At 64.6% G+C, this 57,671-nt stretch carries 45 protein-coding genes (1 of these 45 running past the window's edge); 18 read left to right on the forward strand and 27 right to left on the reverse strand.

The genetic code is table 11. The features are described 5' to 3' along the window. Positions 1–267: 267 nt before the first annotated feature. Together ACIP1G_RS24555 and ACIP1G_RS24560 are read right to left on the reverse strand one after the other, a co-directional pair. Positions 268–501: a type II toxin-antitoxin system Phd/YefM family antitoxin gene (locus ACIP1G_RS24555; RefSeq protein ID WP_400741659.1), complete on the reverse strand. Its 234-nt coding sequence runs from the start codon at positions 499–501 to the stop codon at positions 268–270. A 194-nt stretch (positions 502–695) separates the two neighbouring features. Then, positions 696–1,142, reverse strand: a complete 447-nt coding sequence (locus ACIP1G_RS24560; RefSeq protein WP_400741567.1) for a helix-turn-helix domain-containing protein — start codon at positions 1,140–1,142, stop codon at positions 696–698. Between the two features lie 82 nt (positions 1,143–1,224). On the opposite strand from ACIP1G_RS24560, the gene ACIP1G_RS24565 reads away from it, so the two are divergent. Continuing rightward, positions 1,225–1,713: a DUF2938 domain-containing protein gene (locus ACIP1G_RS24565; RefSeq protein ID WP_400741569.1), complete on the forward strand. Its 489-nt coding sequence runs from the start codon at positions 1,225–1,227 to the stop codon at positions 1,711–1,713. A gap of 15 nt (positions 1,714–1,728) precedes the next feature. Here ACIP1G_RS24565 and ACIP1G_RS24570 read toward each other — a convergent pair whose 3' ends face one another. Next, positions 1,729–1,908 (reverse strand): hypothetical protein, encoded by a 180-nt coding sequence (locus ACIP1G_RS24570; RefSeq protein ID WP_400741572.1) that lies wholly within the window; start codon positions 1,906–1,908, stop codon positions 1,729–1,731. 386 nt (positions 1,909–2,294) lie between these two features. On the opposite strand from ACIP1G_RS24570, the gene ACIP1G_RS24575 reads away from it, so the two are divergent. Beyond that, positions 2,295–2,570: a hypothetical protein gene (locus tag ACIP1G_RS24575; RefSeq protein WP_400741574.1), complete on the forward strand. Its 276-nt coding sequence runs from the start codon at positions 2,295–2,297 to the stop codon at positions 2,568–2,570. Between the two features lie 225 nt (positions 2,571–2,795). Here the strand turns inward: ACIP1G_RS24575 and ACIP1G_RS24580 are convergent, their stop codons facing one another. Beyond that, positions 2,796–3,563, reverse strand: coding sequence for a substrate-binding periplasmic protein (locus ACIP1G_RS24580; RefSeq protein ID WP_400741577.1), 768 nt, complete (start codon positions 3,561–3,563; stop codon positions 2,796–2,798). 123 nt (positions 3,564–3,686) lie between these two features. On the opposite strand from ACIP1G_RS24580, the gene dnaX reads away from it, so the two are divergent. The 3 genes from dnaX (at position 3,687) to recR (ending at position 6,917) form a co-directional block, all read left to right on the forward strand. Next, positions 3,687–5,768, forward strand: coding sequence for a DNA polymerase III subunit gamma/tau (gene dnaX / locus ACIP1G_RS24585; protein ID WP_400741580.1), 2,082 nt, complete (start codon positions 3,687–3,689; stop codon positions 5,766–5,768). A 63-nt stretch (positions 5,769–5,831) separates the two neighbouring features. Then, entirely contained in the window at positions 5,832–6,167 is a 336-nt protein-coding gene (locus ACIP1G_RS24590) for a YbaB/EbfC family nucleoid-associated protein (RefSeq protein ID WP_201199092.1), read from the forward strand. 147 nt (positions 6,168–6,314) lie between these two features. Further along, on the forward strand, positions 6,315–6,917 hold the full coding sequence (recR, locus tag ACIP1G_RS24595; protein ID WP_400741584.1) for a recombination mediator RecR: 603 nt from the start codon (positions 6,315–6,317) through the stop codon (positions 6,915–6,917). 133 nt (positions 6,918–7,050) lie between these two features. On the opposite strand, the gene ACIP1G_RS24600 is transcribed toward recR, so the two are convergent. The 16 genes from ACIP1G_RS24600 to ccoN (ACIP1G_RS24675) form a co-directional block, all read right to left on the reverse strand. Further along, positions 7,051–7,599 carry an adenine phosphoribosyltransferase gene (locus ACIP1G_RS24600; protein ID WP_009683910.1) on the reverse strand — a complete coding sequence of 183 codons (549 nt, stop codon included), beginning with the start codon at positions 7,597–7,599 and terminating at the stop codon, positions 7,051–7,053. A 55-nt stretch (positions 7,600–7,654) separates the two neighbouring features. Continuing rightward, positions 7,655–8,389 carry a Crp/Fnr family transcriptional regulator FnrA gene (gene fnrA, locus ACIP1G_RS24605; protein WP_400614019.1) on the reverse strand — a complete coding sequence of 245 codons (735 nt, stop codon included), beginning with the start codon at positions 8,387–8,389 and terminating at the stop codon, positions 7,655–7,657. Between the two features lie 186 nt (positions 8,390–8,575). Further along, positions 8,576–9,958, reverse strand: coding sequence for an oxygen-independent coproporphyrinogen III oxidase (hemN, locus tag ACIP1G_RS24610; protein ID WP_400741586.1), 1,383 nt, complete (start codon positions 9,956–9,958; stop codon positions 8,576–8,578). Positions 9,959–10,156: 198 nt separating this feature from the next. Next, positions 10,157–10,840, reverse strand: a complete 684-nt coding sequence (locus tag ACIP1G_RS24615) for a sulfite exporter TauE/SafE family protein (protein ID WP_400741588.1) — start codon at positions 10,838–10,840, stop codon at positions 10,157–10,159. Further along, on the reverse strand, positions 10,833–11,048 hold the full coding sequence (gene ccoS / locus ACIP1G_RS24620) for a cbb3-type cytochrome oxidase assembly protein CcoS (protein ID WP_400741590.1): 216 nt from the start codon (positions 11,046–11,048) through the stop codon (positions 10,833–10,835). Before ccoS ends, ACIP1G_RS24615 begins: the two co-directional genes overlap by 8 nt. Then, complete coding sequence (locus ACIP1G_RS24625; RefSeq protein WP_400741593.1) at positions 11,027–13,501, reverse strand: heavy metal translocating P-type ATPase; 2,475 nt, start codon at positions 13,499–13,501, stop codon at positions 11,027–11,029. The genes ccoS and ACIP1G_RS24625 overlap by 22 nt, the downstream gene beginning before the upstream one ends. A 155-nt stretch (positions 13,502–13,656) precedes the next feature. Further along, positions 13,657–14,181: a FixH family protein gene (locus tag ACIP1G_RS24630; protein ID WP_400741595.1), complete on the reverse strand. Its 525-nt coding sequence runs from the start codon at positions 14,179–14,181 to the stop codon at positions 13,657–13,659. 15 nt (positions 14,182–14,196) lie between these two features. Next, positions 14,197–15,612 carry a cytochrome c oxidase accessory protein CcoG gene (gene ccoG, locus ACIP1G_RS24635; RefSeq protein WP_400741598.1) on the reverse strand — a complete coding sequence of 472 codons (1,416 nt, stop codon included), beginning with the start codon at positions 15,610–15,612 and terminating at the stop codon, positions 14,197–14,199. Positions 15,613–15,914: 302 nt separating this feature from the next. Further along, complete coding sequence (gene ccoP / locus ACIP1G_RS24640) at positions 15,915–16,895, reverse strand: cytochrome-c oxidase, cbb3-type subunit III (protein WP_400741600.1); 981 nt, start codon at positions 16,893–16,895, stop codon at positions 15,915–15,917. Next, the gene (locus ACIP1G_RS24645; protein ID WP_400741661.1) at positions 16,892–17,113 is read right to left on the reverse strand and encodes a cbb3-type cytochrome oxidase subunit 3; all 222 of its coding nucleotides are present in this window, start codon (positions 17,111–17,113) and stop codon (positions 16,892–16,894) included. The genes ccoP (ACIP1G_RS24640) and ACIP1G_RS24645 overlap by 4 nt, the downstream gene beginning before the upstream one ends. Before the next feature lie 5 nt (positions 17,114–17,118). Then, entirely contained in the window at positions 17,119–17,727 is a 609-nt protein-coding gene (gene ccoO / locus ACIP1G_RS24650) for a cytochrome-c oxidase, cbb3-type subunit II (RefSeq protein ID WP_003254286.1), read from the reverse strand. Beyond that, positions 17,727–19,169 carry a cytochrome-c oxidase, cbb3-type subunit I gene (ccoN, locus tag ACIP1G_RS24655; RefSeq protein ID WP_400741602.1) on the reverse strand — a complete coding sequence of 481 codons (1,443 nt, stop codon included), beginning with the start codon at positions 19,167–19,169 and terminating at the stop codon, positions 17,727–17,729. The genes ccoO (ACIP1G_RS24650) and ccoN (ACIP1G_RS24655) overlap by 1 nt, the downstream gene beginning before the upstream one ends. A gap of 783 nt (positions 19,170–19,952) precedes the next feature. Beyond that, positions 19,953–20,894 (reverse strand): cytochrome-c oxidase, cbb3-type subunit III, encoded by a 942-nt coding sequence (ccoP, locus tag ACIP1G_RS24660; protein ID WP_400741604.1) that lies wholly within the window; start codon positions 20,892–20,894, stop codon positions 19,953–19,955. Further along, on the reverse strand, positions 20,891–21,085 hold the full coding sequence (locus ACIP1G_RS24665) for a cbb3-type cytochrome oxidase subunit 3 (protein WP_400741606.1): 195 nt from the start codon (positions 21,083–21,085) through the stop codon (positions 20,891–20,893). Before ACIP1G_RS24665 ends, ccoP (ACIP1G_RS24660) begins: the two co-directional genes overlap by 4 nt. 5 nt (positions 21,086–21,090) lie before the next feature. After that, positions 21,091–21,699 carry a cytochrome-c oxidase, cbb3-type subunit II gene (ccoO, locus tag ACIP1G_RS24670; protein WP_400741607.1) on the reverse strand — a complete coding sequence of 203 codons (609 nt, stop codon included), beginning with the start codon at positions 21,697–21,699 and terminating at the stop codon, positions 21,091–21,093. A gap of 13 nt (positions 21,700–21,712) precedes the next feature. Then, positions 21,713–23,137: a cytochrome-c oxidase, cbb3-type subunit I gene (gene ccoN / locus ACIP1G_RS24675; RefSeq protein WP_400741609.1), complete on the reverse strand. Its 1,425-nt coding sequence runs from the start codon at positions 23,135–23,137 to the stop codon at positions 21,713–21,715. A gap of 50 nt (positions 23,138–23,187) precedes the next feature. Here ccoN (ACIP1G_RS24675) and ACIP1G_RS24680 point away from each other — a divergent pair, with 50 nt between their 5' ends. Then, complete coding sequence (locus ACIP1G_RS24680) at positions 23,188–23,880, forward strand: alpha/beta family hydrolase (protein ID WP_400741612.1); 693 nt, start codon at positions 23,188–23,190, stop codon at positions 23,878–23,880. Positions 23,881–24,024: 144 nt separating this feature from the next. Here ACIP1G_RS24680 and ACIP1G_RS24685 read toward each other — a convergent pair whose 3' ends face one another. After that, positions 24,025–24,309 (reverse strand): pyrimidine/purine nucleoside phosphorylase, encoded by a 285-nt coding sequence (locus ACIP1G_RS24685; protein ID WP_003259920.1) that lies wholly within the window; start codon positions 24,307–24,309, stop codon positions 24,025–24,027. A 73-nt stretch (positions 24,310–24,382) separates the two neighbouring features. Next, entirely contained in the window at positions 24,383–24,934 is a 552-nt protein-coding gene (locus tag ACIP1G_RS24690) for an exonuclease domain-containing protein (protein WP_400741614.1), read from the reverse strand. A gap of 171 nt (positions 24,935–25,105) precedes the next feature. On the opposite strand from ACIP1G_RS24690, the gene ACIP1G_RS24695 reads away from it, so the two are divergent. Continuing rightward, on the forward strand, positions 25,106–25,903 hold the full coding sequence (locus tag ACIP1G_RS24695; protein ID WP_400741616.1) for a substrate-binding periplasmic protein: 798 nt from the start codon (positions 25,106–25,108) through the stop codon (positions 25,901–25,903). Between the two features lie 63 nt (positions 25,904–25,966). Further along, positions 25,967–26,980: a GNAT family N-acetyltransferase gene (locus tag ACIP1G_RS24700; protein WP_400741618.1), complete on the forward strand. Its 1,014-nt coding sequence runs from the start codon at positions 25,967–25,969 to the stop codon at positions 26,978–26,980. A 134-nt stretch (positions 26,981–27,114) separates the two neighbouring features. Here ACIP1G_RS24700 and ACIP1G_RS24705 read toward each other — a convergent pair whose 3' ends face one another. Then, positions 27,115–27,645 carry an RNA polymerase factor sigma-70 gene (locus tag ACIP1G_RS24705; protein ID WP_201207791.1) on the reverse strand — a complete coding sequence of 177 codons (531 nt, stop codon included), beginning with the start codon at positions 27,643–27,645 and terminating at the stop codon, positions 27,115–27,117. Positions 27,646–28,547: 902 nt separating this feature from the next. Between ACIP1G_RS24705 and ACIP1G_RS24710 the strand changes: the two genes are divergently transcribed. Next, entirely contained in the window at positions 28,548–41,501 is a 12,954-nt protein-coding gene (locus ACIP1G_RS24710) for a non-ribosomal peptide synthetase (protein ID WP_400741620.1), read from the forward strand. A gap of 319 nt (positions 41,502–41,820) precedes the next feature. Here the strand turns inward: ACIP1G_RS24710 and dsbG are convergent, their stop codons facing one another. Genes dsbG through dsbD form a run of 3 tightly spaced genes read right to left on the reverse strand, consistent with a single transcriptional unit; the run spans position 41,821 to position 45,132 of the window. Further along, on the reverse strand, positions 41,821–42,579 hold the full coding sequence (gene dsbG, locus ACIP1G_RS24715) for a thiol:disulfide interchange protein DsbG (protein WP_400741623.1): 759 nt from the start codon (positions 42,577–42,579) through the stop codon (positions 41,821–41,823). 1 nt (position 42,580) lies between these two features. Further along, positions 42,581–43,417 (reverse strand): prolipoprotein diacylglyceryl transferase family protein, encoded by an 837-nt coding sequence (locus ACIP1G_RS24720; protein ID WP_400741625.1) that lies wholly within the window; start codon positions 43,415–43,417, stop codon positions 42,581–42,583. Continuing rightward, positions 43,417–45,132 (reverse strand): protein-disulfide reductase DsbD, encoded by a 1,716-nt coding sequence (dsbD, locus tag ACIP1G_RS24725; RefSeq protein WP_400741627.1) that lies wholly within the window; start codon positions 45,130–45,132, stop codon positions 43,417–43,419. The genes ACIP1G_RS24720 and dsbD overlap by 1 nt, the downstream gene beginning before the upstream one ends. Before the next feature lie 403 nt (positions 45,133–45,535). Between dsbD and ACIP1G_RS24730 the strand changes: the two genes are divergently transcribed. The 8 genes from ACIP1G_RS24730 to ACIP1G_RS24765 all read left to right on the forward strand — a co-directional run bounded on the left by ACIP1G_RS24730 (position 45,536) and on the right by ACIP1G_RS24765 (position 55,790). Continuing rightward, positions 45,536–48,367, forward strand: a complete 2,832-nt coding sequence (locus ACIP1G_RS24730; protein ID WP_400741630.1) for a xanthine dehydrogenase family protein molybdopterin-binding subunit — start codon at positions 45,536–45,538, stop codon at positions 48,365–48,367. Next, complete coding sequence (locus ACIP1G_RS24735; protein ID WP_400741631.1) at positions 48,360–48,896, forward strand: (2Fe-2S)-binding protein; 537 nt, start codon at positions 48,360–48,362, stop codon at positions 48,894–48,896. Before ACIP1G_RS24730 ends, ACIP1G_RS24735 begins: the two co-directional genes overlap by 8 nt. 2 nt (positions 48,897–48,898) lie before the next feature. Beyond that, positions 48,899–50,110, forward strand: a complete 1,212-nt coding sequence (locus tag ACIP1G_RS24740) for a c-type cytochrome (protein ID WP_400741633.1) — start codon at positions 48,899–48,901, stop codon at positions 50,108–50,110. A 3-nt stretch (positions 50,111–50,113) separates the two neighbouring features. Then, positions 50,114–51,085, forward strand: coding sequence for an XdhC family protein (locus ACIP1G_RS24745; RefSeq protein WP_400741635.1), 972 nt, complete (start codon positions 50,114–50,116; stop codon positions 51,083–51,085). Further along, positions 51,082–51,645, forward strand: a complete 564-nt coding sequence (locus tag ACIP1G_RS24750) for an NTP transferase domain-containing protein (protein ID WP_400741637.1) — start codon at positions 51,082–51,084, stop codon at positions 51,643–51,645. Before ACIP1G_RS24745 ends, ACIP1G_RS24750 begins: the two co-directional genes overlap by 4 nt. Positions 51,646–52,182: 537 nt before the next feature. Further along, on the forward strand, positions 52,183–52,866 hold the full coding sequence (locus tag ACIP1G_RS24755) for a response regulator (protein ID WP_400741639.1): 684 nt from the start codon (positions 52,183–52,185) through the stop codon (positions 52,864–52,866). After that, positions 52,863–54,185, forward strand: coding sequence for an ATP-binding protein (locus tag ACIP1G_RS24760; RefSeq protein WP_400741641.1), 1,323 nt, complete (start codon positions 52,863–52,865; stop codon positions 54,183–54,185). Before ACIP1G_RS24755 ends, ACIP1G_RS24760 begins: the two co-directional genes overlap by 4 nt. Positions 54,186–54,398: 213 nt before the next feature. Continuing rightward, on the forward strand, positions 54,399–55,790 hold the full coding sequence (locus tag ACIP1G_RS24765) for an aspartate aminotransferase family protein (protein WP_400741644.1): 1,392 nt from the start codon (positions 54,399–54,401) through the stop codon (positions 55,788–55,790). Between the two features lie 124 nt (positions 55,791–55,914). On the opposite strand, the gene ACIP1G_RS24770 is transcribed toward ACIP1G_RS24765, so the two are convergent. Beyond that, positions 55,915–57,036, reverse strand: coding sequence for a cupin-like domain-containing protein (locus ACIP1G_RS24770; RefSeq protein WP_400741647.1), 1,122 nt, complete (start codon positions 57,034–57,036; stop codon positions 55,915–55,917). Positions 57,037–57,178: 142 nt separating this feature from the next. Here ACIP1G_RS24770 and ACIP1G_RS24775 point away from each other — a divergent pair, with 142 nt between their 5' ends. After that, a protein-coding gene (locus ACIP1G_RS24775) for an alpha/beta hydrolase (protein ID WP_400741650.1) crosses the window boundary here: on the forward strand, positions 57,179–57,671 show its 5' portion. The gene runs 476 nt beyond the window's last position; only the first 493 of its 969 coding nucleotides appear in the window; it begins with the start codon at positions 57,179–57,181; the stop codon falls past the right edge of the window.

Raw genomic sequence — 57,671 nt, forward strand, 5'->3', positions numbered from 1 at the left:
CTGCTCAAAAAATGAGCAGGTGCAGTGGAACACCTGGGTCAGTTTTCAGTCAGCACAATGGGCGAAACTGGGTCATTTTTCGGTCAGCGGCAACAACGATGCCCTGCGAGTGCTCCCCGAAGCGGTTTGCCGATCTTGTCCGGCTCTCCTTCAGCGATCCGCTCGCGGATAACTTTCAGAACCCGTTTTGCCTCGGCCTTGCCTAGCAGAACAAGATCTTGCTCGACATCTGGGTGAAACCGGACGCTCCAAATCATGAGTTCCTGCCTACTTGAAGCGAGCCTCCATGTCCTCAAGGCTCACGGTGGTCTTATCGTCTAGTGTGGCCAGGCGTTCAATGGCCAAGAGTTCAGCACGAAGGTCCTCAAGTTCGTCCTGCAGGGCTTGGTAGGCTTCGACTCCCACCAGTACAGCTGCTGGTTCGTTGTCCTTGAAAATCACCAGATGGCTTACGTCGCCGCTGGTAACCTCCTTCAGTTTCGCACTGAAGCCTCGGACCATTGCTGTGGCGGATACTGCCTGTTCAGCTCGGTCTATGGGTGCACTCATGCGCTTTTGTCTCGACTGGTCGGTAGGTTGGTGTGAGCAATCAGTATCGATGTCGGAATCGCTCACGTCGCATTGCATTGGTGAGTATACGCAAAATAATGCGTAAAACAATGCAGTCTCTGTGGCGCTGGATTAGCGGCTTGCAGCTATGGGCGTTCGCTTGCGGTGCCTTCGTGCTTCTCAATGAATGCTCTGCCCCTGCTATTTTTGTTGCTCAATGCCCCTGCCGCCGACAGCTTCATCAGCCGCTGAAATTTCGGGCATGCCAGATGATCTTCCTCAGGGCACTGCGCCGCATGTCTCAAGCCTTTGCTCATCGCCTGCAAGCGCCTGATCCGTGCATCCAGCTCATCTGCCTTGGCCTGGAGCTTCTGCCGGTCAACCTGCAAGTCCACCAGCATCGCCCCCACTTCATCCAGCGAGAACCCCGCAGCCTGGCCCAAGGCGATCAGCGCCAGGCGGTCTGCCACATCCGCCGCAAACTGCCGCCGCTGGCCGTGCCCGGCGAGTGATTTGAGCAAACCTTTCTTCTCGTAGTAACGCAGTGTCGAGGCGGGTACGCCTGTGCGTTTGGCGACGTCGGCAATGTCCATTTCGGGCCCTTGACTTGAAGTGCACTTCAACTTCTATGCTGCGCGGCATGGTGATGACCGTCAATCTACGAGGGATTTTTCAATGACGTTTACCGCGATGTTTTCAGCGGCCTTGCCGATTGGCATCGGTGCCACAGTGGTGATGGACTTGTGGGGATTGCTGCTGAGGCGCTTGGGCGTTGCCACGCTGAATTTTGCCATGGTCGGGCGTTGGGCGGGGCATTTGCTGAAGGGGCGTGTACGGCATCAGGCGATTGCCAAGGCGAAGCCTGTAAGGCATGAGCTGGCGTTGGGGTGGGGGATTCATTACGCCATCGGCGTGCTGTTCGCGATGCTGCTGGTTGGACTTGTGGGGGAGGGGTGGTTGAAGGCGCCTACCTTGTTGCCTGCGGTGATGGTGGGTGTGTTTACGGTCGTTGCGCCGCTGTGCTTTATGCAGCCAGCGATGGGGGCGGGATTTTTTGCGTCTAGAACACCGACGCCTGCGCGTAACTGCCTGAAGAGCCTGGTTACGCATTTTGTGTTTGGGGTGGGGTTGTTCTTGAGTGCGGGCTTGCTGGCATTGGTGTGAGTGCGACCAATTTGGTCAGAGCCATCTTGCAATGAATACCCCCGCAATCAGCATTCCCAATGTAGAAACTGCGCCGAGGCAGAATAGGAGCACATCCGTCCACGGTGAATATGCTCTGAGCTTGCGCAATTCCTCGTCGAGTATCTCGGCTTCGCTCTTCATGTTCTCGGAGGGTGCTTGGGTGGTACGGCGCATTTGCACTTCCTGGTGGGTAGATGACTAGGGGGATGATGCCTGTAATAACCTTGGCAATCGCACGCATGGTGTGTTTTTAGATGGATCTGACGTCAGCCTGAGATATTTCCTACGGGTCATCTAAGTGCAGCGAATTATCCTACGTGTTCCGTCGACGCCCGTCTGATTGTCCCGGTCAACCTCGCCCACTAGGCTTTTGCGGTCGCTGTCGGTTCAGCGATCGGGTGTGGAAGCCCGGGTGGTTTGGCGGCTGTCGATATGACAGTTGTGCGTGGGAGGCCTTCGGGCCTGCCGGGTTCGCCATACCCCTGGTCTTCCACCCCGCGTACAACTGTCACCCTACGTGTGGAAGCGAAAGGGTGTCCTCAGCCCGGTATGGTGAATTCATGAAAAAACTGGTCCCCGATCCACCCCACGTCTTCGACCTTCCCCAAGGTAAATCCCTTTCCCGCGCCATACACGAAGGCATCGTGCCGATGGAGTTTGCGCTGATGAACGTCACCCACTACCTGATGTTTGCCTATAGCGACAGTCGACGTGCGCTGGAGCGCATCGAGGACGAAGAGACGCGGCAGTTGCTGGAGCATGGGTTGCGGGCCATGCAGATTGCCTGGGGGCAGGCGGATGCTGTCAGTCTGGCGTTTGAGCGCAAAGGTCTGTGATCTTAAGCTTGCAATAGAGATCGTCAGTGCGCCGCGCAAACCTGTGGGAGCGGCTTTAGCCGCGAAGAATCCAACGCGGTGCATGGCACCGGCTGCGCCGATGTTCGCGGCTAAAGCCGCTCCCACAGTGTCCCTGCTAATTCAATGAGTTATGCGCAGTTCTATGAGGGCGGGCTTGCCCGCTCCCACAGTGATCGCGCCGTCTTTGAGGTTTTGAGCCAGGGGTCAGGGACGAGCTACAGATATATTGTCGCCATAACCCGTTCCCCCATACCGCTGCACAATCCGCTCAATCTCCCCCGACTGCTTCATCCGCACCAGCGCCCGCAGCAGCCCTTGCGTCGGTATCGCCGGGTCATTGCGCACCATGCACCCCAGGTCCTGCTCTTCCAGCACCGCCAGCTCCTGTAATTGCTGCTCCCTCGGCAAACCCTGGTTGAACCACTGCAACGACAGCTGGTTGCTCACCGCATGCCGATAGCGCCCGGCCTGCAGCTTTTGCAGCACCAGCTGCTGGCTGCGGCTGTCCTCACGGCGCAGCCGGCCCTGCTCCAGCAGCGGTTGCAGGGTCGAGTAGGTGTAGCCCAGCACCGTGCCGATAGCCTGGGGCGGCAGTTGCTCCGGGGGCATCGGCGTGCTGTTGCCGGCGCGCCCCACCAGCAGGTCACGCTGATGAATCAGCGGGATGCTCCAGACAAAATCGCCCGGGCGGTCGTTGAACCACTGGGTGCTCACATAGCAGCGCACATCGATATCGCCGCTGTTCATGGCCTCCTGCAAGCGCAGGCGGGCCATTACGTGAAACTCCGGGCGTACGCCGACTTCCCTGGCCATGGCTTGCATCAGGTCGTAGACCAGGCCTTCCACCGGCTGGTCGCCTTCGATGCGCACCAGTGGCATGCCCCAGCTTTCGGCGACAGAAAAACGCAGCACGGGCTGCTCAGCCAGGCTGGAGGTGGTCCAGAGCAGCAACAGGGCCAGCAGTGTTCGCAAAGGCAGTCCTCCCTGGATAGCGCGCCAGTATCAAAGCTTAGACGACTCGCGCAGGGTGCAATTTTGCCCCCGCTCCGCTAGCATTAGCGATCTTCCGCTCGATCAGGCTACGATGGTTTTTCGATGAGTTATCAGGTTCTTGCACGTAAATGGCGTCCGCGCTCGTTCCGCGAAATGGTCGGCCAGACCCATGTGCTCAAGGCCTTGATCAATGCCTTGGACAACCAGCGCCTGCACCACGCCTACCTGTTCACCGGTACCCGTGGCGTGGGCAAGACTACCATCGCCCGTATCATCGCCAAGTGCCTTAACTGCGAAACCGGCATTACCTCCACGCCGTGCGGCACCTGTTCGGTGTGCCGGGAGATCGACGAGGGTCGCTTTGTCGACCTGATCGAGATCGACGCCGCCAGCCGCACCAAGGTCGAAGACACCCGCGAACTGCTCGATAACGTGCAGTACGCCCCCAGCCGTGGGCGCTTCAAGGTCTACCTGATCGACGAAGTGCACATGCTCTCGACCCATTCGTTCAACGCCTTGCTCAAGACGCTGGAAGAGCCGCCGCCCTACGTCAAGTTCATTCTCGCCACCACCGACCCGCAGAAGCTGCCGGCCACCATCCTGTCGCGCTGCCTGCAGTTCTCGTTGAAAAACATGAGCCCGGAGCGCGTGGTCGAGCACCTCAGTCATGTGCTGGCCGCTGAAAACGTGCCGTTCGAGCCGGATGCCCTGTGGTTGCTGGGCCGCGCGGCCGATGGCTCGATGCGCGATGCCATGAGCCTTACCGACCAGGCCATCTCCTTTGGCGAGGGCAAGGTGCTGGCCGCCGATGTGCGGGCCATGCTCGGCAGCCTCGATCATGGCCAGGTTTATGGTGTGCTGCAGGCGCTGCTTGAAGGCGACGCTCGGGCCTTGCTGGAGGCCGTGCGCAACCTGGCCGAGCAGGGGCCGGACTGGGCTGGCGTGCTGGCCGAGATGCTCAACGTGCTGCACCGCGTGGCCATTGCCCAGGCGCTGCCGGAGGCGGTGGACAACGGCCAGGGCGATCGTGACCGCGTGCTGGCGCTGGCCCAGGCGCTGCCGGCCGAAGACGTGCAGTTCTATTACCAGATGGGCCTGATTGGCCGCCGTGACCTGCCGTTGGCGCCAGACCCGCGTGGCGGCTTTGAAATGGTCCTGCTGCGCATGCTGGCGTTCCGCCCGGCTGACACCGACGATGCGCCGAAACCGGTGCTAAAGCCAGTGGGGATCAGCCAGGCCACAGCTGATCCTGCAACGCCGGTGGCAGCGCCAGCGGTTGCCGTAGCTCCGCCGGTTGCTGTGGTGGAAGCTGCTGCGCCGGTTGCTGAGCCACAGGCCGAGGCCCCTGCGCCGGCCGAGCCAGTACCTCAGCCAGTAGTAGAGGCACAATCGGTCGTTGAGCCTGCTCCGGTTATCGAGGCCGAGCCGGAACCACAACCACAACCAGAGCCGGCTGCAGAGGTCATCGACCTGCCCTGGGAAGAGCCAGCTCCAGCGCCTGCGCCAGCTATGGTTGAGCCCGAGCCTGCGCCCGTAGCTGCCCCTGCACCTGCACCAGTGGCAGCCGCCCCGGGCCACGACGACGCGCCCCCGTTCGATCCCTCTGCCTACGCCGGTGTCGGCATGGACCGCGACGATGATCCGCCGCTGGACGAAGACTATTACGGTGGCGAAAGCGACCCGGTCGGTTTCAGCTACCTGGATGAACTGGCCGAGCACGTCCAGGAAGAAGCACCCAAGCCTGCAACCGCGCCCCTGCCAGCGGCCAAGCCGGCCACCGGCCTGGCCTTGCAATGGCTGGAATTATTCCCACAGTTGCCTGTGTCCGGTATGACAGGCAACATCGCCGCAAACTGTACGCTGATTGCCGCCGATGGCGACGACTGGCTGCTGCACCTGGACCCTGGCCAAGGCGCGCTGTTCAACGCCACCCAGCAGCGGCGCCTGAACGAGGCGCTTAACCAGCACCTGGGGCGTACGCTGAACCTGCGCATCGAGCTGATCTTGCCCGAGCAGGAAACCCCGGCCCAGGCGGCAGCGCGCAAGCGTGCCGAGCGCCAGCAGGACGCGGTCACCTCGATCGAGCAGGATCCGTTGATCCAGCAGATGATCAAGTTGTTCGGTGCCAAGGTGCGGCAGGATACTATTGAGCCTGTAGAGGCCCTGGCCAATCAGGGCCAGTAACGGATAACCATGCGGCCGGCCCGGTGCCGGGCCGCATCACATGACCCAATCGAGGTATACCCCATGATGAAAGGTGGCATGGCCGGCCTGATGAAGCAGGCCCAGCAGATGCAGGAAAAGATGCAGAAGATGCAGGAAGAGCTGGCCAACGCCGAAGTCACTGGCCAGTCCGGTGGTGGCCTGGTGAGCGTGGTGATGACCGGTCGTCACGACGTCAAGCGCGTCAGCATCGACCAGAGCCTGATGTCGACTGAAGAAGACGACAAGGAAGTGCTGGAAGACCTGATCGCCGCTGCATTGAACGACGCCGTGCGCAAGGTCGAGCAGAGCAGCCAGGAAAAGATGGGCGGCATGACCGCCGGCATGCAACTGCCGCCGGGCTTCAAGATGCCGTTCTAAGGCATTGCGCTTCTGAAAACCGCCGCTGACAACAGCGGCGGTTTTTTTTACCTTGTGCAAGCAGGTCCGGCGATAGGGTCTGCTGATTTGACGCCCCCGCCCCCGCTGGGTATAAACCGCCTCTTATTGAATTGTCAGGCCTTCCCCATGAGCTTCAGCCCCCTCATCCGCCAACTGATCGACGGCCTGCGCATCCTGCCAGGTGTCGGCCAGAAAACCGCCCAGCGCATGGCCCTGCAACTGCTTGAGCGCGACCGCAGCGGCGGCCTGCGCCTGGCCCAGGCCTTGACCCAGGCCATGGAAGGGGTAGGGCATTGCCGCCAGTGCCGCACGCTCACCGAGCAGGAGCTGTGCCCGCAATGCGCCGACCCGCGCCGCGACGACTCCCAGCTATGCGTGGTCGAGGGGCCGACCGATGTGTATGCGGTGGAGCAGACCGGCTACCGTGGCCGGTACTTTGTGCTCAAGGGCCACTTGTCGCCGCTGGACGGCCTGGGGCCGGAGGCGATAGGCATTCCGCAGCTGATGGCGCGGATCGAGGAGCAGGGCACCTTTACCGAAGTGATCCTGGCGACCAACCCGACGGTAGAAGGCGAGGCGACGGCGCATTACATTGCGCAGTTGCTGAACGAGAAGGGGTTGGTGGCTTCGCGGATTGCCCATGGCGTGCCGCTGGGGGGCGAGCTGGAGATGGTGGATGGTGGGACTTTGGCCCATGCCTTTGCGGGGCGGCGGCCTATTTCGCTCTGATCCGGAATTGTTGGGGCCGCTTTACGGCCCATTCGCGGGTAAACCCGCTCCTACAAAGATCGCATTTTTTTCGCGGTCTTTGTAGGAGCGGGTTTACCCGCGAATGGGCTGCAAAGCAGCCCCAAAAGCCAACTCAATACTCGCTGAGGGAAAACTCGGTCAGGCAGAAGGTAGGCACCCCAGCCGCCTGCAACCGGCGCGACCCGTCCAGCTCAGGCAGGTCAATAATCGCCGCCGCCTCAAACACCTGTGCCCCGGTGCGGCGCACCAGGTTGGCCGCCGCCAGCAGCGTACCGCCAGTCGCAATCAAATCATCGAAAATCAGCACCGAATCCCCTTCGCACAGGCTGTCGGCATGCACTTCCAGGAAGGCTTCGCCGTACTCGGTCTGGTAACCCTCGCTCAGCACGTCAGCTGGCAGCTTGCCCTGCTTGCGGAACAGGATCAGCGGCTTGTTCAACTGGTGGGCGATGATCGAGCCGATCAAAAAGCCCCGCGCGTCCATGGCGCCGATGTGGCTGAACTCGGCCTCGACATAGCGCTCGATGAACTGGTCGGCCACATAGCGCAGCCCGCGCGGCGACTGGAACAGCGGGGTGATGTCGCGGAAGATCACTCCCGGTTTGGGGAAGTCCACTACCGGGCGGATCAGGGCTTTGAGGTCGAAGGCGTCGCTGTGCATTGTTGCGGGTATCCTGGGAAAACGAATGCCCAAGTATACCCGCTAAACGCCGGCCTCAGGCCTCGATTGCACCACCGGCCAGCGCACACAGCTGGATCGGGTCGAGGATATGCACTTCCTTGCCTTCGGCGCGCAGCAGGCCGTTTTGCTGGAAGCGGGTGAACACCCGCGACACGGTTTCTACCGCCAGGCCCAGGTAGTTGCCGATTTCGTTGCGCGACATGCTCAGGCGGAACTGGTTGGCCGAATAGCCGCGGGCGCGGAAGCGTGCCGACAGGTTGACCAGGAAAGTGGCAATGCGCTCGTCGGCGGTCTTTTTCGACAGCAGCAGCATCATTTGCTGGTCGTCGCGGATTTCCCGGCTCATCACCCGCATCAGCTGGCGGCGTAGCTGCGGCAGCTGTACCGACAACTCGTCGAGGCGCTCGAAGGGGATTTCGCAGACCGAGGTGGTTTCCTGGGCCTGGGCTGACACCGGGTAGGCCTCGGTGTCCATGCCCGACAGGCCGACCAGTTCGCTGGGCAGGTGGAAGCCAGTGATCTGCTCTTCGCCGCTGTCACTGAGGCTGAAGGTTTTCAGGGCGCCGGAACGTACTGCGTAGACCGAGCCGAAATTGTCACCCTGGCGGAACAGGAACTCGCCTTTTTTCAGCGGACGCCCCCGTTTGACGATTTCATCCAGTGCATCCATGTCTTCCAGGTTCAGCGAAAGAGGTAGGCACAGGGGGGCCAGGCTGCAGTCCTTGCAATGGGCCTGGTTGTGGGCGCGCAGTTTGACTGGCTCGGACATTTGAATCGATCCTTGTGGGAAAGCACACATAAGTCGTAAGGGTAACCTACGACACAGGGTGTAGGCCAGTGTGCGCGATGATGGTGCGCGCTGGCGAAACCCCGGCAGGTGACCTGCCGGGAGTCCTTGTACGCCCATAGTGTGCCTGGCCAGGAGGCTTGTCCATGCGGTTGAACGCCTCGGTTTTCAGATCACCCGCGAGAAGCGCTGGCGGTTCTGCATGGCCAGGTAGGCGTCGAACACCATGCACACCGAGCGCGCCAGCAGGCGGCCGGCCGGGAGGATGCGGATGCCCTTGTCGTCGAGGCTGATCAGGCCGTCGCGCTGCAAGGTCAGCAGCTCGGGCCAGAGGTCGTTGAAGTAGCCACGGAAATCAATGGTGAAGGCCTGTTCGATCGGTTCGAAATCCAGCTCGAAATGGCAGATCAGCTGCTGTATCACCGCCCGCCGAATGCGGTCGTCATGGTTGCACACCAGGCCGCGCTGGGTGGCCAGCTGGGCGTTGGACAGGCTGTCCTGGTAGGTGTTGAGGTCGCTGCTGTTCTGGCAGTACAGGTCGCCGATCTGGCTGATCGCCGACACGCCCAGGCCAATCAGGTCGCAGTGGCCGTGGGTGGTGTAGCCCTGGAAGTTGCGCTGCAGGGTGCCTTCTTCTTGGGCGATGGCCAGTTCGTCGTCAGGCAGGGCGAAATGGTCCATGCCGATGTAACGGTAGCCGGCGGCGGTCAGCTGGTCGATGGTGCTGTGCAGCATCTCCAGCTTGGCCGCAGCGCTGGGCAGGTCATTGCTGTCGATACGCCGCTGGGGCATGAAGCGCTCGGGCAGGTGGGCGTAGTTGAACACCGATAACCGGTCGGGTTGCAGGCGAATCACTTCTTCGACGGTGCGGGCGAAACCTTCCGGGGTTTGCTTGGGCAAGCCGTAGATCAGGTCGAGGTTGACCGAGCGGAACTGCAACGTGCGTGCGGCCTCGATCAGGGTACGCGTCTGCTCCAGGCTCTGCAGGCGGTTGATCGCGCGCTGCACGGCCGGGTCGAGGTCTTGCACGCCCAGGCTGACACGGTTGAAGCCCAGTTCGCGCAGCAGGCCCATGGTCGACCAGTCGGCTTCGCGCGGGTCGATCTCGATGCCGTAGTCGCCGGAGTCGTCGTCCAGCAGGTGAAAATGCCGGCGCAGAGTGGCCATCAGCTGGCGCAGTTCCACATGGCTGAGGAAGGTTGGCGTGCCACCGCCGAAATGCAGCTGCTCAACACGCTGTTTAGGCTCCAGGTGGCAGGCAATCAGCTGGATTTCCTGCTCCAGGCGCTGCAGGTAGGGCGCGGCGCGGGCACGGTCCTTGGTGATGACCTTGTTGCAAGCGCAGTAGTAGCAGATGTTGGCGCAGAACGGCACATGCACGTACAGCGACAGCGGGCGCACGGCCCGACGGCTCTCGCGCAGGGCGTGGAGCAGGTCGAACGAGCCCACCTCGCTGTGCAGTTGCACGGCGGTCGGGTAGGAGGTGTAGCGTGGCCCGGCGAGATCGTAGCGGCGGATCAGGTCGGTATCCCAACGAATGTCGTCGAGCATGTGGGCGGTCCCCGGAAAGAGCAGCAGTGCTCCGGAGTCTATGGGCGTCTGTAGGAATCTGTGTTGATTTGTATCAAGGGGAATTGGCAGTGCAAACGGGGGCCGTTGTGGGCTTGTCCCGCGAATGGGCTCACGCGGCGCTTGGCACCGGCGTTGCCGGTGTTCGCGGGCCAAGCCCGCTCCCACAGATTATCTCCATCAATGTCCCATCAGCCAATGCTGGTGCGGCCCCGGCATGGTCCACACGCCAAACAGCATCACCAGCACCCCTCCAGCCACGCGCACACTGCGCCGTCTCAACAAAGCGTTTACCCGCTCCGCAGCCAATCCGGTAGCCAGCAGCACCGGCCAGGTGCCCAGCCCGAACGCCAGCATCAGCGCTGCACTGTACCCGGCATTGCCCTGGCTGGCCGCCCACAGCAAGGTGCTGTACACCAGCCCGCACGGCAACCAGCCCCACAAGGCCCCCAGCAGCAACGCGCGGGGCAGGCTGGACACCGGCAGCAGGCGTGACGCCACCGGCTGGATGTGCCGCCACAGCCCGCGGCCCAATGCCTCGATACGGGTCAGCCCGCTCCACCAGCCGGCCAGGTACAGCCCCATGGCAATCAACAGCAACGCTGCCACCACCCGCAGCGCCAGCGCCGCCGGGCTGCTGGCCACGGCCCAACCGGCCAGGCCCAGCAACAGGCCGGCGCAGGCATAGCTGAAGATGCGCCCAAGGTTGTACGCCAGCAGCAGGCGCAGACGCTTGCCACGTTGTTCGGGGGGGATGGCCAGGGTCAGCGCGCCCATCAGGCCGCCGCACATGCCCAGGCAATGGCCACCGCCGAGCAAGCCAAGAATCAACGCCGAGCCAAGCAGGGGAAGCAGGTCAGGCACGGGGTGGTGGTTCCTTGTCGGCGTCGGCCGGGGTCTCGTCAGGCTTCACCGCCGCCTGGTGGCGCGGGTCCTGGTCGTCGAACAGGATGCTGTGGGCAGGGCTTTCCAGGTCGTCGTACTGGCCGCTGTCCACCGCCCAGAAGAAGATGTACACGGCCACGCCGACCAGCAGCAGGGCTGCGGGGATCATGACATAGAGGGCGGGCATGGTGACTTCCTCCCGGGCTGGGGTGCTGCGGTTTTCGGCAGGGCCGTTGCCTGCGGCATGCGGGTCAGGCGCAGGGCATTGAGCACCACGATCAGCGAACTGACCGACATGCCGATGGCGGCCCACACCGGGGTGATCCAGCCGAGCGCGGCAAACGGCAACATCAGGCCATTATACAGGGTCGCCCACAGCAGGTTCTCGAGGATGTTGCGGCGGGTGCGGCGGGCCAGGTCGAAGGCTTGTACCAGCGCCTGCAGGCGGTTGGACAGCAGTACGGCGTCGGCGCTGGTCTTGGCAAGATCCGTGGCGCTGCCCATGGCGATGCTGATGTCGGCGGCGGCCAGCACCGGCACGTCGTTGACCCCGTCGCCCAGCATCAGCACCTTGCGACCGGCCACCTGCAAGGCTTTGAGCTGGTCCAGCTTGTCGTCCGGGCGCAGGCCGCCAATGGCCTGGTCGATGCCCAGTTGCGCGGCCACTTCGGCGACCATCGGCGAGCTGTCCCCCGACAGCAGCAGCGTGCGCCAGCCACGGGCCTTGCAGGCGGCAAGCAGGGCGGGGGCATCGTCGCGCAGGCGGTCGTCCAGGCCGAACCAGGCCAGTGGCCCCTGGCGGTCGCCCAGCAGCAGCCACTGGCCGCGCGGCTCCGGAACACCGGGGATTTCCGCGCCGCTCAGGGCGCAGACAAAGGTGGCCTGGCCAATGCGCAGGCGTTGGCCGTCGACCAGCCCTTCCAGGCCCAGGCCGGGTATGGTCTGCACATCGTCGGCAGGTGTTGCGGTGCGGCCGAAGGCGCGGGCGATGGGGTGTTCGGAGCGGTTCTCCAGTGCTGCGGCCAGGGCCAGGCAGCGGTCGGCGGCCTGGCTGCCGAGCGGGCGGATGCTGCGCAAGGTCAGGCGGCCTTCAGTCAGGGTGCCGGTCTTGTCGAAAATCACCGTGTCGATCTGGTTCAGGCCTTCCAGTACATGGCCGCGGGTCACCAGCAGGCCGAGCTTGTGCAAGGTGCCGGTGGCAGCGGTCAACGCCGTGGGCGTAGCGAGGGATAGCGCGCAAGGGCAGGTCGCCACCAGCATCGCCAGCACGATCCAGAATGCCCGGGTCGGGTCCAGGTGCCACCACCACAGGCCGATGGCCACGGCGGCCAGCAGCGAGAACAGCAGGAACCACTGCGAAGCCCGGTCGGCGATTTCGGCCAGGCGCGGCTTTTCGGTCTGGGCGCGCTCCAGCAGGCGCACAATGGCCGACAGCCGTGAGTCGTGGCCGAGGGCTTCGACTTCCACGTTCAGGGTGCTTTCGACATTCAGCGTGCCGCCGGTAACCCGTTCGCCAACCCGGCGCGGTTGCGGCAGGTATTCGCCGGTCAGCAGCGACTCATCGACGCTGGAACGGCCTTCGACGATACGCCCGTCGGCAGGGATTACCGCGCCTGGCAGTACCTGCACCGTATCACCACGCTGCAGCTCGCTAAGCAGGATGCGCTCGCTGCGGCCAATGGTATCCAGGCGCAGGCACGAGGCCGGTAGCAGGTTGACCAGTTGCGCCGTGGCCGCAGCAGTGCGTTCGCGGGCGCGGCGCTCCAGGTAGCGGCCGGTGAGCAGGAACAGGGCGAACATGCCCACGGTGTCGAAATACAGCTCGCCGCTGCCGGTAATGGCGGTCCAGATGCCTGCGCCGAAGGCCAGGCCGATGGCCAGCGACACCGAAACGTCCATGGTCAGGTGGCGGGTGCGCAGGTCGCGCGCTGCGCCTTTGAAGAACGGCGCACAGCTGTAGAACACGATGGGGATGGTCAGGAACAATGCGACCCAGCGCAGGATGGTGTGCAGCTCGGGCGACAAGTCGATGTTGAATTCCGGCCAGGTGGCCATGGTCGCCATCATGGCCTGGAACCACAGCAGCCCGGCCACGCCCAGGCGGCGCAGGGCGCTGCGGTTTTCCCGGGCCAGCTGCTCGGCAGCCTGGTCGGGCTGGTATGGGTGGGCGGCGTAGCCGATCTGGCGCAGCTCGGCGAGCAGGCGCGAGAGCGGCAGCTGCTTGTCGTCCCAGTTCAGCAGCAGGCGGTGGTTGGACAGGTTCAGGCGCGCCTCGGCGACGCCAGGCAGGTTGCGCAGGTGTTTTTCGATCAGCCAGCCGCAGGCGGCGCAGCTGATGCCTTCGACCAGCAGGGTGGCTTCAGCCAGCTCGCCCTGGTGGCGGACGAAGGTTTGCTGCACGTCGCTGCGGTCGTACAGGGCCAGCTCGTCCTGCAGTTGTTTGGGCAGGGCTTCGGGGTTGGCGCTGTTGTCGCTGCGGTGCTGGTAGTAGTGCTCCAGGCCACCGGCGACGATCGACTCGGCCACCGCCTGGCAGCCGGGGCAGCAGAACTGCCGGGGCTGGCCGAGGACCACGGCGGTGAAGCGGCTGCCGGCAGGGACGGGCAGGGCGCAGTGGTAGCAGGGGGTGGGTTGGGTCATCACATCATTGCCTTACACATATCGGCCGGCTGGCGCGCACCCCTGTAGGAGCGGCCTTGTGTCGCGAAAGGGCTGCGTAGCAGCCCCAGCAATTTATGCTGCGAAGCTGAGATCGTGGGGCCGCTTCGCGCCCCTTTCGCGACACGAGGCCGCTCCTACAAGTGCTCGGCGCCTTGGATGGCTTCGTCACCCAGTTGCAAGGTCACGCCATGCACGACCTTTTCCTCCTCGAACAAGCGCCACACCTGGCCACCTTCGCTACCCAGCAGCTCAACGAAGCGCCGCCCGTCAACCTTGTCCTCCAACTGCCCCACATAACGCCCCGCCTCTACCCGGCTCAGCAGCACCTTGCGGTCCTTTTCCGGCTGGGTTGGCGAAATCAGGTTCAGCTCCAGGTTCTGCGGGTCGCTGTTGCCGGTGAGGCGCAGGTCCACTTCGCCGGTCAGTTCGTCCAGGTGCACGCTGGCCTTCAGGCCCAGGTTCTGCGCCAGCAGTTCACGGTCCAGCGAGCGGTTGATGCCCTTGCCGGCCTCGTAGTAGTTGTCGTTCACCAGGTTGTCCGGGTTGTGCACGGCAATGCTGACCATGGTCAGGCTCAGGCACACCGAGGTGGTGAGGATGCCGATGATGATCCAGGGCCAGAGGTGCTTGTACCAGGGGCTGGCGGCGGTGGCAGGCATTGTTGGTTATCTCTCTTAGCGGATCTGTGGGCCGATGAAGCGGCTCTTGGCTTCAACCTGGGCGGCGCTGTCGTCGGCGCTCTTGAGGATGAAGGTGACTTCGTTGGTGGTCGACGGCAGTTTTTCCGGCGCGACCGACAGCTGTACCGGCAGGCTGACGATATCACCGGCGGCCACGCGGATCTCGCGCTGGCCGGCGAGCTTGAGGTCTGGCAGGCCGGTGGCGTCCAGCACGTAGACGTGGTCGCGCTGGTCCTTGTTCATCACTTTCAGGCTGTACACGTTCTCGATCCGGCCCTGGGCGTTCTCGCGGTACAGCACGCGGTCCTTGCTGACGTCAAAACCGACCAGCGAACGGGTGGCGAAGGCCGTGGCCAGGCCGACCATCATCACCAGCAGCACCACGGCGTAGCCGATCAGGCGCGGGCGCAGCATGTGGGTCTTCTGCCCGGACAGGTTGTGTTCGGTGGTGTAGCTGATCAGCCCTTTGGGGTAGTTCATCTTGTCCATGATGCTATCGCAGGCGTCGATGCACGCCGCGCAGCCAATGCACTCGATCTGCAGGCCGTCACGGATATCGATGCCGGTGGGGCAGACCTGCACGCACATCGTGCAGTCGATGCAGTCACCCAGGCCCTGGGCCTTGTAGTCGGTATCTTTCTTGCGCGGGCCACGGGTTTCGCCACGGCGCGGGTCGTAGGACACGATCAGCGTGTCCTTGTCGAACATCACGCTCTGGAAGCGTGCGTAGGGGCACATGTACACGCACACCTGCTCGCGCAGCCAGCCGGCGTTGCCGTAGGTGGCAAGGGTGAAGAAACCGACCCAGAAGTAGGCCCAGCCATCGGCCTGGCCGGTGAAGAATTCGATGGCCAGTTCACGGATTGGCGAGAAGTAGCCGACAAAGGTCATGCCGGTGACGAAGCCGATCAGCAGCCACAGGCTGTGCTTGGCGAACTTGCGCAGGAACTTGTTGCCGCTCATGGGCGCCTTGTCGAGCTTCATGCGCTGGTTGCGGTCGCCCTCGGTGACTTTTTCGCACCACATGAAAATCCACGTCCACACGCTTTGCGGGCAGGTGTAGCCGCACCACACCCGGCCGGCGTAGACGGTGACGAAGAACAGGCCGAAGGCGGCGACGATAAGAATGCCCGAAAGCAGGATGAAGTCCTGCGGCCAGATGGTGGCGCCGAAGATGTAGAACTTGCGCTCTGGCAGGTTCCACCACACGGCCTGGTGGCCACCCCAGTTCAGCCACACGGTGCCGAAGTACAGCAGGAACAGCACAGCACCGCCAACCATGCGCAGACGGCGGAACAGGCCGGTGAAGGCGCGGGTGTAGATTTTCTCGCGGGAGGCGTAGAGGTCGACGGAATCCTTCCCTTTGTTGGCAGGCGGGGTGACGTCATGTACCGGAATTTGCTTGCTCATCATCAAGTCCCACGGCAGTGGAGAAACGCCGCGGCCAGTGCGTGCCGGCCGCAGTCTCGCGCAATCTGCTAGCGCTCTGCGGCCCATGATACGCCGCTGATGGCAGTATGGGGCCGCACTGCGACCTTTAGTCGCGTTGGGTTCGTGGTATGAAACGTGTTATGGCGGGTGTCAATTGATCCAGGTCATTTGCCTGTGAAAAATGCAGTGCCAGTACCGGCCTCTTCGCGGCTAAAGCCGCTCCTACAATTGACCGCGATCGTTGTAGGAGCGGCTTTAGCCGCGAAGAGGCCAGACCTGCCTTAATCAGCCTTGGCCTGTTCCTGGTCCTTGTGCGACAGGCTGTAAACATAAGCCGCCAGCAGGTGCACCTTGTCGTTACCCTGCATCTGCTCCTGCGCCGGCATCTGCCCCTGGCGGCCATAACGAATGGTCTGCTGCAACTGGGCAAAGCTCGAACCGTAGATGAACGCCTGCGGATGGGTCAGGTTCGGCGCGCCCATGGCTGGCGTACCCTTGCCTTCCGGGCCGTGGCAGGCCACGCAGTTGGCGGCGAAGATCTTCTGCCCGTTCTCGGCATCGGCCTTTGCGCCTTCCGGCAGCGTGCGGCCGTCCAGCTTGCTGACCACGAACGCGGCCACGTCGGCCACGCCCTGTTCACCGATCACCTCGGCCCAGGCCGGCATCACGCCGTGGCGGCCGCCCATGATGGTGGTCTTGATGGTGTCTGGCTCGCCGCCCCAGCGCCAGTCGTTGTCGGTCAGGTTGGGGAAGCCGAAGGCGCCCTTGGCGTCGGAACCGTGGCACACCGAGCAGTTGGAGGCGAACAGCCGTGCGCCCATTTTCAGCGCCTGCGGGTCCTTGGCTACTTCCTCGAGCGGCATGGCGGCGAACTTGGCGAAGATCGGCCCGAAGCGGGCGTCGGCCTTGGCCATTTCCTTTTCCCACTCGTGCACGCCGGTCCAGCCCGGTTGGCCGTTGGAAAACTCGGTCTGCTTGTCGGTATCCAGGTACGAGTAGCCCGGCAGGATGCCTTTCCAGTTGCCCAGGCCCGGGTACAGCACCAGGTAGCCGAGGGCGAAGATGATGGTGCCGACGAACAGCCAGAACCACCATTTCGGCAGTGGGTTGTCGTATTCCTCGATGCCATCGAAGGCATGCCCGACGGTTTCGTCGGTAACCTCTTCGCGCTGGCCCTTGCGGGTCGACAGCAGCAGCCAGGTCAGCGAGAAGATGGTGCCCAGGGTCAGGACGGTTACGTACAGACTCCAGAAGGTTGTCATTGTTTTTTGCTCCCAGAAGCTTTTGCGTGCTCGTGCTCGTGCTCGTGCTCGTGCTCGTGCTCGACGTGGCGGCAGGCGGAGGGGTCATCCGCGAAGGGCAGTTGGGTCGCTTCGTCGAAGTCCTTTTTACGCCGTGGGTTGAACACCCACAGCGCCAGGCCCACGAAGGCCACCATCACCACGACGGTGCCCAGGCCGCGAATCATCCCGATATCCATCAGCGTCACCGTTTGCTCTTGATGATGGTGCCAAGACCCTGCAGGTACGCGACAATGGCGTCCATTTCGGTCTTGCCCTTGACCGCGTCACGCGCGCCGGCAATGTCGGCGTCGGTGTACGGCGTGCCGAGTGTGCGCAGCACTTCCATCTTCTTCGCGGTGTCCTTGCCGTCGAGCTTGTTCTCGACCAGCCACGGGTAGGACGGCATCTTCGATTCCGGTACCACGTTGCGCGGGTTGTACAGGTGCGCACGGTGCCAGTCATCGGAGTAGCGGCCACCGACCCGGGCCAGGTCCGGCCCGGTACGCTTGGAGCCCCACAGGAACGGGTGGTCCCACACGCTCTCGCCGGCCACCGAGTAGTGGCCGTAGCGCTCGGTTTCGGCACGGAACGGGCGGATCATCTGCGAGTGGCAGCCCACGCAGCCTTCGCGGATATAGATATCGCGGCCTTCCAGCTCCAGCGCGGTGCGCGGCTTCATGCCTTCGACCGGTTTGTTGGTGACGTCCTGGAAAAACAGCGGGACGATCTGGGTCAGGCCACCGACGCTCACGGCGATGACCATGAAGAAGGCCAGCAGGCCTATGTTCTTCTCGACGGCTTCATGCTTCATCAGTGCGCTCCCACAACGACGATCTTGGCGGCTTCCTCAGCCTGTGCCGGGTTGGCGGCACGTACGGTACGGAACACGTTGTAGGCCATCAGCAGCATGCCGCTGGCGAAGAACGCACCGCCCAGGGCGCGGACGATATAGCCAGGGTGGCTGGCCTGCAGGGCTTCGACGAACGAGTAGGTGAGGGTGCCGTCATCGTTGATGGCGCGCCACATCAGGCCTTGGGTGATGCCGTTGACCCACATCGAGGCGATGTACAGCACGGTACCGATGGTGGCCAGCCAGAAGTGCGCGTTGATCAGGCCGACGCTGTGCATCTGCTCGCGGCCGTACAGGCGCGGGATCATGTGGTACACCGCACCGATCGAGATCATCGCTACCCAGCCGAGGGCGCCGGCGTGGACGTGGCCGATGGTCCAGTCGGTGTAGTGCGACAGCGAGTTCACGGTCTTGATGGCCATCATCGGGCCTTCGAAGGTGGACATGCCGTAGAACGCCAGCGACACCACCAGGAAGCGCAGGATCGGGTCGGTGCGCAGTTTGTGCCAGGCACCGGACAGGGTCATCATGCCGTTGATCATGCCGCCCCAGCTGGGTGCCAGCAGGATGATCGACATTACCATGCCCAGCGACTGCGCCCAGTCCGGCAGGGCGGTGTAGTGCAGGTGGTGCGGGCCGGCCCAGATGTACAGGGTGATCAGCGCCCAGAAGTGCACGATCGACAGGCGATACGAGTAGATCGGCCGCTCGGCCTGCTTGGGCACGAAGTAGTACATCATCCCCAGGAAGCCGGTGGTGAGGAAGAAGCCCACGGCGTTGTGGCCGTACCACCACTGGATCATCGCGTCGGTGGCGCCGGAGTAAGCCGAGTACGACTTGAACAGGCTCACTGGCAGCGAGATGTGGTTGACGATGTGCAGCATCGCGGTGACCACGATGAAGGCACCGTAGAACCAGTTGCCGACGTAGATGTGCTTGGTCTTGCGCTTGACGATGGTGCCGAAGAACACCAGCCCGTAGGTGACCCAGACGATGGCCAGCAGGATTGCCAGCGGCCACTCGAGCTCGGCATATTCCTTGGTGGTGGTGAAGCCCATCGGCAGGGTGATCAGCGCGCCGACGATCACTGCCTGCCAACCCCAGAAGGTGAAGGCGGCCATGCTGTCGGAGATCAGCCGGGTCTGGCAGGTGCGCTGCACCACGTAGTAGCTGGTGCCGAACAGCGCACAGCCCCCGAAGGCGAAGATCACCAGGTTGGTGTGCAGCGGGCGCAGGCGGCCGAAGCTGGTCCAGGGCAGGTCCAGGTTCAGTTGCGGCCATACCAGCTGCGAGGCGATGAAGACGCCGAGGCCCATGCCAAGGATCCCCCAGACCACCGTCATGATGGCGAACTGGCGGACGACCTTATAGTTATAAGCAGTCGGACTGATTGCTGTGCTCATTCTAAGGTTCCACGGTTTTGATGTTCTTGTTGGTCGAAAAATCGGCGCCAGTATTGATAACCAGCAAGGTTACCGCAACGCAACTTTGGTACGCCGACCCGTGTCCGAGCCCGTTCACTGATGTCCCGCAGTGATCGGGTTCGGCCGATTGTACACAAATAAATACTTGTAATGTGTACCGTTTTTCACATTTTTCTGATCGTTCGGTCAAGCTTTTTTCGGGACGGCGACAGGCTATGCGCCGCGTCTGCTTCGGTCCTTTCGGCGCGAAGCCCACTGAGGCAACAAGCTTAGTTCTGTTCGGAGGGGGTGCAAGGGAGGAGGGGGCGGGGGCGGTGGGGCGGCGTGTATGGTTTGAGAGTTAAGGGGGGGGGCGGGGTGTAAGGTTTGATGGTTATGGTGGGGCGGGTGTGTAGGGTTCAATGGTTATGGTGGGGCGGATATCGAGCGCCGCAGGTGTTCGCCGCAACATGTTCAGCGCCTGTGAAATCGAGCGCCGCCCGCGCGGCGCTTCGCGGCTAAAGCCGCTCCTACGTTTGTTTCAGGCCAGTATCGCCTGTGCCAGGCGCGCGCGACCGCCTTGTTTGTACGACGCGATATCGAGACATGCGCCAAGGCGTTCGCGCGCAAATCCCACAGGAATAATTGGCCAGAAACAAACGTAGGAGCGGCTTTAGCCGCGAAGCGCCGCGCGGGCGGCGCTCGATTTCACAGGCGCTGAACATGTTGCGGTGAACACCTGCGGCGCTCGATCTCACAGGCGCTGCATCTCTCCCGGCGAACTCACTGCGCAGTCACAGCCTCAGCAGCCGTATCCTGCGACAGGCTATACACATACGCCGCCAGCAAGTGCACCTTGTCATTACCCTGAATCTCAGACTGCGCCGGCATCTGCCCCTGGCGACCATAACGAATGGTCTGCTGCAACTGGGCAAAACTCGAACCATAGATGAACGCCTGCGGATGGGTCAGGTCTGGCGCGCCCATGGCCGGGGTGCCTTTGCCTTCCGGCCCGTGACAGGCCACGCAGTTGCCGGCGAAGATTTCCTTGCCCTTGGCCGGATCGGCCTTGGCGCCTTCTGGCAGTTCACGGCCGTCCATGCTGGTCAGCACGAACGCAGCCACATCGGCCACGCCCTGCTCGCCAATCACCTCGGCCCAGGCCGGCATCACGCCATGACGGCCGTTCATGATCGAAGCCTTGATGGTTTCCGCTTCGCCGCCCCAGCGCCAGTCCTTGTCGGTGAGGTTGGGGAAGCCAAAGGCGCCCTTGGCGTCCGAGCCGTGGCACACCGAGCAGTTGGAGGCAAACAGGCGACCGCCCATTTTCAGCGCCTGCGGGTCCTTGGCCACTTCCTCCACCGGCATGGCGGCGTATTTGGCGAAGATCGGCCCGAACTTGGCATCGGCCTTGTCCATTTCCTTCTGCCATTCGTTGGCACCGGTCCAGCCATTTTCATAGCCCGGCAGAATGCCTTTCCAGTTGCCCAGGCCCGGGTAGAGGACCAGGTAGCCGACCGCGAACACCAGGGTGCCGACGAACAGCCAGAACCACCACTTGGGCAGCGGGTTGTCATACTCCTCGATACCGTCGAAGCTGTGGCCCATGGTCTGGTCGGTGGTGTTGTTGCTCTGGCCCTTGCGGGTAGCAAGCAGCAGCCAGGTCAGGCCAATCAGGCTACCGATGGTCAGTACGCTGATGTACGTACTCCAGAAGGTGGTCATTGCCCGTTACTCCTTTTTGCAGCAGGTTCCTGCCCTACCGAGGGCAGGCGGTCGTCGACGAAGGGCAGCAGGCTTGCTTCGGCGAAATCACGGTCGCGGCGGCGGTTGAATACCCACAGGGAGAGGCCGATAAAGGCGATCATCACCACCAGGGTGCCCAGGCCGCGGATCATGCCGATGTCCATTTCCATCGCTCTCACCTCTTGTTCTTGATCGCGGTGCCAAGCACCTGCAGGTAGGCGACCAGCGCGTCCATTTCGGTCTTGCCCTTGACGGCGTCGCGGGCCCCGGCAATGTCGTCGTCGGTGTACGGCACGCCCAGGGTGCGCAGGGTGCGCATCTTCACGTCGGTGTGGCTGTTATCCACCTGTTCGGCGACTAGCCACGGGTACGACGGCATTTTCGACTCCGGTACCACGTTGCGCGGGTTGTACAGGTGCGCACGGTGCCAGTCGTCCGAGTAGCGGCCACCGACCCGGGCCAGGTCCGGCCCGGTACGCTTGGAACCCCACAGGAACGGGTGGTCCCACACGCTCTCGCCGGCCACCGAGTAGTGGCCGTAGCGCTCGGTTTCGGCGCGGAACGGGCGGATCATCTGCGAGTGGCAGCCCACGCAGCCTTCGCGGATGTAGATATCGCGGCCTTCCAGTTGCAGCGCGGTGTAGGGCTTCATGCCTTCCACCGGCTTGTTGGTGACGTCCTGGAAGAACAGCGGGACGATCTGGGTCAGGCCGCCGATACTGACGGCAAATACCATCAGCAGCGCCATCAGGCCGACGTTTTTCTCGATGACTTCATGTTTCATCAGGCAAGTCTCCTCAAGCCAGCTGGGCGTTCGCAGGGGCGACATCGAGCGCCGGCGAACGCACGGTGCGCCAGGTGTTCCAGGCCATCAGGAACATGCCGCTGAGGAAGATCGCACCGCCGACGAAGCGCACGATGAAGCCTGGGTGGCTGGCCACCAGGGTTTCCACGAACGAGTAGGTGAGCGTGCCGTCGCTGTTGACTGCGCGCCACATCAGGCCCTGGGCGATACCGTTGACCCACATCGAGGCGATGTACAGAACGGTGCCGATGGTGGCCAGCCAGAAGTGCGCGTTGATCAGGCCGAGGCTGTACATGCGCTCTTTGCCGAACACTTTAGGGATGGTGTGGTACAGCGCGCCGATCGAGATCATCGCTACCCAGCCGAGGGCGCCGGCGTGGACGTGGCCGATGGTCCAGTCGGTGTAGTGCGACAGCGCGTTGACCGTCTTGATGGCCATCATCGGCCCTTCGAAAGTGGACATGCCGTAGAACGCCAGCGACACCACCAGGAAGCGCAGGATCGGGTCGCTGCGCAGTTTGTGCCAGGCGCCCGACAGGGTCATCATGCCGTTGATCATGCCGCCCCAGCTGGGCGCCAGCAGGATCAGCGACATCACCATGCCCAGCGACTGCGCCCAGTCAGGCAGGGCGGTGTAGTGCAGGTGGTGCGGGCCAGCCCAGATGTACAGGGTGATCAGCGCCCAGAAGTGCACGATCGACAGGCGATAGGAGTACACCGGGCGCTCGGCCTGCTTGGGCACGTAGTAGTACATCATCCCCAGGAAGCCCGCGGTCAGGAAGAAGCCCACGGCGTTGTGGCCGTACCACCACTGCACCATGGCGTCGGTAGCGCCGGCGTAGACCGAGTACGACTTGGTCAGGCTGACGGGCAGCTCCAGGTTGTTGACGATGTGCAGCAACGCCACGGTCAGGATGAAAGCACCGAAGAACCAGTTACCCACGTAGATGTGCTTGGTGTTGCGCTTCATCAGCGTGCCGAAGAACACGATGGCGTAGCTCACCCAGACAATGGTGATCAGGATATCGATCGGCCATTCCAGTTCGGCGTATTCCTTGGAGCTGGTGTAGCCCAGCGGCAGGCTGATGGCCGCCAGCAGGATCACCAGTTGCCAGCCCCAGAAACTGAACGCAGCCAGCTTTGGTGCGAACAGGGTGGTCTGGCAGGTGCGTTGCACCGAATAATAGGAGGTGGCGAACAGCGCGCAGCCGCCGAAGGCGAAGATCACCGCATTGGTATGCAGGGGGCGCAGGCGGCCGAAGCTGGTCCAGGGGAGGTCGAAGTTGAGGGAAGGCCAGGCGAGCTGGGCGGCGATGAAGACGCCGAGCCCCATCCCGACGATTCCCCACACCACCGTCATGATGGCGAATTGGCGGACCACCTTGTAGTTATAGGCGGTACTGCTGGTTGTGTTCATGTATGGGTTCCCATCCACGGTTATTTGGCAGGCTTTACAGCGAGGCAAGCATGATTAATGGGCAAATTGCCGGTATTGACGGGGATCAATGGGCGAAGGTCGGAAATGTCCCAGGCTTGCGCTGCGATCTTCCGCAGGTTGAAGGTAAAGACGGCTACAAGGGCTGCCTGATCCTGGCCCATGGCGCAGGTGCGCCAATGGACAGCGGGTTCATGGACGAAATGGCGCAAAGGCTTGCGGCGCTTGGGGTAGCGGTCGTGCGCTTCGAGTTTCCGTACATGGCCGAGCGCAGGGTTACCGGCGGCAAGCGGCCGCCGAACCCGCAGAAGGTGTTGCTGGAGTGCTGGCGCGAGGTGTACCGGCAGGTGCGACCTTTGGTCGCGGGCAAGCTGGCGGTGGGCGGCAAGTCCATGGGCGGGCGCATGGCCAGCCTGTTGGCCGACGAATTGGGTGTGGATGCGCTGGTGTGCCTGGGTTATCCGTTCTATGCGGTGGGCAAGCCGGAAAAACCGCGGGTGGAGCACCTGGCTGGTTTGAAGACGCCTACGTTGATCGTGCAGGGCGAGCGCGATGCGTTGGGTAACCGCGAGGCGGTGGCGGGCTATGCGTTGTCGCCGGCGATCGAGGTGAGCTGGCTAGTGGCGGGGGACCATGACCTGAAGCCGCTGAAGGCCTCGGGGTTCAGCCATGAGCAGCATTTGCAGGCGGCGGCGGAAAGAGTTGCAAACTTCTTGGGTGGCTGATTTTTGTAGGAGCGGCCTTGTGTCGCGAACGGGCCGCATAGCGGCCCCGGCAATTCAGGCTGCGAAGCTGAGGCCCTGGGGCCGCTTCGCAGCCCTTTCGCGACACAAGGCCGCTCCTACAACGAGCGTGCCAGCAGCAGTGAATTAGTCGCGGTACTCGCACAGGTAGGCGGTATCCACCTTCACCTGCAGCTGGAACTTGCTGTCAGCCGGTACATTGAACTTGTCGCCGGCTTTGAAGGTTTCCCAGTTGTCGCTACCTGGCAGTTTCACGGTCAGGGCACCGGAAACCACGTGCATGATCTCGCGCTTGGCAGTGCCGAATTCGTATTCACCCGGGGCCATCACGCCGACAGTGGCCGGGCCTTCTTCGCCCGCGAATGCGATCGACTTGACGGTGCCGTTGAAGTACTCGTTGACCTGGAACATGGGCGACTCCTGAAAGGGGGGATGAAAAAGGGCTGGCCAGTATGCCCAAGCCCACAGGCCCCGTCATCTGCTTTCAGGTGCTGTTCGCCGGTAGGGTCAACGGCAGCAATCGCGCCGTGTTGCGCGCATCTTCCAGGGCCCGGTGCTGTTGCCCGCAAAAGTGCATGCCGGCCAGTTGCAGGGCACCGTTCAGGCCGGCTGGGCGCTGCAGGTGGCGGGCCTTGGCAAAGCGTTGCTTGAGGTTGATATGCGGCAACGTGCGCAGCAAGCTGTCGAGCCCGTGCTGTTGCCATTCCTGGTGCAGTTGCTGGCGGTCGTAGTCGCCCCAGCTGACCCAGGCCTGCAGTTGCCCACGGTGGTGCCCAAGCCAGCGCTCAAAGTTTGCCCAGACCTCGCGAAAAGGCGCGGCACTGTCCACGCTGGCCTGGCTGATGTGAGTCAGCTCGCGGCAAAACGGGGTCAGCTGCGGCCGCCGCCGAGGCCGCACGAAACGCTGGAAATGGTCGACCTCACGTCCTTCGCGGGTAACCAGGCTTGCGCCGATTTCAATGACTTCCATCTCTGTGACCGGCCACCCACCCTCATCGGTGGTGGCCTCCAGGTCGATCACCAACCAATGGCCCATACCAGGCTCCCTTGCAGATCCTGCTAGAGCGTAGCCAATGTGCGGGCATACGGCACCCCCTGGCATTTTGCCGCCTGCTTTGGCATAAAGAGCAGGAACCTGTAGTTGTGTCGCCCCCCGAAAACGCCTAGCTTAGACGGATCCAGGCATGAATTGTGATGAGTGTCCGTCTTGACTCCAGCGCCCCTCAAGGCCTTGTCCACCCTGATGCTGCTGGCCGTGACCTGGCTGGCGGTGCCGGCATGGGCTGCCGACGCGATCGAAGTCAGGGTTGGTGCTGCGCATTTCCCGCCCTATACCGTGCGCCCCGAGCAGGGTGCCGACACCGGCCTGCTGCCGCAGCTGGTCGAGGCGCTCAACCGTTTGCAGCAGGGCTACCACTTCGTCCTGGTGCCCACCTCCATCCAGCGGCGCTTTGGTGACTTCCAGCAAGGCCGCACCGACATGGCCATTTTCGAGAACCCGCAATGGGGCTGGCAGCAAATCGCCCACCAGACCGTGGACATGGGCCTGGAAGATGCCGAAGTGTTCGTTGCCCGCCAGGTCAACGGCCGTGACCAGCATTTCTTCGACGACCTGAACGGCAAACGTTTGGCGCTGTTCAACGGCTATCACTATGCGTTCGCCGGCTTCAACCCCGACCCGGACTACCTGCGCAAGGCCTACAAGGCGACGCTTACCTATTCCCACGACAGCAACCTGCTGATGGTGCAGGCCGGCCGCGCCGACATCGCGCTGGTCACGCGCTCCTACCTCAGCGATTTTCTGGCCCGCAACCCGGCCAGCCGGGCGCTACTGGTGCCCTCGCAACGCATCGACCAGGTCTATCACCACTACGCCTTGTTGCGCCCGGGTGCGCCTATTGGCGAGCAGTCGTTCGCCGGCCTGCTGCGAGACCTGCGCGACAGCGGTGAACTGGCGCGCATCTTCGAGCCCTATCGCATCATGGTCACCTTGCCAAAGGACTAAATTCCCGGACTGCAGCAACGTTCTCAGCAGTGAGCCTTTTCTTCATTTGCGTGAGTCAAGCCCATGCCGTTCGATGCCGCTTCGCAGCCACATTCACCGCCACGCTGGCGCAGCCTCAGTGCCGAGGAGGGCGACAGCTGGCTGAGCCTCACCCTTGAAGGCCGCCCGTTGATCCAGTTGCGCCTGGAGGCAGGCGCCACCTTGCAGGTTCATCTTGAAAACCTTTGCCCCGAGCGCCCTTATCAGGCCCTGTGGGCCGCCTGTTATTGGCTGCTGTCGCGCGACACGGCCTGCCAGCGCCTGGCCTGGCATTTGCCCGAGGCGCTGCCACAAGCGTTGTCCAGTGGCCTGCTGCTGGCAGGGGAAAGGCCGGGTGAATACCTGTGCGAGCGGGCGCTGTTCTGGCAATTGCCACAGCCTTGGCTGGGCGAGTCGGAGGCTGCGGTGTACCCGCAGCAAATGCAGATCAGCAACGGCAAGCGCCACCCGCGCCGCGCGCCCAAGCCCCGTGGCGAAGTGTACCGGCGCTTCGATGCGCGGCTGGGCAGCTGGGTGTCGCTGCGTACCCTGGAGATCGAGCACGACCTGGAGCGCTTCAACCGCTGGCAGAACAACCCCCGTGTAGAGGCTTTCTGGCAGGAGGGCGGCACACTTGCGCAACACCGTGAGTACCTGGACAAACTTGAGGCCGACCCGCATACCCTGACCTTGATCGGCTGCTTCGATGACCAGCCGTTTGCCTACTTCGAGGCGTACTGGGCAAAGGAAGACCGCATTGCGCCGTTCTACCCGGCCGATGACTACGACCGTGGCATCCACATGCTGGTAGGGGAGGAGAGCCATCGCGGGCCGCACAAGGTGGCCAGCTGGCTATCGGCGCTGGTGCACTACCTGTTCCTGGATGACCCGCGTACCCAGCGAGTAGTGGCCGAGCCACGTGCCGACAACGGCAAGATGATCGGTTACATGCATGACCAGTGCTTCCATTGCGACAAGGAGTTCGACTTCCCGCACAAGCGGGCGGCGCTGATGATTCTGGGGCGGGAGCGGTTTTTCGAGCGTTGCAAGCTGGTTTGAGGGCCCATGGGGCCGCTTTGCGCCCTGTGGGAGCGGGTTTACCCGCGAAGAATTTAACTCGGTGTATGGCACCGGCTAAGCCGGTGTTCGCGGGTGAACCCGCTCCCACAGGGGGCGGGATCTTGAGATGCAACTCAAGCCTGCCGGTTGGCCGTCTTGCGGCAATGCACCAGTGCATCGCGGATCATGAAGTTGACCAGTGTCGGCGACACCCCCAACTCCTTGGCAATGTCCTTCTGCGGCACGCCATGCAGGCGGTACATCTCGAAGGCATAGCGGGTGCGCTGCGGCAGTTCGTTCAGCGCTTCGGCAATGTCGTCCAGCGCGGCGAGGTTGATGTGGGTGGCTTCGGGCGAGGCGTTCTGGATGACCACATTCAGGCCTTCCTCCTCGCTGCCGGAGTACTTCAGCTCCATCGCCTGCTTGCGGTAATGGTCGATGGCCAGGTTGCGCACGATCTGGAACAGGTAGCTCAACTGCGCCTTGAACGACGAGGTGATCTGCGGGGCGGCGCTGAGCCGGAAAAAGGCGTCCTGCACCACATCTTCGGCGCGCGAGCGGCAGCCGGTGATGCGGGCAGCGATCTTGACCAGAATGCTGCGGTTGTCGACAAAGGCCTGCAGTAATGGTGAATCGCACTTACTTGTGGATAGTTGTTCCGCCATGGAAATCACCTTGTCACAGAGGGGAAAGGAGGCGCCCAAGGCTGGGAAGCTTCCTACGACGTGCGACAAACTATTCAGAATGATAATGATTGTCAAATGCGAAGTGTAATTGGTTTCATGTGATTTCGGTTCTAAGGGGTTGTGGGTGGGGTGGGTGGGTTAGGGGAATTGTGTGGGGCTGGAAGGTGCATGGCTTGAGGGAGTGTCGGGGCCATAAGGTGCCTGCCTTGAGGGAGTGTCGGGGCCATAAGGTGCCTGCCTTGAGGGAGTGTCAGGGCGACAAGGTGCCTGCCTTGAGAGGTTTGTCGCCTGTGAGATCGAGCGCCGCCCGCGCGGCGCTTCGCGGGTAAACCCGCTCCTACGTTTGTTTCGGGCCAATCATTCCTGTGGGATTTGCGCGCGAACGCCTTGGCGTACACCTCGATATCGGGTCGTACGGACAAGGCGGTCGCGCGCGCCTGGCACAGGAGGGACTGGCCCGAAACAAACGTAGGAGCGGCTTTAGCCGCGAAGCGCCGCGCGGGCGGCGCTCGATCTCACAGGCGCTGAAAATACATCGGCGAACACTTGGCGGCGCTCGATCTCACAGGCGCTGAAAATACATCGGCGAACACTTGGCGGCGCTCGATCTCACAGGCGCTGAAAATACATCGGCGAACACCTCGCGGCGCTCGATCTCCCAGGCGACACACCTCTCAAGGCAGGCACCTTGTCACCCTGACACTTTCTCAAGGCAGGCACCTTATCGCCCAGACACTCTCTCAAGGCAGGCACTTTCCAACCCCGCTAATTTCTCTCCCCGCCCATCCGTTCCCCTGTGTACATCCCGGCCGCCGTGCACTGCCCGCCCACGTTCGCGGAGCAGCCGGCCCGCCCCAACCAGACACTGGCAGGAACACCCCATGACGGACGCCTTCGAACTCCCGCTCTCGCTGGTCCAGGCCCTGGCGCAACGCGCCGCGCAAACCCCGGATAGCATTGCCTTGCGCTTTCTGGCTGACGCTCCCGGCGAGCAGGCGGTGCTCAGCTACCGGGACCTCGACCAGCGTGCGCGCACCATCGCTGCGGCCTTGCAGGCGCGCGCCAGCTTTGGTGACCGTGCCGTGTTGCTGTTCCCCAGCGGGCCAGACTACGTGGCCGCGTTCTTTGGCTGCCTGTATGCGGGCGTGATCGCGGTGCCGGCCTACCCGCCGGAGTCCGCGCGTCAGCACCACCAGGAGCGTTTGCTGTCGATCATCGACGACGCCGAGCCGCGCCTGCTGCTGACTGTTGCGGCGCTGCAGGGCAGCCTGCAAGGCCTGGAGGCCCTGGCGGCCGACAACGCCCCCGAACTGCTGGCGGTGGATGGCCTGGACCCGGCGCGGGCAGCGAGCTGGCGCGAGCCCGCGCTCAAGGGTGATGACATCGCCTTCCTGCAATACACCTCCGGCTCCACCGCGCTGCCCAAAGGCGTGCAGGTCAGCCATGGCAACCTGGTGGCCAACGAGCAGCTGATCCGTTGTGGCTTTGGCATCGACCTCAACCCCGACGACGTGATCGTCAGCTGGCTGCCGCTGTACCACGACATGGGCCTGATCGGCGGCCTGCTGCAGCCGATCTTCAGCGGCGTGCCGTGCGTGCTGATGTCGCCGGGTTACTTCCTCGCCCGGCCGCTGCGCTGGTTGCAGGCCATCAGCGAGTACGGCGGCACCATCAGCGGCGGCCCCGACTTTGCCTACCGCCTGTGCAGCGAGCGGGTCAGCGAGGCCTCGCTGGCCGGGCTCGACCTGAGCCGCTGGCGCGTGGCCTATTCCGGCTCCGAACCGATCCGCCAGGACAGCCTGGCGGCCTTCGCCGACAAGTTCCAGGCCTGCGGCTTCGACTCGCAAAGCTTCTTCGCCAGCTACGGCCTGGCCGAAGCCACCCTGTTCGTCAGTGGCAGCCGCCGTGGCCAGGGCATCCCTGCGCTGGAGCTGGACGCCAAAGCCTTCGCCGGCAACCGCGCCGAATCGGGCACAGGCAGCGTACTGATGAGCTGCGGCTACCCGCAGCCGGGGCATGCGGTACGCATCGTCGAGCCGCAGCAGCTGCAGGTGCTGGGCGACAACCAGGTGGGTGAAATCTGGGCCGGTGGCCCGAGCATTGCCCTGGGTTACTGGCGCAACCCCGAAGCCAGCGCGCGCACCTTCGTCGCAATGGACGGCCAGACCTGGCTGCGTACCGGTGACCTGGGTTTCATGCGTGAGGGCGAAGTGTTCGTCACCGGGCGCCTGAAAGACATGCTGATCGTGCGCGGGCAGAACCTGTACCCGCAGGACCTGGAACAAACCCTTGAGCGCGAAGTGGAAGTGCTGCGCAAAGGCCGGGTGGCGGTGTTTGCCGTCGAGCACCAGGGCGAGGAGGGCATCGGCGTGGCGGTGGAGATCAGCCGCAACGTGCAGAAAGCCATCAAGCCCCAGGACCTGATCAAGACCCTGCGCCAGGTGATTGCCGAAGCCTGCCGCCAGGCCCCGGCCGTGGTCCTGCTGCTGAACCCGGGCGCGCTGCCGAAGACCTCCAGCGGCAAGCTGCAACGCTCGGCCTGCCGCCTGCGCATGGACGATGGCAGCCTGGATTGCTACGCGCGCTTTCCTGATCTGAGCGAGGCTGTTGCCGCTGAGCCAGCGGGCGATGAACTGCAGGCGCGTATCGCCGCTGTGTGGCGCGACATTCTCAAGGTAGAAACGGTGGCGGTCGACGACCACTTCCTGCTGCTGGGTGGCAACTCCATCGCCGCCACCCAGGCCACTGCGCGCCTGGCCGACCAGCTGGGCATCAACCTTAGCCTGCGCACCTTGTTCGAAGCCCCGGTGCTGGCCGACTACAGCAATGCCGTGGCCACAATGCTCGCCGAAGGCGGTGCGCAGGCGGCAGCCATTGTCACCCTGGAACGCGCCCAGGCGCTGCCCCAGTCGCTGGCGCAAAACCGCCTGTGGCTGCTGTGGCAACTGCAACCGCAATCGGCGGCCTACAACATTCCGGCCGGGCTGCACCTGCGTGGCGAACTGGATGAAAGTGCCCTGCAAGCGGCCTTCCAGGCACTGGTGGCGCGCCACGAATCGCTGCGTACCGTGTTCAGTGAAGAGGGCGGTCAAGCGCTGCAGCGTGTCCTGCCTCAGCAGCCGTTCAACCTGTTCCGCCTCGACCTCGAAGGCCAGGCGCCCGAACAGGTCACCGCCCAGCGTGAAACCGAGGCCCGCCAGCCGTTCGACCTGACCCAGGGCCCCTTGCTGCGCGTGACCTTGGCCCGCCTGGACGACGAAGACCATCAGCTGTGGGTGACCCTGCACCACATCGTTGCCGATGGCTGGTCGCTGAACATCCTGCTCGACGAGTTCGCCAAACTGTACGCGGCTCACTGCCAAGGCCTACAGGCTAATCTGGCACCGCTGCTCTTGGGTTACGCCGACTATGGCACCTGGCAGCGCCAATGGCTGGCCGACGGTGAGGCCGAGCGCCAACTGCAATACTGGAAGGCCCACCTGGGTGATGAACTGCCGGTGCTCGACCTGTGCACCGATCACCCGCGCGCCAGCCAGCGCGCGCTCAGCGCTGCACGTTTCAACCTCAAGGTGCCTGCCAAGCTTACCGGCGCCCTCAAAGGCCTGGCCCGGGAGCAGCAGGCCAGCCTGTTCATGGTCCTGCTGGCCGGCTGGCAGGCGCTGCTGCAGCGCTACAGCGGCCAGGCCGATATCCGCGTTGGCGTGCCCAACGCCAACCGCCCACGCCTGGAAACCCAAGGCATGGTCGGTTTCTTCATCAACACCCAGGTGCTGCGCGCACAACTCGATGGTCGCCTGCCGTTCACCCAGTTGCTGGCCCAGGCGCGCCAGGCCACCCTGCAGGCCCAGGCCAACCAGGACCTGCCGTTCGAACAGCTGGTCGAAGCCTTGCCCGAAGCCCGTGAACAGGGCCTGTTCCAGGTCATGTTCAACCACCAGCAACGCGACCTGTCGGCGCTGCGCCGCCTGCCGGGCCTGCTGGCCGAAGAGCTGCCGTGGCACAGCCGCGAAGCCAAGTTCGACCTGCAACTGCACAGCGAAGAAGACCACCAGGGCCGCCTGAGCCTGGCCTTCGACTATGCCGCCGAACTGTTCGATGCCAGTACCATCAAGCGCCTGGCTGGGCACCTGCTGGCGCTGCTGGAGCAGGTGTGCGCCGCACCGCAACGGGCGTTGGGCGAGGTGCAATTGCTCGACGAGGCGGGCCGCGCCCAGCTGCTGGGCTGGGGCCAGGCAGCGACCGCCGCGCCGCAACAGCTGTTGGTTGAACAACTCAACGAGCAAGCACGCCTGACCCCGCAGCGCACCGCCCTGGCGTGGGAGGGCGGCAGCCTGGATTACGCCGAGCTGCACCAGCAGGCCAACCGCCTGGCCCACTACCTGCGCGACAAAGGCGTCGGCCCCGACACCTGCGTAGCAATTGCCATCGAGCGCTCGCCGCAGTTGCTGGTCGGCCTGCTGGCCATTCTCAAGGCCGGTGGCGCCTACGTGCCACTGGACGTCGACTACCCAGCCGAGCGCCTGGCCTACATGCTCGCCGACTGCAACGCCGGCCTGCTGCTGAGCCACAGCAGCCTGCTGGGCAAGCTGCCGCAGGTCGATGGTGTCAGCGCCATCGCCCTCGACCAGTTGCACCTGGACAGCTGGCCCTGCCATGCCCCGGGCCTGCACTTGCACGGCGACAACCTGGCCTATGTGATCTACACCTCCGGTTCCACCGGCCAGCCCAAAGGCGTGGGCAACACCCACGCGGCGCTGGCCGAGCGCCTGCAATGGATGCAGGCCACCTATGCGCTGAACGACAGCGACGTACTAATGCAAAAGGCACCGATCAGTTTCGACGTTTCGGTGTGGGAGTGCTTCTGGCCATTGATCACCGGCTGCAAGCTGGTGCTCGCCGGCCCCGGTGAACACCGTGACCCGCAGCGCATCGCCGAACTGGTCCAGGCCCATGGTGTGACCACGCTGCACTTCGTGCCGCCGCTGTTGCAGGTGTTTGTCCAGGAGCCGCAGGCAGTTGCTTGTAGCAGCCTGCGGCGCTTGTTCTCGGGTGGCGAAGCATTGTCTGCAGCACTGCGCGACCGTGTGCTGCAAGTGCTGCCACAAGTGCAACTGCACAACCGCTACGGCCCGACCGAAACCGCCATCAACGTCACCCACTGGCATTGCCAAGCCACGGATGGCGAGCGTTCGCCTATCGGTCGTCCGCTGGGCAATGTGCTGTGCCGCGTGCTGGACGACGAGCTTGAACTCACTGCCCCAGGCGTGCCGGGCGAGCTGTACCTTGGTGGCGCGGGCCTGGCCCGTGGCTACCTGGGCCGCCCCGGCCTTACCGCCGAGCGCTTCGTGCCGCAGGCCGATGGCAATGGCCAGCGCCTGTACCGCAGTGGCGACCGTGCCCGCTGGCAGGTACAGCTTGAGGCCCTGGAATACCTCGGCCGCCTCGACCAGCAGGTGAAGGTGCGTGGTTTCCGCGTGGAACCCGAAGAGGTCCAGGCGTGCCTCCTGACGCAAGCGGGTGTCGAGCAGGCGCTGGTGCTGATCCACAAGGACGCTGTTGGCGCGCAACTGGTCGGCTACTACAGCGGCAGCGCCCAGCCTGAAGCCTTGTTGGCGGTACTGGGTGAGCAACTGCCGGCGTACATGGTGCCGGCGCAACTCATTCCGCTGGCACAGATGCCAATAGGACCCAGCGGCAAGGTCGACCGCAAGGCACTGCCGGCCCCGGTGTGGCAGCAGCGTGATCACGTCGAGCCGCAAACCGAACTGCAACAGCAGGTTGCCGCCATCTGGCGCGAAGTGCTGAACCTGCCGCGCGTCGGCCTGCAGGATGACTTCTTCGCCCTCGGTGGCCACTCGTTGCTGGCCACCCAGATCGTTTCCCGCAGTCGCCAGGCCTGCGACGTCGAGCTGCCGCTCAAGGCGCTGTTTGAAGCCAGCGAACTGGGCGCGTTCTGTGCCGAGATCGCGCGTATCCGCGACGCCGGTGAGCACAATCTGCAAGGCGAAATCACCCGCGTCGACCGCCGCCAGGCGGTGCCGCTGTCGTACTCGCAGCAGCGCATGTGGTTCCTCTGGCAAATGGAGCCGGACAGCCCGGCGTACAACGTCGGCGGCATGGCGCGCCTGCGCGGCACCTTGCATGTGGACGCCTTCGAGCGCGCGTTGCAGGCGCTGATCGTGCGCCATGAAACCCTGCGCACCACCTTCCCCAGCATCGATGGCGTGCCGTACCAGTGCGTCGCCGAAGACAGCGGCCTGCACCTCGACTGGCAGGACTTCAGCGCATTGCCTGCCGATGCCCGCCAGCAACGCTTGCAACAACTGGCCGACGACCAGGCGCACCAGCCGTTCGACCTGGAGCGCGGCCCGCTGCTGCGCGCCTGCCTGGTCAAGGCCGAGGAGCGCGAGCACTTCTTTGTGCTGACCCTGCACCATATCGTCACCGAAGGCTGGGCAATGGACATCTTCGCCCGCGAACTGGGCGAGCTGTACGAGGCCTTCGTCGATGACCGCGAGTCGCCGCTGGCACCTCTGCCGGTGCAGTACCTGGACTACAGCGTGTGGCAACGGCAATGGCTGGAAAGCGGCGAGGGCGCCCGCCAGTTGGCTTATTGGAAAGACCGCCTGGGTGATGAACACCCGGTGCTGGCGTTGCCCGCCGACCGCCCGCGCCCGGCCGTGCAGAGCCACCGTGGCGAGCTGTACCGCTTCGAGCTCGACCCAGCGCTGGTCGCCCGCGTGCATGCCTTCAACAGCCAGCGCGGCTTGACCTTGTTCATGACCATGACCGCCACCCTGGCCGCCTTGCTGCACCGCTACAGCGGCCAGCGCGACTTGCGCATCGGTGCGCCGGTAGCCAACCGCATCCGCCCGGAAAGCGAAGGGCTGATTGGCGCCTTCCTCAACACCCAGGTGCTGCGTTGCGAGCTGGACGGGCAAATGACCGCCAGCGCACTGCTGGAGCAGATGCGCCGGGCCGCGATCGAAGGCCAGTCGCATCAGGACCTGCCGTTCGACCAGCTGGTGGAGGCCCTGCAGCCACCGCGCAGCAGCGCCTATAACCCACTGTTCCAGGTGATGTGCAACGTGCAGCGCTGGGCCTTCCAGCAAAGCCGCACCCTGGCCGGCATGCAGGTGGATTACCTGGTCAACGACGCCAGTGCCACCAAGTTCGACTTGTACCTGGAAGTGACCGACCTTGATGGCCGCCTGGGTTGCTGCCTGACCTACAGCCGCGACTTGTTCGACGAGCCGCGGATTGCGCGCATGGCCGAGCACTGGCAGCAACTGCTGGTCGGCCTGCTGGATAACCCGCAACAGCGTCTGTGCCAGCTGCCGATGCTGAGCAATGCCGAGCAGCAGGTGCTGGTGGGCCAGTTGCAGGGCGAGCACGATTTCGACCTCGACCAGACCTTGCACGGCCTGTTCGCCGCCCAGGCCGCACGCACGCCACAGGCCGGTGCGCTGACCTTTGCCAGCCAGCACATGACCTACGCCGAGCTCGACCAGCAAGCCAACCGCCTGGCCCGCGCCCTGCGCGAGCGGGGCGTCGGTCCGCAGGTGCGCGTGGGCCTGGCGCTGGAGCGTTCGCTGGAAATGGTCGTCGGCCTGCTGGCCATCCTCAAGGCTGGCGGCGCCTATGTGCCGCTGGACCCTGAGTACCCGCTCGACCGCTTGCGCTACATGATCGAAGACAGCCGCATCGGCCTGCTGCTGAGCCAGCGCGCGCTGCTGCAAACCCTGGGCGAGCTGCCCGACGGCGTGGCGCGCTGGAGCCTGGAAGACGACGCCGCCAGCCTGTCGGCCTACAGCGATGCGCCACTCGACAACCTCAGCCTGCCGCAGCACCAGGCCTACCTGATCTACACCTCCGGCTCCACCGGCAAGCCCAAGGGCGTGGTGGTCAGCCATGGCGAATTCGCCATGCACTGCCAGGCGGTGATTGCCGAATTCGGCATGCGCAGCGATGACTGCGAGCTGCACTTCTATTCAATCAACTTCGACGCTGCCAGCGAGCGCCTGTGGGTACCGCTGCTGTGCGGTGCCCGCGTGGTACTGCGCGCCCAGGGACAGTGGGGCGCCGAGGAAATCTGCCAACTGGTGCGTGAGCAGCAGGTCAGCATCCTCGGCTTTACCCCTAGCTACGGCAGCCAGCTGGCGCAGTACCTGGCCGGGCAGGGCGAACAATTGCCGGTGCGCCTGGTGATTACCGGTGGCGAAGCGCTGACCGGCGAGCACCTGCAGCGTATTCGCCAGGCCTTTGCCCCGCAGCAGTTCTTCAACGCCTACGGCCCGACCGAAACCGTGGTCATGCCGCTGGCCTGCCTGGCACCAGAAGTTATGCCAGCGGAGCTTGGCAGCGTGCCGATCGGCCGCGTCATTGGTAACCGCACGGCGTACATCCTCGATGAAGACCTGGCCCTGTTGCCGCAAGGCGGCATTGGTGAACTGTATGTCGGCGGTGCCGGCCTGGCCCAGGGGTATCACGACCGGCCGGGCCTCAGCGCCGAGCGCTTCGTTGCCGACCCGTTCAGCACCGAAGGTGGGCGCCTGTATCGCACGGGTGATCTGGTGCGCCTGGGTAGCGATGGCCTGGTGGAGTATGTCGGCCGTGCCGACCAGCAAGTGAAGATTCGTGGCTTCCGCATTGAGCTGGGCGAAATCGAAAGCCGCCTGCAAGCGCATGCCGATGTCGACGAAGCCGTGGTGCTGGCCCTTGATTTGCCAGGTGGCAAGCAACTGGTGGGCTACCTGGTGTGCAAACAGGCCTGCGCCGAAAGCGAGGCACAAAGCCTGTTGCGCGAAGCGGTCAAGGCCGATGCCCGCCAGCACTTGCCGGACTACATGGTGCCCGCGCACCTGGTACTGCTCGACAGCCTGCCACTGATGGGTAACGGTAAGCTCGACCGCCGCGCACTGCCGCTGCCAGACCTTGAGCAGGCACGCCAGCAATACCAGGCTCCTGGCAATGAGGTGGAGGCACAATTGGCGCAGATCTGGCGCGATGTGCTCAACGTTGCCCAGGTTGGCGTGCAGGACAACTTCTTCGAACTGGGTGGCGACTCGATCTTGTCGATCCAGGTGGTCAGCCGGGCCCGTCAGGCGGGTTTGCAGTTCACCCCGCGTGACCTGTTTCAGCATCAGACCATCCAGACCTTGGCGGCAGTGGTTCAGCGTAGCGAAGCCAGCAGCGACATCGAGCAGGGCCTGCGTCAGGGCCAGATCGGCCTGACGCCGATCCAGCACTGGTTCTTCGACAGTGAAGTGCCGCAGCCGCAGCACTGGAACCAGGCCGTGTTGCTGGAGGCACGTCAGCCGCTGGATGAAACGGTACTGGCTCAGGCGTTGGCCGCACTGGTGCAACACCACGACAGCCTGCGCCTGCATTTCAGCGAGGCCGGTAACCGCCGGCTGGCCGCCTACGCCCAGCCTGCCACAGAGCAATTGCTGTGGACCGCCACCGTCACCGACTTCGCCAATTGCCAGGCGCTGTACAGCGATGTGCAGCGCAGCCTCGACCTGCAACAGGGCCCGCTGCTGCGCGCCTTGCTGGTGCGAGACGGGCAGGGCAGCCAGCGCTTGTTGCTGGCGATCCATCACCTGGTGGTCGATGGCGTGTCCTGGCGCGTGCTGCTGGAAGACCTGCAGGCGCTGTACCGCGGCCAGCCACTGGCGGCCAAGACCCACGCCATGGGCGACTGGGCCGCGCGCCTGGCCAGCTATGCCGGCAGCGATTCGCTGCGCGACGAGCTGGGCTGGTGGCAAGGCCAGCTGGGTGGCGTGCGCCGCGAACTGCCGTGCGATCACCCGCAGGGCGGCAACTTGCACCGCCACGCCCATACCCTGGCCATCGGCCTGGATGTGGAGCAGACCCGGCAGTTGCTGCAACAGGCCCCGGCGGCCTACCACACCCAGGTCAACGACTTGCTGCTGACTGCGCTGGCGCGGGCCTTGTGCCGCTGGAGCGGTGACGAAGAAGTGCTGGTGCAGCTTGAAGGCCACGGCCGTGACGGGCTGTTCGAAGACATGGACCTGACCCGCAGCGTCGGCTGGTTCACCAATGCCTACCCGCTGAGCCTGCGCCCGCTGCCGGGTGAAGACGAAGCTGCGCGGGCCGGCTCGATCAAACGCATCAAGGAGCAGCTGCGCCAGGTGCCGCACAAAGGGCTGGGTTACGGCGTGCTGCGCTACCTGGCGGAAGATGCCGGGCGCGAGCAGATGGCGGCCTTGCCGCAGGCACGCATCACCTTCAACTACCTTGGCCAGTTCGACCAGCAGTTCGACAGCGCGGCCCTGTTCCAGCCGCTGGATGCCCCGGCCGGCCTGGCTCATGACCTCGATGCACCACTGCCCAACTGGCTGAGCGTCGATGGCCAGGTGTATGGCGGCGCCCTGCAACTGCGCTGGACCTTCAGTGCCGAACGCTATGATGAACAGACCATCGCAAACCTGGCCGAAGCCTATCGCCAGGAGCTGCTGGCGCTGGTCGCGCATTGCCTGGCCGAGGGCAATGGCAGCTTCACCCCGTCGGACTTCCCGCTGGCGCACCTGACCCAGGCGCAGATTGACGCGCTGCCGGTGCCGGCTGCGCAGATCGAGGACGTTTATCCGCTGACCCCGATGCAAGAGGGCATGCTGCTGCACACCCTGCTGGAGCCGGGCACCGGCCTGTACTACATGCAAGACCGCTACCGCATCAACAGCGCGCTGGACCCTGAACGCTTCGCCCAGGCCTGGCAGGCCGTGGTGGCGCGCCATGAAGCGTTGCGCGCCTCGTTCAGCTGGAACAGCGGCGAGGCCATGCTGCAGATCATCCACAAACCGGGCAACCTGGCGCTGGACTACCAGGACTGGCGCGAACTTGCTGACGATGCCCAGGAACAGCGCCTGCAAGCCCTGCACAAGCAGGAGCGCGAGGCCGGTTTCGAGTTGCTTAGCGAAGCACCGTTCCACCTGCGCCTGGTGCGCGTGGCCGACACGCGCTACTGGTTCATGATGAGCAACCACCACATCCTGATCGATGCCTGGTGCCGCTCGCTGTTGATGAACGACTTCTTCGAGGTCTACCAGGCCCTCGGCGAGGGCCGCCAGGCACAGCTGCCGGTGCCGCCGCGTTATCGCGACTACATCGGCTGGCTGCAACGCCAGGGCCTGGACGACGCGCGTGCCTGGTGGCAGGCCAACCTGGCCGGCTTCGAACGCGCCACGGCGATCCCCAGCGACCGCCCATTGCGGCATGACCACGCCGGCAGCGGCATGGTCGTCGGCGACTGCTACACCCGCCTGGACGTCAGCGATGGCGTGTGCCTGCGCGAACTGGCCCAGGCCCACCAGCTCACCGTCAACACTTTCGCCCAGGCGGCCTGGGCGCTGGTGCTGGCGCGCTACAGCGGCGACCGCGACGTGGCCTTTGGCGTGACCGTGGCCGGGCGCCCGGTGAGCATGCCGCAGATGCAGCGCACTGTCGGGCTGTTCATCAACAGCGTCGCCTTGCGCGTGCAGTTGCCGGTGGCCGGTGAGCGCTGCAGCGTACGCCAATGGCTGCAGGGCCTGCTGCAAAGCAACATGGAACTGCGCGAGTACGAATACCTGCCGCTGGTGGCGATCCAGGACTGCAGCGAACTGCCCAAGGGCCAGCCGCTGTTCGACAGCCTGTTCGTGTTCGAGAACGCCCCGGTGGAAACCGCCGTGCTCGACCATGCCCAGCACCTGAACGCCAGCTCCGACTCGGGCCGTACCCACACCAACTTCCCGCTGACCGCAGTGTGCTACCCGGGTGATGACCTGGGCCTGCACTTGTCGTTCGACCAGCGCTACTTCGACTACCCGACCGTCGAACGCCTGCTGGCCGAGTTCAAGCGCCTGCTGCTGGCGCTGGTGCAGGGCTTTGAAGGGGAGGTGGGTGAACTGCCGTTGCTTGGCACCGAAGAACAGCGCTTCCTTCTGGAAGACTGCAACCGTACCGAACGGGCTTACCCGCTGGAGCAGAGCTACATCGCGCAGTTCGAAGCACAAGTGGCCGCGCATCCGCAGCGTACTGTGGCCCGTTGCCTGGAAGCATCCTATGACTACGCCGGGCTGAACCTGGCGGCCAACCGCCTGGGCCATGCGCTGATCGCGGCGGGTGTGAACGTGGACCAGCCAGTGGCACTGTTGGCCGAGCGCGGCTTGCCGTTGCTGGGCATGATCGTCGGCAGCTTCAAGGCGGGTGCCGGCTACCTGCCGCTGGACCCGGGCCTGCCGGCAGCGCGCCTGCAGAGCATCATCCAGCTCAGCCGCACGCCGGTGCTGGTGTGCAGCGCGGCCTGTGCCGAGCAGGGGCGGCAGTTGTTGGCAGAACTGGAAACAGCGGTACGGCCGCAGTTGCTGGTCTGGGAAGAAACCCAGGCCAGCGCGGTTGCCAGCCACAACCCGGGCATCCACAGCGGGCCGGAAAACCTTGCCTATGTGATCTATACCTCAGGCTCCACCGGCCTGCCGAAAGGGGTGATGGTCGAGCAGCGCGGCATGCTCAACAACCAGCTCAGCAAGCTGCCGTACCTGGCGCTGAGCGAGCAGGACGTGATCGCCCAGACCGCCTCGCAGAGCTTCGATATTTCGGTGTGGCAGTTCCTCGCCGCGCCGCTGTTCGGCGCCAAGGTGGAGATTGTGCCGAACACCATCGCCCATGACCCGCAGGGCCTGCTGGCGCATGTGCAGGCCACCGGCATCACCGTGCTGGAAAGTGTGCCGTCGCTGATCCAGGGCATGCTCGCCAACGACCATCAGGCGCTCGACGGGCTGCGCTGGATGCTACCGACCGGCGAAGCCATGCCGCCGGAGCTGGCGGCGCAGTGGCTGCAGCGTTACCCGCAGATCGGCCTGGTCAACGCCTATGGCCCGGCGGAGTGCTCGGATGACGTGGCGTTCTTCCGCGTCGATGCCGCCTCGACCTGTGGCAGCTACCTGCCAATTGGCACGCCGACCGACAACAACCGCCTGTACCTGTTCGGCGATGAGCAGACGCTGGTGCCGTTGGGTGCGGTGGGTGAGTTGTGTGTGGCAGGCACGGGTGTTGGCCGTGGCTATGTCGGCGACCCGGTGCGCACGGCGCTGGCGTTCATCCCGCATCCTTATGGTACGCCAGGCGAGCGCCTGTACCGCACCGGCGACCTGGCTCGGCAGCGTCCTGATGGTGTGCTGGAGTATGTCGGGCGCATCGACCACCAGGTGAAGATCCGTGGTTACCGTATCGAGCTGGGCGAGATCGAAGCCCGCCTGCACGAGCAGGCGGAAATCCGCGATGCCGCGGTGGGGGTGCAGGAAGGCATCAACGGCAAGCATCTGGTCGGCTACCTGGTGGCGCATCAGGGCGTCAGCGCCGATGTCACGCTGCTGGAGCAGGTCAAGCAACGCCTGCGTGCCGAGTTGCCGGAGTACATGGTGCCGCTGCACTGGGCTTGGTTCGACAGGCTGCCGCACAACGCCAACGGCAAGCTCGACCGCAAGGCCCTGCCGGCCATCGACATCGGTGGCCAGCACAGCCAGGCCTACCAGGCGCCGCGCAACGAGCTGGAGGAGGTATTGGCGGGTATCTGGGCCGATGTGCTCAAGGCTGAGCGGGTTGGGGTGCACGACAACTTCTTCGAGCTGGGCGGGCATTCGTTGCTGGCCACGCAGATCGCCTCGCGGGTGCAGAAGCAATTGCAGTTGAACGTGCCGTTGCGGGCGATGTTCGAGTGCAGCACGGTGGAGGAGCTGGCCGCCTATGTGCAGGGGTTGCAGGGCAGTGCGCTGGATGACGACAAGGTCGACCGGCTGAGTGACCTGATGGCGGAGCTGGAGGGGTTGTAGGGGGTGGGTTCGCCTTGAGGGTTGCAGGGGGGCGGAAAGGTTCGCCTTGAGGTTTTCAGGGTGGCGGAAATCGAGCGCCGCCCGCGCGGCGCTTCGCGGCTAAAGCCGCTCCTACGTTTGTTTCGGGCCAATTATGCCTGTGGCATTTGCGCGCGAACGCCTTTGCGCATGGCTCGATATCGCGTCGTGCAAACAAGGCGGTCGCGCGCGCCTGGCACAGGAGGGACTGGCCCGAAACAAACGTAGGAGCGGCTTTAGCCGCGAAGCGCCGCGCGGGCGGCGCTCGATCTACGCACCACTGCAAATATCAAGACAGGCATCAGCGCTTGCCGAGAATCTTCCCCAGCATCTCCGGCCGCGGAGCCCCCTGCTGGCTTTGCAAGTTACCTTGCTCATCCTGATAAAAAATCGCCGGGGTAGCCTGCAACCCCATTTCTTCCATCAACGCCATGTTCGCCGCCAGCTTCTGCTGCACGGCGTCCGGCACCTTGTCCAGCGCCTTCAGGGTGCTGGCCTTGCCGGCCTTCTCATGCTGCTGCAGGGCCTTGGCCGGGTCTTTTGCCGCCAGCAGCGCCGCCGACTTGCCCGGGCTGTCCTCGCGGATGATGCCGACCATGATATGGCGCAACTGCACCTTGCCCGACTCCACCCACGGCCGCGCCTGCTCCCAGAACATGTTGCAGTACGGGCAGTTGGGGTCGCTGAACAGGTACACCTTGCGTGGCGCGTCGGCCTTGCCATCGGCAATCCACGCGGTTTTCTCCATCTTCGCCCAGATTTCCTTGCTCATCGGCGCATACACCAGCTTTTCCAGTGGCTCTGCGCTCAGGTCCTTGCCCTGCTCATCGAACAGGCTGCCGACCAGCACGTGCTTGCCGTCGGGGGTCAGGTACAGGGCCAGGGCGTTGTTCTGGTACTCGGCGGCGTAGCCGCGCAGACCGGCGGGCGCGTCGAAACTGCCCTTGATCACGGCGCCCTTGGCTTGCAGTTGCTGAACACCCTTGGGCAGTTCTTCGGCCTGCAAGGCGGGGGCGGCCAGCAGGGCCAGGGACAGGGGCAGCAGTGCAGTCAATCGCATGTCAGTTTCCTTGTGCGGCAGGGGCGGGCGCGCTGGCCCGGTCGAAAGGTTCCAGGGCGTGGCGCAGGCTGGCCCGGGACAGCTCGCCCAGGTGGCTGCCGACCAGCCGCCCGTCAGCGTCGTAGAACAGTGTGGTGGGCAGGGCCATGGAGCCGACGCGCTGGGCGAGCGAGCCGGTGCCATCGAACAGCACGTGGGTCAGGCTCAGGCCGGTGGTGGCGAGGAAGGTGCTGACGTTCTCCGGGGTCTCGCCCTGGTTGACGAACAGGAAGGTCACATGCGGGTAGTCGCTTTGCGCCTGTTGCAGCACCGGCATCTCGCGCCGGCAGGGCGGGCACCAGGTGGCCCAGATGTTGATCACCAACGGCTTGCCGCGGTAACTGTGCAGCGCCACGGATTGGCCGCCGGCATTGCGCAGGCTCAGTTCGGGCAGCTCGGTGCCCTTGCTGTACAGGTGCCCGCCAAGGCTGGCCAGGCCCCAGAACAGCGCGCCGCTGAACAGCGCCCAGCCCAGCGGGCGGCGCAGGCCTGGGTGGCGCCAGCCCTGCCACAGGGCGCCGAGCACGATGCCGGCCAGGCCCGACCAGAACAGGAAGCCACCATCACGAATGTCGATGATCTGCACCGGGTCGTCCCGGTACATCGGCCAGTAGGCCAGCACGAAGCCGGCGCGGGCGCACAGCAGGCCGATCAGGAACAGGTTGAACAGTGCTGATTCCGGGCTCTCGCCGCCCCGCCGGGCGACCCACCAGCCGACCACGCTGGCGATCACCAGGGCAGTGAGCATCAACAGGTGGTTGAGGGCCATGGTCAGTGGCCCCAGGGTTACGGTCAGCATCAGCCTTGGCTCCTGGTCTGGGCCCAGTGTTGCTGGAACGCGGCCGCATCCACTTCACCGGTGATGCGCCGCGCGCGGCGTTCTTCGCCTTCCGGGCCAATCCAGATGATGCTCGGCGGGCCGGGCACCTGGTAGCGCTGCAGCAGGGCCTTGCTGGCCGGGGTGTCGGCAGTCACGTCCAGGCGCAGCAGGTGCACGCCGGCCAGGCCGGCCTGCACGTCGCTGCGGGCGAATACCTGTTTTTCCATGACCTTGCACGACACGCACCAGTCAGCATAGTAATCGAGCATCACCCACTGGCCACGAGCCTTGGCTGCATCCAGCTCGCGTTGCAGGTCTTCGGGGCGGCTGACGGTGACAAAGCTGTCTTCGGCGTGCTGGCCGGCGGCTGGCGCAGTACCGCCAGCGGTGAACGGGCGCAGCGGCTGCCAAGGGTCGTCGCCACCCGCTGCCGCGCCTACCAGCAACAACCCACCCCACAGGGCCCCCAGCAGTGGCACCGCGCGCAACGCTGGCAGGCGCTGCAGGGCCGGCCAGGCGGCCCAGGCCAGGGCGATCAGCCAGGCGCCGCTCAGCGCCAGCAGCAGGGTGGCGGGCAGCAGGCTGCGCACGGTGTACAGCGCCATGGCCAGGAAGACGAAGCCGAACACGGCCTTGACCCGGTTCATCCAGGCGCCCGGGCGCGGCAGGTAGCGGTTGCCCAGGGTGACCAGCAACAGCAGCGGCACACCCATGCCCAAGCCCAGGCTGAACAGCACAAGCGCACCCTGCACCACATCGCCGCTCTGGGCGATGTACAGCAACGCGCCGGCCAGAGGTGCGGTCATGCACGGGCCCATCAGCAGGCCAGACAACGCGCCGAGCGCCGCCGCGCCATACAGGTTGCCGCCACGGGTGCCTTGCCCGGCGCGATCAAGGCGGTCACGCAGGGCGGCGGGCAGTTGCAGTTCGAAGGCGCCGAACATCGGCAGGGCCAGCAGCACGAACAGCCCCGCCAGGCTGCCCAGCAGCCACGGTTGCTGCAGCCAGGCCTGCAGGCTGGCGCCCAACAGCGCGGCAACCACGCCCAGGGCGGCGTATACCAGGGCCATGCTCAACACATAGACCCCAGCCAGCAGCCAGCCGCGCCGGGCGCTGGCGCCATTGCCCAGGACCAAGCCGGCGAGGATCGGCAGCATCGGCAGTGAGCAGGGGGTAAAGGCCAGCAACAGGCCAAGGCCGAAGAACGCCAGCAGGCTCCAGGCCAGGTGGCCTTGTTGCAAGCCGCTGGCCAGGGCTTGGTCGCTGGCTTGTTCGGCAGCTGGCGCCACACTGCCGCCCAGGTCGATCAGCGTGGTTTGCGGCGGGTAGCACAGGCCGGCGTCGGCACAGCCCTGCCAGCCAAGGCGCAACTGGCCCTGGGCATTGGCGGGGAGCAACAGCTCAAGTTGGTCGCGGTACACCGCACTGTCGCCGAAGAACTCATCATGGTGGTTGAGGGCCGCCGGTAGTTGCGGGTGCTGCTCGGCAGGCAGGCCGTCGAACTTCAGGCGCTTCTGATACAGGTAGTAGCCAGGCTTGATCTGGAAGTACAGGCGCATCTGGCCGTCGGCCTGGCGATCGTGGGTAAGCACGAAGGCCTGGTTTACCGGCAGGAAGTCGGGTTTTACGTCGAACGGGTTGGCCTGCAGCGGGCCGGCCAGAAGTAGTGTCAGGAAGAGCAGGAGGACGCGCATGTCTTCGCCTTGGCAGATCTAGGAATGGGGCCATGCTGGATGGGGTTGATTAAATGAAGGTTAACGCGGGTTTTTGGGGTTGGGGGGGCATCAAGGCTTACAGGTGCTTGCCGGGGGATTTTCAGCGCCTGGGAGATCGAGCGCCGCCCGCGCGGCGCTCGATCTCCCAGGCGCTGAAAACCCCAAGACGAACACCTATCAGCCCCGACGCAAACCCCGCCCGTCACCCCAGTCACACCGTGACATATTGTCGGCTTGACTTTGCTTATGCCCATATCCTTGTTGTAAAGTTGACGCACGAGTCAGATTTTTCCGACTCGCGCGACAAGGTTCTCACTCTTCCGAGTCCCCCGCACAAGAATCAAAAAAATGGGCAGACCCCCTGCTGCCCAGAGGATCAAGCATGTCCAACCGTGATATTTCCCGGCGCGCCTTCCTGCAAGGCGGCCTGATCGCTGGTGTCGGCGTAACCATGGCGCCACTTGGCAGCCAGGCGTTCGCCGCGCTGATGGAGGAACGCGTCACCACCTCGCCGCAAAAGTGGATGAACCATGACGGCAAGGCGCGGTTCCGCAACGACGCCCTGTCCAAAGTTTGTGGCGACAAGGTCTTCGCCCGTGACATCCGCGCCAAGGACATGCCCGGCTGGCCGGCTCGGCAGGGCCACGCGCTGCTGCTCAAGGCGACCAAGGCCGACCGCATCTATGCCGGCCATGACCTGAGCCTGCTCGGTACCGAGCTGCAACCGGACCGCATCGTCACCGCCGCCGATCTGGAACACGACGGTATTGCCTGGCCCGAAGCCCACTCGCCCGACCCACTGCTGCCGCCCGGCAAGGTACCGATGTTCATCGGCCACCCGGTGGCGATCCTGATCTGGCACGACTTCGAGCGCTTCCGCCAGGCCAAGCGCAAGCTGCAATTCAACGACCAGGCGATCCGCTATGGCGCCCAGGCGCCGCTGTACCAGCGCGACCCCTACGGCAGCTTCCGCTTCGTGCGGGTGGGCGGCGCCACGCCGTTCGACGACGATGAATTCTCCAGCCTGAAGAATTCCATGCTGTTCCCGACCATCCTCAACCGCAAGCCGGTGTGGTCGAAGGAGCCCAACCAGCACGGCGACCTGACCGAGCAGGGGCTGTTCTACGCCAAGCGCATGGGCGAGCAGCTGGATAACCCGCCCGAAGGCTGGCTGGTGTTCGACGAGCGCTACAAGACGCCGTCCATCGAACCTGCCGCGCTGGAGCCGGACAACGGCAACGGCTGGTACGACCCGGCCACAGGCACGCTGCACTTCGTGGTCGCCACCCAGTGCCCGTTCGAAGTGGCGCAGGAATGCGTGCACATGATCAAGCCGTCGCGCTTCGCCCTTAACACGCTGAACATGCACCCGGGCTACACCGTGGGCTATGGCTCGAAAGACAACAACATCTTTGTCTTCTACGCCGCCGTGGCCGCACTGTATGGCGCCGGTGTGCCGATCCGCCTGGCCAACGACCGCTACGAGCAGTTCCAGAGCGGCATCAAGCGCCACGCCTTCGACATTCGCTACCAGCTGGCGGTGGACAAGAAGGACAACAGCTTCAAGATCTTCCGCGCCGACATGAGCTGCGACGGCGGCGGGCGCATCAACTACAGCCCGTCGGTGGCGGCGGTGGGTGCCACTGCCGCGCAGTCGATCTACTACATGCCGCAGAACGACCTGTCGGTGACCGCCTATTTCTCGCGGGGCGTCGAGGCCGGCTCCATGCGCGGCTATGGCACCTTGCAGAGCATGGCCGCCACCGAGATGATGGTCGACGAGATCGCCGGCCGCCTGGGCGTCGATGCCATCGACCTGCGCCGCGCCAACGCGCTGAAATCGGGCATGAAGAACACCCAGGGCGCGGTCCCGGCCGGTGCCCTGCGCCTGTACGAGATCCTCGACAAGGCCGCCGTGCACGATTGGTGGCGCAACCGCGATACACGCAAGCAGCAGATGGACGCGCAGGACCCGGACCACTGGTACGGCGTCGGTTTTGCCATCTGCCAGAAGGACTTCGGCACCGGTTCCGAAGCACCCATGGCCAGTATCGAGTTCAGCCGCGACGGGCGCATCAGCCTGCGCCACATCGGCACCGAACTGGGCACCGGCATGTCCACCTCGCAGGCCTTGGTGGTCAGCGACTTCCTCGGCCGCTCGGCCGACGAGGTGCGGACGGCGGTCACCGAATGGCCGGAGCTGCAGCTGAGCACCAGTGGCAACCCGTACCTGATCAGCCAGCCCGAGCAGGACGCCGCGCTGCGTAACCCGCGCTGGGTCGGCAAGCTGGCCTCGCCGTCGTCGGCAACCAACTCGGCGTTCTACTTCAGCCATGCCACCCGCGAAGCGGCACGCGTGCTGTTCAACCACGGCCTGTGGCCGGCGGCCATGGCCATCTGGAGCCAGGGCCCGCACGGCGGCCAGGCCAACCCGCTGGTAGTGCGCCGCGAGAACGCGGTGTGGGTCAACGGTGAGCTGACCGGCAACGGCCTGGCACCGATCCCGTTCGCCCAGCTGGCGCAGAAAGCCCATGACATGGGCCTGGTCACCGGCGTCAGCGTGCACGGTTTCAACCGCTGGAGCTGGGCCGAGGCTGATTTCGTCATCGATGGCGTGCGCGAGCGCTTCCCGCTCGACGCCGTGGCGGTCAAATACGGCGATGGTGCAGTAAACGCCAAGAAAGCGCAGATGAGCAGCCACGGCTACCACCTGCTCGACCGGCAGAACGCCGCCTACCCCGACACCCAGCTGAACAACGCCATGGTCACCTACTACAGCCCGGTGGCGACCATTGTCGAGGTCAAGGTCAACAAGGGCACGCATGAAGTGCAGGTGCTCAACCACCACAGCTGGGTCGAGTGTGGCCGGGTGCTGGTGCCGGAGCTGGTCAAGGGCCAGCTCGAAGGCGGTATCGCCATGGGCATCGGCCACGCACTGACCGAAGAAATGCCGTTGTACGAGGGCGGGCCCGGGGAGGGCGACTGGAATTTCAACCGCTACCGCCTGCCGCATGCGCGTGACGTGGCAGTGTGGAAGCAGACCAGCGAAATCCTCCCGCCGCTGTCACCGACCGACCCGTCCAAGGGCATCGCCGAAGTGGTGATGATCCCGGTCGTCGGTGCCATCGGCAATGCCGTCGCGCATGCCATTGGCAAGCGCGTGCGCGATCTCCCCATCACCCCAGCCCGTATCAAGGAGGCCCTCAATGGCTAACCGTCCACTGCAGCTGACCCTCAACGGTCAACCGGTCGGCCCGGTCGAGGTCCCCGACGACCTGGCGATGCTCGACTACCTGCACGAACACCAGAACCTCACCGGCTCGCGCCTGGGCTGCGGCCAGGGTATCTGCCACGCCTGCGTGGTGATCGTCGACAACCCCGACGGCACCAGCGAGGAGGTGCGCACCTGCATCACCGGCGCGCATTACTTCGAAGGCAAGAAGGTGCGCACCATCGAAGGCCATGCCAAGCAGGACGAGGCCGGCAACCTCACGCTGAACCCGATCCAGCAGAAGTTCGTCGACCTGTTCGCCTTCCAGTGCAGCTACTGCGCACCGGGCTTCGTCAACGCCGCCACTGTGCTGGTGGAAACCGCCCAGCGCCAGCCACTGAAGAAGAGCGAGGTGGAAGACCGCATCGAGGCCAGCCTGGGCCACCACATCTGCCGCTGCACCGGCTATGTGCGTTACTACGACGCCACCCGCACGGTGCTCAATGACCTCGGCCTGGTCAAGGAGGGTTGAGCATGGGCTTCGTACGTAGCGCACTGGCGCTGGCCCTGGGCTTTGCCGTCAGCTCGTTGGCCCTGGCGGCCGACGAGGCGCAGGTCAAACGCGGCGAATACCTGGCCCGAGCGGCCGACTGCATGGCCTGCCACACCGCCGAAGGCGGCGCGCCGTTTGCCGGCGGCCTGCCGATTCATTCGCCGTTCGGTACCATTTATGGCAGCAACATCACCCCGGACAAACGGTACGGCATCGGCGACTACAGCGCCGACGAGTTCTTCGCCGCGGTCACCGAGGGCAAGCGCAAGGATGGCGCCAACCTCTACCCGGCGATGCCATATACCTCGTACCACCTGATCAAGCGCGAAGATTCGGACGCCATCCTCGCCTACCTGATGACCATACCGCCGATCAACCGCCCGGCACCGCAGACCGCACTGAGCTTCCCGTTCAACGTGCGCCTGGGGCTCAGTGGCTGGAACATGCTGTATGGCAAGAGCGTGCAATTGCAGCCGACCGAGGGCAAAAGCCCGGCCTGGCAGCGCGGCCAGTACATGGTTGAGGTCATGGGCCACTGCGGTGAGTGCCACACCCCACGCAACGCCATCGGCGCACTGCAGCAGGAGCAACGCCTGAGCGGCGGCCTGTTGGGCGGCTACCTGGCGCCGAGCCTGCTGGCCCAGGACCTGGCCGAGCGCGGCTGGACCCAGCCAGACCTGACCACCTTCCTCAAGCACGGCATCAGTGCCCAGGGCAGCATGTTCAACGAGATGTTCCCGGTGGTGCACCACAGCACCCAGCACCTGGAAGATGCCGACCTGGCGGCCATGGCCACTTACCTGCTCGGTGACCAGCCACCGCCGGCCAAGGCCATCCAGGCGGTTGCCCTGGCGCAGATGAGCGACAGCGCCAAGCGCGGCCACCAGCAGTACCTGAACGTCTGCGCCGGCTGCCACGGCGTCGACGGCGAGGGCAAACCGCACATCGCCGTGGCCATGCGTGGCAACACGGTGCTGCGCCAGGGCGATTCACGTAACCTGGTCAAGGTCATCCGCGAAGGCATCCGTGAGCAGCAGTTCACCGGCTTCGAGCGCATGCAGCCAATGCCGGGCTTTGCCGACAAGCTCGATGACCAGCAAGTAACGGATATGGTCAACTACCTGCGCCAGGCATGGGGTGGATTGCCCGGGGACCTGAGCGTACAGCAGCTCGCCGAGCTGAAGGCGGAGTAAAGCGTGCAGCATCTCGATCTACAGGTGGTCCGCCAGGCCTTGCAGTGGTCGTGCAACGGCCAGCGGGTATGGTTGTGCACGGTGCTCGCCACCTACGGTTCGGCGCCGCGTGCGCCGGGCTCGCTGCTGGCGGTGAACGCCAGCGGCCAGTGGTTGGGTTCGCTGTCCGGGGGTTGCGTTGAAGACGACTTCCTTGAACGCGTGGCCCTGGGTGAATTCCCAGAGCCAGTAGCCGTCGTGCGTTACGGCGATGGCAACGACCCGCGTTCGAGTGTTCGCCTGCCGTGTGGCGGTGTGCTTGAAGTGCTGGTGGAGAACCTGCCGGCCGAGTGCGCGGTGCAAGCGCACCTGCGTGAGCTGGAAAGCGCATTGCTGGGCCAGCGCCGGGTATTGCGTGAGGTGAGCCTGCCTGAGGGTACCCGCCAACTTTTCGATGACCACAGCCACGGGCCGCGCGTCGAGCGGGAAAGCGCCCTTGTGCGCCTGCGCGTCGGCGCCGCCCAGCGCCTGCTGCTGGCCGGGTATTCCAGCGTGGCGCATTTTTGCGCTGAGTTCGGCAAGGGCATGGGCTTTGAAGTCATTCTTTGCGAGCCGCGTGATGAAGTGCTCGATGGCGTGCGTCTGGACGGCATCGAAGTGCGCCGGGAGCTGCCATCGGAGTTTATTCTCAATGGCGGTTGCCATGCCGACACGGCCGTGGTCGCGCTGACCCACGACCCGAAGATTGATGACCTGGCAATGCTAGAGGCGGTGCGCACCGAGGCGTTCTATATTGGCGTGATGGGCTCCCGGGTAACGTCCGACAAGCGCCGTGAACGCCTGCAGCGCATCGGTGGCCTGGGTGAAACCGAACTGGGCCGCATCCATGCCCCGATCGGCCTCAACCTGGGCAGCAAGACCCCGGCGGAGATCGCCTTGGCGGTGCTGGCCGACATCCTGCGGGTGCGTAACGGTATTGAGCGGGTGGCGCTGTGAGCGTGGTCGCGCTGGTGCTGGCAGCAGGTAGCGGTACGCGCTTCGGGGCCGACAAGCGCCGGGTGACCCTGGTTGATGGCCGCAGCCTGCTGGCGCACAGCGTGGAGCGGGCGCGGGGGGTGTTCGATGATGTGCGCGTAGTCTTGCGTGCGGGCGAGTGGGGCGAGGATTTTGGCTTGCCTGCTGATTGCCAGGTCATCGTCAGCCCGGATGCGGCGCTGGGGATGGGGCATAGCCTGGCTGCCGGGGCCAGGTCGTTAAGCGATAGCCAGGCGCAGGCAGTGGCGATCTTGCTGGGTGATATGCCGTGGATCGAGTTGGCAACCCTGCGCCGGTTGGCCGAGGCTTCCAGCGCATCGCGCATCGTGTTGCCGCGCCATGCGGGGCAGCAGGGGCATCCAGTGATTTTCGGGCGGGAGTTCTGGCCGGCGCTGGGGAAGTTGGCCGGGGATGAAGGGGCGCGGGAGGTGGTGCGGGCGCAGCGGGATTGTTGTTTGGTGGTTGATGTGGGGGATGCTGGGGTGTTGCTGGATGTGGATACGCCGCAGGGGTTGGTGTAGGGCCAGGGTGTTCGCCGTGACATTTTTTTGCGCCTGTGGAGGGTGTCCGCCGTGACGTTAAGGTGCCTGTGGAAGGTGTTCGCCGTGACATTTACGGCGCCTGTGGAGGTGTTCGCCACAACATTTTCTGCGCCTATGAGTTCGAGCGCCGCCCGCGCGGCGCTTCGCGGGTAAACCCGCTCCTACGTTTGTTTCGGGCCAGTCCCTCCTGTGCCAGGCCCGCGCGACCGCCTTGTTTGTACGACGCGATATCGAGGCATGCGCCAAGGGGTTCGCGCGCGAATCCCACAGGAATAATTGGCCCGAAACAAACGTAGGAGCGGGTTTACCCGCGAAGCGCCGCGCGGGCGGCGCTCGATCTCACAGGCGTAGAAAATGTCATGGCGAACACCTTCCACAGGCGCCAAAAACGTCACGGTGAACACCCCGCCCCTACATCCCCCCCAAACTGATCCCCACCCCCCCACAAAAGGTCCATAATCCCCCCTTAATCCGCCCAAGGTGCAATGCCAGCCACACCATTCCGGGAGCCCCACCATGCACGTTCTGCTCTGCGAGGACGACGACCTGATCGCCGCCGGCATCTGCGCCGGCCTTACCGCCCAGGGCCTGACCGTGGACCGGGTGGGCAACGCCGCGGACGCGCGGGCGATGCTGCAGGCCGCGCAGTTCGACGTGATGATCCTCGACCTCGGCCTGCCCGACGAAGACGGCCTAAAGCTGCTGCGCCGCCTGCGCGAGAAAGGCGAGAACCTGCCCGTGCTGGTACTCACCGCCCGCGATGCCGTCACCGACCGGGTCGATGGCCTGCAGGCCGGTGCCGACGACTACCTGCTAAAACCCTTCGACCTGCGCGAACTGGCCGCGCGCCTGCACACCCTGCTACGGCGGATGGCCGGGCGGGCGGTGAACGTGATCGAGCACGGCCCGCTGCGCTACGACCCGAGCAGCTGCGAGGCGACCCTGGCCGGCCAGCCAGTCGACCTGTCGCGCCGTGAGCAGGCACTGTTGCAAGCGCTACTGCAGAACCCCGGGCGGGTGCTGTCCAGCGAGCAATTGAAAGACTGCGTGTACGGCTTCAGCGACGAAGTCGAGAGCAACGCCCTGAACGTGCATATCCACCACCTGCGGCGCAAACTGGGCAACGGTATTGTCGAGACCGTGCGTGGCCTGGGTTATCGCCTGGGCCCGGCGCAGGCACCGGAAGAGGCCGCATCATGAGCCTGCGGGTACGCCTGAGTCTGATCCTGGGCAGTGCCTTCGTGATCATCTGGGCGCTGGCCGCCGCGTGGATGCTGCGCGACCTGCGCCAACAAATGATGTTTTCCCTCGACCAGCGCCTGGTGGCCTCAGCGCGCATGGTCGCCGGGCTGATCGACCAGCTGCCGCAGCCGTTGACCGCCAAGGGCGAGGATGCGCACTTTTCCGCCGACCAGTTCAGCGTACCGGACGGCATGGCCTGCCAGGTCAGCTCGCTGCGTGGCGAAATCCTGGCCAGCAACCACAAGCACGATGGCGCCATGGACGACGAGCGCAGCGGCTTTCGTGACCAGACCATCGACGGCGCGTTGTGGCGCACCTTCACCTACAACCATGGCGATGTGCGCATCACCACCGCCGACCGGCACATGGAACGCGAGGCGCTGAACCAGTCGATCCTGCTGGCGGCCTCGGCGCCGGTATTGATGGCCTTGCTCGGCAGCCTCGGCTTGTTGTGGATTGGCCTGGGCAAGGGCCTGGAACCGCTCAACCGCATGCGCGACGCGTTGCGCCGAAGGCGTGCGGACAGTGTCGAGCCGCTGCAGGTGGCGGGCATGCCCAGCGAGCTGCAGCCGTTGTTGGAAACCCAGAACCAGCTGTTCTTGCGCATAGCCCAGACCATCGAGCGTGAGCGGCGCCTGACCGACGATGCCGCGCATGAACTGCGCAGCCCGCTGACTGCGATCAAGACCCACCTGCAGGTGGCACGCATGACCGAGGGTGCCGTGCGTGAACAGGCGCTGGAGCATGCCGAGCAGGGCGCCGACCGCATGCACCGCACGCTGGAGCAGTTGCTGATGCTGGCGCGGGTGGAAGGCAGCCTGTCGTTCGAGGATGGCGTGCAATGCAGCGCAGAGCAGGTCGCCCGGCAAGCGGTGCAGGATGCCGGTGGCGGCGACAACCGGCGCATTGTGCTGCGCTTGCCTGAAGAGGCCACGCAGATTTACCTGGGCATGCCCGCACCGCTGGCTGTGGCGGCACTGCGCAACCTGCTGGACAACGCTTTGCGCCATGGTGGTGAAGAGGCGGTGGAGCTGGAAGTGCAGATGGCCGACGGCCAGGTGGGCTTCATGGTGCGCGACCATGGGCCGGGGATTGCCGAGGCGGACCTGGAGCATTTGACCGAGCGTTTCTGGCGTAATGGGCAGAGTGGTGGTTGCGGGTTGGGGTTGGCGATCGTGCAGGCCATTGTGCAGCGCTGTGCCGGTAGCCTGCGGTTCGACAGCCGTAGCGATGGCTTGCGGGTTCTGCTGCAGGTGCCGGCGCGCGTGGGGCATTGATCTATACCGCCTGTGCCGGCCTCTTCGCGGGTGAACCCGCTCCCACAGGTTCTGTACAGGCTGCATGCGGGGTGCGGTCCCTGTGGGAGCGGGTTTACCCGCGAAGAGGCCGATCCTGCTGTCAAAAATCCCACAACAACCGCTAAATCCTCCCCGCACTCAAGCGTTTTCCAAGCGATAACCGCCCATCCGCTTGCTTGCGAGGATTCACCCATGTCCACCGCTTCCAGCCTTGCCCAGCGCCCGCCGGCCAGCGCGCCGCAGCCCTTGTACGAGTTCACCGATTCGCCCTTGCTGCAACGCCAGCAGCAACAGGAGTCCAACGCCCGCAGCTACCCGCGGCGCATCCCGCTGGCGCTCAAACGCGCCCGCGGTATCCACGTGGAAGATATCGAAGGCCGGCAGTTCATCGACTGCCTGGCCGGCGCCGGCACCCTGGCGCTGGGCCATAACCACCCGGTGGTGGTCGAGGCGATTCAGCGGGTACTGGCCGATGAGCTGCCACTGCACACCCTGGACCTGACCACGCCGGTCAAGGACCGCTTTGTCCAGGACCTGTTCGGCATCCTGCCCGAGGCGCTGCGCCGCGAGGCCAAGGTGCAGTTCTGCGGCCCGACCGGCACCGATGCGGTGGAGGCGGCGCTCAAGTTGGTACGCACGGCCACCGGCCGCAGCACCGTACTGGCCTTCCACGGTGCCTACCACGGCATGAGCCAGGGCGCGCTGAGCCTTATGGGCAGCCATGGGCCGAAACAGCCGCTGGGGGCGTTGCTGGGCAATGGCGTGCAGTTCATGCCGTACCCTTACGACTACCGTTGCCCGTTCGGCCTGGGCGGCGAGGCGGGGGTCAAGGCCAACCTACATTACCTGGAAAACCTGCTGCTCGACCCTGAAAGCGGCGTGCCGCTGCCGGCAGCGGTGATCCTTGAGGTGGTGCAGGGCGAGGGCGGAGTGATTCCGGCCGACATCGAATGGCTCAAGGGCGTGCGCCGGATTACCGAGCAGGCCGGGGTGGCGTTGATCGTCGATGAGATCCAGAGCGGCTTTGCCCGCACCGGGCGCATGTTCGCCTTCGAGCATGCCGGCATCGTGCCGGACGTGGTGACCCTGTCCAAGGCCATTGGCGGCAGCCTGCCGCTGGCGGTGGTGGTATACCGCGACTGGCTGGATACCTGGAAGCCGGGCGCGCATGCCGGCACTTTCCGTGGCAACCAGATGGCCATGGCGGCGGGTTCGGCGGTGATCAATTATCTGGTTGAGCACCGCCTGGCCGAGCATGCTGAGGCCATGGGCCTGCGCCTGCGCCAGCACTTGCTGCAGTTGCAGCGGGATTATCCGCAGCTGGGGGATGTGCGCGGGCGTGGATTGATGCTTGGGGTGGAACTGGTGGATCCGCAGGGTAAGCTGGATGCCCTCGGCCACCCGGTAGCCAACCGTGAGCTGGCGGCCAAGGTACAGCGTGAGTGCCTCAAGCGTGGGCTGATTCTTGAGCTGGGTGGGCGGCATGGTGCGGTGGTGCGCTTCCTGCCGCCGTTGATCATCAGTGGCGAGCAGATCGATGAGGTGGCGCAGCGCTTTGCCGAGGCGTTGATCGCGGCGGTCTGATCGATAGCCGGGGCCGCTCTGCGGCCCTATCGCGACACAAGGCCGCTCCTACAAGGGGTCGCATATCTGTTGTAGGAGCGGCCTTGTGTCGCGATAGGGGCGCAAAGCGCCCCCAATATCCTGGCTACCAACCGCGCCCGGAATTCACCCAGAAATTCACCGACAGCGATGTGCTCACCGACTCCACCTGGTGGAACCAGCCCTCAGGCAGGAACAGCAGGTCGCCGGCCTGCAGCACCACGCGCAAGAACGGCACTTCGCGCGCCGCCGGGAAGCGCTGGTAATCCGGCGCGTCAGGGTTGAAGTCGCAGCCGTCGAGGCCGCCCTTGGGGCTGGTCGACCAGGTGCCCAGGGCCGGGCGGTGATGCGGCGCGGCGAGGATGAACGACTTCTGCCCCCAGACCTGGGCGAACAGGTTGTCGGCATCGTCACGGTGCAGGGGGGTAAGGGTGCCCTTGGGGCCGATCCAGATGCGCGGCGCGATGAATTTGTCGCGGCTGAAGTACTGCGGGTGGCGGATCAGCGTCAGCAGTTTCTCCGGCACGATGTTGTTGCCCATGTAGGCTGGGGTTTCTCCCGGTTTGGCCGGGGTGTCCAGCGAGGCGATGAACTCGGCCATGGAGGTGGAGCGGAAGTCGCGATCGGTGGAGAAGGTCTTCTTTACGTAGTCACCGTGCCGGGTGATGCCCTGCAGTTCGGCGAAATGTTCCAGCGAGGCCTGGCGGCCCATGGTGAACAGCGGCCAGTCTTGCAGCGCATCGCTGATCACTACTGGCGTGCCGTGTACCAGGTAGTCGTTCTGGAAGCGCCCCAAGGGCATATCGGCGCGGGCGATGCGTGCCACTTCGCGCTGTACCGGTTGTGCGGCTGACACGCGTTCGCTGAGGCGTGCCGGGGTCGGGTAGCGCTGGTTCATCGACACCTTCGCCGCCGTCGCCCCGCGGCGGGCATTGCTGATGATCTGCGGCAGCAGGGTGGCCAAGCCCATGTTGCCGGTGATCTTCAGTCGTGCGCTGGCGAACAGCTCCTCGACGTTGGCGGTGCCGCCCATGATGCCAAGGAAGTCGCGCTCGGCCACCTCGATGGTGACGTCCGGGGCGCTGTGCTGGCCGGCGCCGGTGCGGCTGCTACCGCGAACCTCCGACCAGAAGGCCCGGTCCTGGCCGAAGTCGAACTGGAATACGCCTTCGATGCCGACGGCATGGGCGTTGGCGAACAGTTTGCTGAGGATGCTCTGAAGGTCCACGGTGTGCCTCTGGCGGTCTTTCGTTGTGCAGGGATAACGAGTGCCTGCGCCAACGATTTAGCCGCCTGGGCGGGTAATTTTTCGGCGTGCTGCTACGTCCCGTAGGGATGTTCGAGTCACATTGTTCACCCAAGGAACCCACATGGCACTGCACCCTGATCTGGCGGCATTTCTGGAACTGGTCGAATTTGGCCGGCTGACGGGCAGGAGCCTGCCCATGCACGCGATGGACGTGGCCCAGGCCCGGGCCGAATTCGCCGGCAGCTCGCAAGTGCTGGACCCAAGCCCGCCCGGCAGTGTGGTGATCAGCGAGTTGCAGATAACCGCGCGTGATGGCGCCAGCCTGGCTGCACGCTTGTACCGGCAGGGCGGAACAGCCGGCGCCTTGCAGCCGGTGATCTTTTACCTGCACGGTGGTGGCTATGTGGTCGGCAGCCTCGACTCGCACGACTCGGTGTGCCGCCGCCTGGCCGCCCTGGGCGAGTTCGCGGTGCTGGCGCCGGACTACCGGCTGGCACCGGAGCAGCAGTTCCCGGTGGCCCTGCACGATGTGCTGGACGCCGCAAACTGGCTGGCCGAACAGGCGGCGACGCTGGGGCTGGACAGCCGCCGAGTGGTGCTGGCCGGAGACAGCG

Source organism: Pseudomonas sp. NPDC089392, assembly GCF_044749595.1.
Classification (GTDB): Bacteria; Pseudomonadota; Gammaproteobacteria; order Pseudomonadales; family Pseudomonadaceae; genus Aquipseudomonas.

What these genes read in the sequence shown, in the direction of transcription:
- ACIP1G_RS24555 (WP_400741659.1), bottom strand. Translation starts at nt 501, where the DNA reads ATGGTCCGAGGCTTCAGTGCGAAACTGAAGGAGGTTACCAGCGGCGAC.
- ACIP1G_RS24560 (WP_400741567.1), bottom strand. Translation starts at nt 1,142, where the DNA reads ATGGACATTGCCGACGTCGCCAAACGCACAGGCGTACCCGCCTCGACA.
- ACIP1G_RS24565 (WP_400741569.1), top strand. Translation starts at nt 1,225, where the DNA reads ATGACGTTTACCGCGATGTTTTCAGCGGCCTTGCCGATTGGCATCGGT.
- ACIP1G_RS24570 (WP_400741572.1), bottom strand. Translation starts at nt 1,908, where the DNA reads ATGCGCCGTACCACCCAAGCACCCTCCGAGAACATGAAGAGCGAAGCC.
- ACIP1G_RS24575 (WP_400741574.1), top strand. Translation starts at nt 2,295, where the DNA reads ATGAAAAAACTGGTCCCCGATCCACCCCACGTCTTCGACCTTCCCCAA.
- dnaX (WP_400741580.1), top strand. Translation starts at nt 3,687, where the DNA reads ATGAGTTATCAGGTTCTTGCACGTAAATGGCGTCCGCGCTCGTTCCGC.
- ACIP1G_RS24590 (WP_201199092.1), top strand. Translation starts at nt 5,832, where the DNA reads ATGATGAAAGGTGGCATGGCCGGCCTGATGAAGCAGGCCCAGCAGATG.
- recR (WP_400741584.1), top strand. Translation starts at nt 6,315, where the DNA reads ATGAGCTTCAGCCCCCTCATCCGCCAACTGATCGACGGCCTGCGCATC.
- ACIP1G_RS24600 (WP_009683910.1), bottom strand. Translation starts at nt 7,599, where the DNA reads ATGCACAGCGACGCCTTCGACCTCAAAGCCCTGATCCGCCCGGTAGTG.
- fnrA (WP_400614019.1), bottom strand. Translation starts at nt 8,389, where the DNA reads ATGTCCGAGCCAGTCAAACTGCGCGCCCACAACCAGGCCCATTGCAAG.
- hemN (WP_400741586.1), bottom strand. Translation starts at nt 9,958, where the DNA reads ATGCTCGACGACATTCGTTGGGATACCGACCTGATCCGCCGCTACGAT.
- ccoS (WP_400741590.1), bottom strand. Translation starts at nt 11,048, where the DNA reads ATGCCCGCCCTCTATGTCATGATCCCCGCAGCCCTGCTGCTGGTCGGC.
- ACIP1G_RS24625 (WP_400741593.1), bottom strand. Translation starts at nt 13,501, where the DNA reads ATGACCCAACCCACCCCCTGCTACCACTGCGCCCTGCCCGTCCCTGCC.
- ACIP1G_RS24630 (WP_400741595.1), bottom strand. Translation starts at nt 14,181, where the DNA reads ATGCCTGCCACCGCCGCCAGCCCCTGGTACAAGCACCTCTGGCCCTGG.
- ccoG (WP_400741598.1), bottom strand. Translation starts at nt 15,612, where the DNA reads ATGAGCAAGCAAATTCCGGTACATGACGTCACCCCGCCTGCCAACAAA.
- ccoP (WP_400741600.1), bottom strand. Translation starts at nt 16,895, where the DNA reads ATGACAACCTTCTGGAGTCTGTACGTAACCGTCCTGACCCTGGGCACC.
- ACIP1G_RS24645 (WP_400741661.1), bottom strand. Translation starts at nt 17,113, where the DNA reads ATGGATATCGGGATGATTCGCGGCCTGGGCACCGTCGTGGTGATGGTG.
- ccoO (WP_003254286.1), bottom strand. Translation starts at nt 17,727, where the DNA reads ATGAAGCATGAAGCCGTCGAGAAGAACATAGGCCTGCTGGCCTTCTTC.
- ccoN (WP_400741602.1), bottom strand. Translation starts at nt 19,169, where the DNA reads ATGAGCACAGCAATCAGTCCGACTGCTTATAACTATAAGGTCGTCCGC.
- ccoP (WP_400741604.1), bottom strand. Translation starts at nt 20,894, where the DNA reads ATGACCACCTTCTGGAGTACGTACATCAGCGTACTGACCATCGGTAGC.
- ACIP1G_RS24665 (WP_400741606.1), bottom strand. Translation starts at nt 21,085, where the DNA reads ATGGAAATGGACATCGGCATGATCCGCGGCCTGGGCACCCTGGTGGTG.
- ccoO (WP_400741607.1), bottom strand. Translation starts at nt 21,699, where the DNA reads ATGAAACATGAAGTCATCGAGAAAAACGTCGGCCTGATGGCGCTGCTG.
- ccoN (WP_400741609.1), bottom strand. Translation starts at nt 23,137, where the DNA reads ATGAACACAACCAGCAGTACCGCCTATAACTACAAGGTGGTCCGCCAA.
- ACIP1G_RS24680 (WP_400741612.1), top strand. Translation starts at nt 23,188, where the DNA reads ATGATTAATGGGCAAATTGCCGGTATTGACGGGGATCAATGGGCGAAG.
- ACIP1G_RS24685 (WP_003259920.1), bottom strand. Translation starts at nt 24,309, where the DNA reads ATGTTCCAGGTCAACGAGTACTTCAACGGCACCGTCAAGTCGATCGCA.
- ACIP1G_RS24690 (WP_400741614.1), bottom strand. Translation starts at nt 24,934, where the DNA reads ATGGGCCATTGGTTGGTGATCGACCTGGAGGCCACCACCGATGAGGGT.
- ACIP1G_RS24700 (WP_400741618.1), top strand. Translation starts at nt 25,967, where the DNA reads ATGCCGTTCGATGCCGCTTCGCAGCCACATTCACCGCCACGCTGGCGC.
- ACIP1G_RS24705 (WP_201207791.1), bottom strand. Translation starts at nt 27,645, where the DNA reads ATGGCGGAACAACTATCCACAAGTAAGTGCGATTCACCATTACTGCAG.
- ACIP1G_RS24710 (WP_400741620.1), top strand. Translation starts at nt 28,548, where the DNA reads ATGACGGACGCCTTCGAACTCCCGCTCTCGCTGGTCCAGGCCCTGGCG.
- dsbG (WP_400741623.1), bottom strand. Translation starts at nt 42,579, where the DNA reads ATGCGATTGACTGCACTGCTGCCCCTGTCCCTGGCCCTGCTGGCCGCC.
- ACIP1G_RS24720 (WP_400741625.1), bottom strand. Translation starts at nt 43,417, where the DNA reads ATGCTGACCGTAACCCTGGGGCCACTGACCATGGCCCTCAACCACCTG.
- dsbD (WP_400741627.1), bottom strand. Translation starts at nt 45,132, where the DNA reads ATGCGCGTCCTCCTGCTCTTCCTGACACTACTTCTGGCCGGCCCGCTG.
- ACIP1G_RS24730 (WP_400741630.1), top strand. Translation starts at nt 45,536, where the DNA reads ATGTCCAACCGTGATATTTCCCGGCGCGCCTTCCTGCAAGGCGGCCTG.
- ACIP1G_RS24735 (WP_400741631.1), top strand. Translation starts at nt 48,360, where the DNA reads ATGGCTAACCGTCCACTGCAGCTGACCCTCAACGGTCAACCGGTCGGC.
- ACIP1G_RS24740 (WP_400741633.1), top strand. Translation starts at nt 48,899, where the DNA reads ATGGGCTTCGTACGTAGCGCACTGGCGCTGGCCCTGGGCTTTGCCGTC.
- ACIP1G_RS24755 (WP_400741639.1), top strand. Translation starts at nt 52,183, where the DNA reads ATGCACGTTCTGCTCTGCGAGGACGACGACCTGATCGCCGCCGGCATC.
- ACIP1G_RS24760 (WP_400741641.1), top strand. Translation starts at nt 52,863, where the DNA reads ATGAGCCTGCGGGTACGCCTGAGTCTGATCCTGGGCAGTGCCTTCGTG.
- ACIP1G_RS24765 (WP_400741644.1), top strand. Translation starts at nt 54,399, where the DNA reads ATGTCCACCGCTTCCAGCCTTGCCCAGCGCCCGCCGGCCAGCGCGCCG.